The sequence below is a fragment of the Paenibacillus zeirhizosphaerae genome, assembly GCF_030705605.1.
GTDB lineage: Bacteria > Bacillota > Bacilli > Paenibacillales > Paenibacillaceae > Paenibacillus > Paenibacillus zeirhizosphaerae.
Genome location: NZ_JAPCKK010000030.1, coordinates 57,672 through 115,342, shown reverse-complemented (window position 1 = coordinate 115,342; position 57,671 = coordinate 57,672). Strand labels below are relative to the sequence as shown.

Here is a 57,671-nt window from a genome sequence, read left to right as displayed (position 1 = left end):
TCCCCTCGGTTTTCCGAGGCATGAGTATGCACTCTGACATGATATTTGGCCGACAGATCCCTGACCTGCTTCAGCAGCGATTCGGTACACGAAACGACGAAACGCGGACTGAACGCGTACTGGATTCTCCCACCGCCGAAGCCGTTCCATTTTTCAAGCAAATCGACACTTGCGCGGATAGAATCCTCCGTCTTCTCGCGCAGCGGTTCCGGAACCTCATCCCCGTGATCCATCATCACTTTGCCCGAGATGGCCCGAATTCCGCTCTGGGCGATTGCCTGAAAAGCCGATTCCGTGTGATGCACCGTCTCCATATCAAGCACCGTTGTCGTTCCGCTGGCCAGCAGCTCCCCAATGCCCAGTAGGGCGGAATAATAGACCGACTCCTCGTCATGAGCCGCCTCGAGCGGCCAGATCCTTTTCCGCAGCCAGTCCATCAGCTCCATATCATCCGCGCGTCCCCGAAACAAGGTTTGGCATAAATGAATATGTGTCTGTATAAAGCCGGGCAGCAGCACCTTTCCTTTCGCGTCTATCACACGCTCGGCTTCCTTCTCAAGGTCCGTTCCAATCTCCGCAATCAGGCCGTTTTCAACATATAAATCCCCGACGAATACATCTTCGTCCGCATTCATGGAAACGATCTGTGCTCCCTTAATCAAAGTACTTGCCATATGTGTCTCCCCCTTTATGAAATGACAACAGCGTATGTCATTTCCCTGCATACACGTCCAAAGCCGCCTGTACCGCTTCCCCGGCCGGAAGCCGAAAGCCGCAGCGCAGCAGGACCGCTTCGAGCGCGCCGATCACCTGCAATACATTGGTTTGCCGGCAACTGAAGCCCATCGTGCCGACCCGCCAGATTCGGCCCTTGAGCGGTCCGAACGAACTGGCAATTTCAATGCCGAATTCATGCAGGAGCATAGATCTCACCTGTTCGCCATCAATGCCCTCGGGAATCTGCGGGCAGGTTACAACCGGCAGCTTGCTCGCCTGATTTCCGTAAAACTCCAGCCCCATGGCCTGCAGCCCCGCCATTAGCGCAATCTCATTTCTGCGGTGTCGTGCGAACCTCTCCTCCAGCCCCTCCGTCAACACGAGACGAAGTCCCTCATACAGAGCGTACAGCATGCTGGTCGCCTCGGTATGATGATTGAGGCGCATAGGGCTCCAATAATCCTGAAGCTGGCTAAGATCAAAATAGTTGCTGCGGATCGCATCCGTGACCGGACGTGTTGCCGATCTGCCAACAGCCGGGTCGGCCAGCCCGCGTTCAATCCGCTTACGGCTGAGCAGCTTCTGCTCGGACCGGCTGTTGTACGTAATAGGCGCCATGCCGGAAGGGATGGAGAGACATTTCTGCGTGCCCCCGATCACCGCGTCCAACATCCATGCATCCGCTTCCACCGGAGTGCCGCCAATCGTGGCCACGGCATCAACAACTAACAAAATGTCCAGCTCTCTGCAGGCCTTCCCGATCTCCTCCAAGGGCTGCATTTGTCCGGTGGACGTTTCCCCATGCACGATGGCAACCAGATCCGGCTTGAGATGGTGTATGGTTTTAATAACAGTTTCCGGATCAAACACTGTGCCCCATTCCGTTTCAATGACACTGACTTCGGCACCGCAGCGTTCCGAGATTTCCGCGAGCAGATGTCCGAAGCGTCCAAAGATGGGCACCAGCACCCTGTCCCCCGGCCGGATCAGGCTTACGAGGACGGCTTCAAGACCTGATCTGGAAGTGCCGTCCACCGGAAAACACCATTCATTGCCAGTGCGGAACAGTTCCCTTAGCATGGACATCGTTTCGTTCATCAAGCCGGTAAACTCAGGATCGAATTGTCCCAGCACCGGATATGACATGGCCCTTAGTACACGCGGGTCGACCTCCACAGGACCAGGGGTCATAATGGTTCGCAATGAAGGGGATAATTCTTTGTAAGTACTCATAAATCTACACTCCCGTAGCCCAATTGATATAACATGTCTGTAAGTATTTTGAAACCGCCCTTTAAGGCCTCAGGCTCCGTGTACTCCGCTGGATTATGACTGATTCCATGACGACTCGGGACAAAGATCATGCCTGTCGGACAAATCACACTCAGGATCTGCGCATCATGGCCTGCCCCGCTTGGCATCATCCGGCTTTCCAGTCCACGCTTCTGGCATATGTGCTCAAGCTCCCGCACAATCCGGCCATGCATCGGCACAGCCGCGGCCCGCAGTCTTTCGGCCGCCGCAAGACGAATTCCCTCGGTGTCCGCAATATGGATAAAGCGCCGTAAAAGCTCATCGGCAAACTGCTGCAGAACCACGTCATCCGGGTGACGGATATCCAGTGTAAAGGTAACGCTGCCCGCCACCACGTTGGATACCCCCGGCGCAGAGCTTACAGAGCCGACAGTCGCCACCAGCGGATCTCCCGCCAGCAGTGCGGCTTCCCTGGTCACGGCGATCATCTGCGAGGCAGCGGCCAGCGCATCCTTCCGCCACCGCATCGGCGTTGTTCCAGCATGGTTCGCTTCCCCCTGCAGATGAATCTCATATCGGTGCTGGCCCACGATGGCGGATACAACACCCGCCTGCTGGCCCATTTTTTCCAACACAAATCCCTGCTCAATATGAAGCTCCACATAAGACTGAAGCTTCATGGAGGGGATTCTGTACAGGCTATCGGGTCCAAAACCGCATCGTCTGGCAGCATCCAGCAGCGTGATTCCGTCCTTGTCGGCAAGCTGCCCGTCGGCCTCCCAACTGCGGATGCCAGTGATGCTGCCGGATCCCCAGTAAGCCAGCGGAAAGCGGCTTCCCTCCTCTTCACAGAGAGAAAGAGCGATTAATGTACGCTTTGGCGGGCCGTATGCCTTCTGCAAATACGATAGGGCCAGGGCTGCGGCTGCTACCCCTAAAGCTCCGTCAAACGAACCGCCGTTTACGACGGTGTCAATATGGGAGCCTGCGGCCGCTGGCGAAAGAGACAGATCCGTTCCCTCCAGCCTGCCCGCAAGATTGCCGGTCTGGTCGAATGAGGCTTCAAGCCCCTCTTGTTCCATCCAATGACTTAGCGCCTGCTGCGCTTCCAGCCAGGCATCACTATACAATAGGCGGGTAACCCCTCCTTCTGGATCTCTTCCGAACTGAGAAAGCCAATCCAGCATTTGCGGCAATCGTTCACTGTATTGATCCAATAATTGCTGTGTCTCTTCAACTGATTCGGCACTATCTTGCATAGGCTGTTCCCCTCACACCAACACTGCTCTTCTTTCCGGGAATGTAGCTTCCCCTGCGCCCGTCAATAACCCCCGTACCACGCTCATATACCTGATAACCTCTGCAAAAGGTTGCGGCTATCGAATGGGAGAATGCATACCCGCTATAAGGGCTCTGCTTATGACGATACAGCAAATCTGCAGGCTGCAATACAAAGCTGTTACTGAAATCAACCAGCGCAAAATCAGCATCCTTGCCCACCTCAATCGAGCCCTTACGGTAGGCAAGCCCCGTTCTCCGGGCCGGTGCGAAGGCAGTCGCTTCAGCAATGCGCTCTAAAGCAATTCCGCGCTTGATATGACCTTCCTCAATCATGATGGGCAACGTGCTCTGCGCCCCCGAAATGCCGCCCCATATTTCAAAGTAATTTTCCGACAGCTTCATTTCAGGCGGACAAGGCGAGTGGTCCGAAGCAATGACATCTATAGAGCCGCTGCGGAAGGCTTCCCACATCAGCTCCCGATTGGCCTGATCCCGCAGCGGGGGAGCACACTTGGCGACAGCTCCGATACGAACCGCATCCTCATCGGTAAGGCATAAATAATGGGGACAGGTCTCGGCCGTAACATTCAATCCTTCCGCCTTGGCGGCATCAATAAGCTCAAGCGCTTGAACGCTGCTGATATGAACAAAATGCAATGCGCATCCTGTATGTCTGGCATACAGCAAAGCACGGTTTACCGCCTCTGCCTCCGCAATCACCGGTCTTGAAGCAAGATAGGCCTGCATGTCTGTGCTGCCCTCGGCTTGCAAGCGTGCCGCCAGCTCCTTCGTAATGGCTTCGCTTTCCGCATGAAGCGCCAACAGCCCGCCCAATCTCGCGATTTCACGCATCCCTTCCAGCAAGGTTACATCGTCAGCTCTTGCAAAAATATCTTCTCCCTCTCCGCCTGGTTCGGACATAAAAGCCTTGAAGCCGACTGCCCCTCTGTCGGCCAGTCCGGCGAGCTCATCCTGATTGCCGGGAACAAGCCCTCCCCACAATGCATAATCTACATAGGAAGCTCCTTCGGCCCGGTCCAGCTTGAGGGCGAACGCCTCAGCGCTGACGGTTGGTGGAACTCCATTTAGCGGCATATCCACGTAGGTTGTGACTCCCCCTGCGGCCAGCGAAGCGGAACCGGATGCAAACCCTTCCCACGAGCCCAGCCCCGGCTCGTTAAAATGCACATGGATGTCCACCGCCCCAGGCAGAACGGTTAGTCCGGCCGCATCATGTATTCGCTCCGCTTCCGCCTCCGAATCCGTGAACCTCCCAATAGCTGCGATCACTCCATCTTTTACGGCGATATCCGTCTCCTGGCAGCCGTCAGGCAGAACGACGATACCTCCCTTGATAATAAGATCATATGTTGGAGACATCCGCTTCCCCCCTTTTTAATCAGCTTCCCCGATAAGTACTGTAGCCTCCCGGCGCAATCAGCAGCGGAATATGATAATGCTGCTGCGTTTCGGTAACCCGGAAACGAATCGGTATCGTATCCCATAATGTCTCATCTGAGATCCCGGAATCATAAGTCTGCTTCAGATAAGCCCCGGCTTCGAATCTGAGCTCGTAGACTCCTTGCTGAACGCCCTCTCCTTGGAGCAAGGGAACCGATGTACGCCCATCTTCATTCGTCATGCATTCAGCCGCAAGCTCCAAAATCCCGTTCGCAGAAGCACGATGCAGCTCTATGCGCATTCCTGCTGCCGGTTTTCCCCGCCCTGTATCCAGTACGTGGGTTGTAATCCGTCCCATCGTCAAGACAAATTCACTCCTTGCTGCTTATTCAACCAATCCTCTAGTCTGAAACCTGCGATCCGGCATACCTGCTCCACCGCCGTCCGCCGCTCATCCGCTTCCGAATGATGAATGCGCCGTTTAGCGGCTTCAATAATGGTTGCCGGTGTATGGCCTTTGACGGCCAGAATGAATGGAAAAGCAAATTTCTCGGTATAACGCCGATTCAGCTCTATAAGCTCCTCATATTGACCAGGGTCCAATGAGTCCAGCCCCGCCCCCGCCTGCTCCTTCACGGAGTCTGAGCTCATCGTCATCCTCGTGCCCAGATCGGGGTGATTGCGCAGCAGCCGCAGCACAGCTTCCGGCTCCGCCTGTTCTACAATTATTTTCATTACTTCAAACATATGTGAAGGAGACGTAAATGGTCTTTGCTCCCATGCCTGCTCCGCAATCCACGGCGAATGCTCAAATAGGGCGCCGAAGGCATCTGTAAACTGCGTTAGATTAAGACTGTTAATATATTCAGTCACCGCCATATCATTCATCTTCATGGCCTCCATTGCTGCTTTGATTAAACGTATTGTAAAACCGGCACTCTGACACAGCAATGTTAATAACACATTATTGTTACTTAAACTAACATTATGAAATAATTTTGGTCACTGTGCATGATGAACGTTTATTCGGTACGCTTTTGATCAGCCGATTGGAGGAATTTACGGAAGGTAAAAGCCATCTTCAGCTTCAAAAGGTCATTGTTCTTCTTGAAATCCATCTGCAGCAGGCTCGCGATCTTATCCATCCGGTAGGTGACGGTATTCCTGTGTACAAAAAGGCGCTTGGCAGCTTCATTAATTAATCCGTCATGCTCTATAAAAGCTTCCAGCGTCAACATCAGCATATGATTCGCTTCCCCATCCCGCAGCAGCGGCTCAAGCAGCTTGTCGCAGTAATTGGACATGACCTCTGCCGGAACATGCTGATACACATAAGCAAACTCCAGCGTGTCAAATTGCAGTGCCGTATCCACCATGCCGAACCTGATCGCAAGCTTGCGTGTCTCCAGACACTCCTGATAGGCCTCCCGAAGCTGGGACAGTCCGGGCTTCATTTTGCTGATCCAAAACCGAGGCTCGGGTTCCCTCTTGGCGCGCTGGCCTTCTATCACATCGCTGAACCGGCTGGTCAGAAACTTCACGAGCCTCTCCCCGCTGTCTTTCCCGGCCGGGCAGCTATAGATCGACAAAATCCCCTGGTCTACATGAAAATGATGGGCCGAGCTGAGCTGCATCAGCGGATTATATTGAAGCTCTCTGTGTAACTGTTTCAGCAGCTTTTGCGAAGAAAAGGCCGTAGGCTCCAACGTAGTGAGCACACATTGGTAGCTTTCATCCGCAAGGGACATCCCTTTACCCGCAGCAAAGCCCGCCAAATCGGAGGAGCTGATTTTACCGTTCAAATACTGCATCATGACCGCCTTCATCTCATCCTGCACGGTCGGGTGGATGTGCTCTCGGTAGGTCAGATCCATGTAGTAGGCCAACACCTCGGCGGCCTGCTGATACAGCCCTTCCTCGGATCTTGGCGAATGCGGGGACGCAGTGAATACAAGGAGGAAGCCGTATTCTTCATCCTGCTGTCTAATCGGAACACGGTGACATAAGCCAGCCCGCCATTTAGTCTTGGAATATACCGGCTTCCACGGCCAGCCCTGCATCAACCCCGGCTGCGGCCCTTCATCACCGTTAGCAAACAGGACATGACCTCTTGATCCGATCACGGCAAGGCGGCATCCAAGCACCTCCGAAAGTCCTGCGAACACATTGGGGTCCGTGCCCTTTCTCAGAGCAAACTGCATTAACCTCTTCTGCTTCTCAACGATCGACTGCAACGCCTTTGTGCTGCGATCGTACTCAGCCCGGAACAGAGCATCCATCTGATCGGAAAAGGTAAATTGAAAAGGAAGCTCAAGCAGTGGGAATTTCAGTCTATCCGCTTCCTCGATAACCGGCTCGGGAATTTGCTGCCAGAAGCGGCCTAGCTTAACCCCCAGCCCCGCACAGCCGCGTTCATCCAACCGCTGCAGCAGCCGCATCGCAGCCTCTTGGCTGTCCTTAAGTATGAATCCGGTCGTGAACAGCATTTCACCGTTTTTAATCCAGTCCGCTATATCGGGCGCATCCATAACATTGACCGACTTCATCATTCTCGATGTTCCTTCAGCACCGGCTACCAGCTTGGCTTCGGAGAGGGGATAAATGCTTAAAGCCTCTTTAACAGTCAGTCGCATGACGATACCTCCCTTTTAATTATCACGAAATGTAATATATACATTTTAGTTTTGTTAGTTATTATAACATCGATTTCTGGAAAAAAACTGACATAGCTTCTTAATTTTATTTTCCATAGCAAAAAACCGTGCCTACCCTTATGGGCGGCACGGTTTTGCTTTGCAACTGGCTGTACAGCACTATTAAGCTTTCGGCTGAATCATTTTGGCCGGATCAACGTACTGATCAAACTGCTCTTCGGTCAAAAGGCCGCTTTGAAGAGCAGCTTCCTTCAAGGATAGGCCTTCTGCGTGGGCAAGCTTGGCGATCTTGGCCGCATTCTCATATCCGATGTATGGATTCAATGCGGTTACAAGCATCAGGGAGTTATGCAGGTTATGTTCGATCTTCGCCAGATTTGGCTCAATGCCGACCGCACAGTTGTCATTAAAGGCAACCATGGAATCAGCCAGCAGATATACAGATTGTAAGAAATTATAGATGATTACAGGCTTGAATACATTCAGCTCAAAATTACCCTGGCTGGCGGCAAATCCAATGGCAGCATCATTCCCCATCACCTGTGTCACAACCATCGTTAACGCTTCGCTCTGGGTAGGGTTCACTTTACCAGGCATAATGGAACTGCCCGGTTCATTGGCCGGAATCGTGATTTCGCCGAGGCCGCTGCGCGGGCCGCTTGCGAGCCAACGCACATCGTTGGCAATTTTCATCAAATCGGCTGCCAGTGCCTTCACCGCACCATGCACTGCGACTACCTCGTCATGACTGGTGAGCGCGTGAAATTTGTTCGGTGCCGAGATGAACGTTTTACCCGTGAAGCTGGAAATCTCGGTCGCCGTCATCGCTCCGAATTCAGGATGAGCGTTAATACCTGTACCCACGGCCGTTCCGCCGATGGCCAGCTCCTTCATGTATTCGACCGTATCGGTAATCATGCGGGCGCTCTTATCAAGCATCGCCTCCCAGCCGCTGATTTCCTGGCCCAGGGTTAATGGCGTAGCGTCCTGCAAATGAGTACGGCCGATTTTGATGATGTCCTTAAACTGTTCCGATTTGCTCTGGAACGTCTCCTTCAGCTTTGCTATAGCTGGCAGCAGATGATCCTCTACCGCAATGACGCCGGCGACATGAAGGGCTGTCGGGAACGTGTCGTTGGAGCTTTGCGACATGTTCACATCATCATTCGGATGAAGGCGCTCCTCCTTCCCTTGCTGTTCAAGCCATTGACTGCCAAGGTGCGCAATGACCTCGTTCACGTTCATATTGGACTGTGTGCCGCTTCCGGTCTGCCATACGACCAGCGGAAAATGATCATTCAGCTTGCCTGTCAAAATTTCGTCAGCAGCATAGACGATCGCATCCTTTTTGTCGGCCGACAGCTTACCCAACCGATGGTTGCTGATCGCCGCACTCTTCTTGAGCACTGCAAACGCATAAATGACCTCTATAGGCATCTTTTCCGAGCCAATTGGGAAGTTCTCCTTACTGCGCTGGGTTTGGGCACCCCAGAGACGGTCTGCTGGCACTTTGATTTCACCAATGGTATCTTTCTCGATTCGGTAATCCACTGCAATTCCTCCCTCATCGTATGTACTGCATCATCTACAGAATTCATGACTTCCTGTCACATTATACCGCATATACGGCTAATCTTCACCGTTTTTTGCAAGCGCTTTTTTCATGCATTCTCATCAAGCATCGCCGGAATGTTGATTTCTTTCACACAGGATGCTCTGGAGAGATGAATGACACATTTGACCAGTGAAACGATGTCCTGCACGGGAATTTGTGTCCCCTGATAGGCTGACCAGACTTTCTCCACCCCGTCTTCATAAGGAACCTGGGTTGCAATTTCTCCCGGATTGATAATGGTTACCCCGATTCCGTACTTCTTCACATGCTCCCTTAACGAATTGCCAATACCACGCAGTCCAAACTTGGAAGCCGCAAATGACACTTGGGTGAAATGATTGTTCTCAAGCCCGGCAGTCGAACCGATCAAGATGATTTTTGCGTTATCCGATTTTTTCAGATTGGGAAGCAGCTTTTGGATACAGGTAATGGCGGACACGACATTGACATTTAGAATATTAGCGATTTCAGCGGGATCATCCTGCTCAAAATCATAGTCCTCTCTGAAGCCATTGCTCTCCCATATCCCCACATTATATATAAGTACATCTAAAACAGTATCCTTGAATGCATTGGCTATCTCATTGCCCGCTTCGACTGACGCGAGATCTGCTTTAATCCAAAATCTGTTCACTTCATCATCAAGCCGCAATGATTCGGGATGACTTCTGGAAACCATCCATACATTGTCTCCCGCCTCGGGTAATCCTTTAACGAAGGCTTCCCCCAGCCCTTTACTCGCTCCGAAGATCATAAGATTCCTCATGGTTTCTCCCCTTTGGCAAAAATCTGCTGTTCTATTCTATCATTCAATCAAGCGGGTGAATTTCAGGATATTCTGCCTGCCATGCCGCCTCATCAACCGCTCTTTCAACATCGTCCGCCATTAGTCCCTTTGAAGCCACATCTTCCTTGATGGCAGCCTGCCCGACCGCAATTGCGACATCGCGGGATAATAGACGTAAATCATGTACACCCGGAAGCAAGGATTCACCGGCTTTATAGTGTGTAATCTTGCTCGCCACGGCCTCAGCAGCTGCCGTAAGCATACTGTCGGTTACCCGTGAAGCTTTGACTGCGATGGTTCCGAGACCGATTCCGGGATACACCAGCGCGTTATTCGCCTGCCCAATCTTATAGGTGCCCCCTTTGTATTCCACATCCGCAAAAGGACTGCCTGTCACGATTAGCGCTTTTCCGTCCGTCCAGTTCAGCAGGTCCGCAGGCTTGGCTTCCGACTTCTCCGTCGGGTTGGACAGAGGCATGATGACAGGCGTCTTTGTACCCTTCGCCATCTCTCTGACCGCTTCTTCCGTAAAAGCTCCGCTAACCGTAGAGGCGCCAATCAGCATAGTCGGCTGAATACGGCGGATCACTTCAACCAGGGAGATTCCCTCCTTGCTGCCCCTGCCCTCCCAGCTCTCAACTTCATCAGGCTGGCGCGCATAAAGCTTCTGGACATCGGTAATTCCCTCAGCCCCCTGCACCACCAGGCCATAACGGTCAATACACCAGAAGCGGGCCGCTGCCTCCGTAGCGCTCATTCCCTTTCGCTGCATGGCCTGCCTGATTTGATCCGCAATGCCGATACCTGCCGTACCCGCGCCGAAGATGACGATCTTCTGCTCCAGCAGCGGCACGCCGGAGGCTTGGACACCCGCAAGCACGGCGGCCAGCGTAATTGCGCCGGTACCCTGCATATCGTCGTTAAATGTGCACAGCCGGTCTTTATATTTCTCCAGGAGACGCCTGGCGTTTTGACCTCCAAAATCCTCCCAATGCAGCAGCACACCTGGATAACTCTGTTCTACCACAGCAACAAACCTCTCGACAAAGCTGTCATATGCTTCCCCGGTAACCCGTTCGTGACGATTGCCAAGATAGAGCGGGTCCTCCAGCAAAGTTTTGTTATTTGTGCCGACATCCAGAATAACGGGCAGTATACGCCAAGGAGGAATACCTGCCGCAACAGAATATACCGTTTTTTTGCCGATAGCAATGTTGACACCCCCGACTCCCCAATCTCCAATACCGAGAATCCGCTCGCCATCAGACACTACAACGATATCGATATCTTCCTTCGTAAAGCCGCAGTTTCGGAAGGAAACCTCAATGTCGTCCGGCTTGTTGATGGATAAATAAATCCCTTGGGGACTGCGGAATTCATGGCTGAAATGCTGTATGGCTTTGGCGATGGTCGGCGTATAGATGATTGGCAGCATTTCTTCCAGATGTTCGATTACCACACGGTAAAAGAGGGTTTCGTTTCTGTTCAGCAGCGCGGTTAAATACACCTGCTTGGCTTCATCCCCCTGCTGCCGCTGATATTGCTCGTACACTCTGTCCGATTGTGACTGCGGGCTAATCACTGCAGGCGGAAGCAGTCCAGTAAGCCCCAAAGCTCTGCGTTCTTGTTCAGTGAATGCGGTTCCCTTATTTAAACGAGCATGAGTCAGCAAATCTCTGCCGCGTGCATCGGTTTCAAAAATACGGCCCTTGTTCTTGACCACTACAACAGGGTGAATGAAAGTTGTGACTGTCATGGACTATACCGCCCTTTCATGCTGTCATTTCATTTTCTGTTTATTTTCACCCTGTGGACGGTATTTCATCCTTCCCCATCCCGGTAGCGAATAACGTAAAAAAGCCCCGGGCAGCGGGGCGATGCAACAAGATATTAATCGGGATAAATGCAGTAAAGGCTGGCGCTTTGTTCAAAGCGTTCACCCGGCAGCAGTTGAATCAGACCGGCTTCCTCGGGTGTTATATCTCTCAGGTTAGGTGCGTTTACCCGGTTCATCTGCGGTTCAGGACAAATGAATGAACGGCACGCGCCATTATTCCAGATCATCCAGTGCTTATAGGAGGTGCCGACATCATAAATCAGCTTTACGCCTGTCCGGATATCCGTGAGCTCCATATAATTGCGGCCGTTTTGCGGAACTGCTGTGTAATGGTTGTCCAAGGCCGCAAAATATGGGTTAACTCCTTCTGTCTTCATGGCCTGTTCTTCTGCAGACAGCGGCTGCAGTCCGCCAGTTGGCAAAGAACGCCCGTTCAGCTCAATCCGCTCTCCAATAGTCACCTTGATTCGGTAATCATCGGGTGAGCTGTCCGGATCGAAGGGAGCATTAATGGCGGTATGAAACGCAAACAGGTTAGGCATCGCAGCCGTTCCCTCGTTGACGATGGAATACTGCTGGTGCAGACCTGCTTTATCCAAGCTATAGCGTAAATGGACCGTAAATTGGAACGGAATATACCGGTACATGGGATGCTGCTGATCTACCTTTTGACGAAGCAGAACATAGCTTTCAGCCTCTGTCGTGCCGTATGCTTCGATATCCCACGGTACCGCATGCAAAAAACCGTGCAGATGGTTATTGGTCTCCTTCTCGTTGATCGGAAGCTCGTAGGTCGTACCGTTCCAAGAGAACTTTCCGTCCTCATAGCGGTTTGGAGGGAACAGATACGGAATCCCATACACCGAAGGACTGGCGGTAAAGTCATCCATCGCATCCTCCTCCGGCTCACGCAAAAAACGGTAGCCCCTCTCCGTATCCCTGAAAGCAACCAAATTCCCGCCGAACTCCGGAATGATTGCGGCCTGGTACTTTCCAAACTTCATCCAAATTGCAGCCAATCCGTTAAATGGCTCTTCATAAACAGCGTGCTCGATATACATGAGAACCCCCTCAATAAGTATGTATCCTATTTCAAAAAGTATTTGAAAGCGCTAATATGCTTTTCGGCATGACTATACCACGCTCTGCGGAAAAATTCCATCGCAAAAAGAAAACGGCCTCCCGGGCCGCTTGATTCAGACATATTTCCCTTCCTTAGGTATCGCCAGCTCATCAAAGCGTTTTGCCAACCGCTGCAACTGATGTTCCAGCTCAGCCCCCCTCAAGACAGGTCCGTGACCAGTCACAGCAGCGGCGGGACGATATTCTGCAAGCAGCTCAACCGAACGCTTGGCAGCAGCCCAATCCGTAGTGAAATAAGTCGGCGGACCATGGATTTCCCCGTCCTGCTGTATAACATCTAGTGCCGATTCCTGCTTCACACTAATGATTGCGTCTCCTGATACGAGCATCCGGTCCGCTGACCGGAACAGGGATACATGTCCCGGTGTGTGACCAGGTGTATGCAGCCAGCTCCACCCGGGCGCCCCCGGCACAGTTCCGTCGGCGGGCAGCGGCTGCACCCGATCATCCAGATCGATAGCATCGTTAGGATACAAGAAGGATATCCCTGCCAGCAATCCACCACCAACCGATGGATCTGCGGGAGGATAATCCTGACGGCCTGTAAGAAAAGGAAGCTCCAGCGGATGCGCATAAACCGGTGAGTCCCAATGCTGAATCAGCCCGATCACCGTACCTACATGATCAAAATGGCCATGTGTCAGAATGATCGCGGAAGGCGGGCCAGGGTACCTAGCTTCGGCAATCGAAAGAATAGAATCCTGAAATCCCGGCATACCGGTATCTACCAGCACCCATCCACGACGACCTGGCTCACCTATGAATACCGTATTTACAAACAATGTCCGCAGCTTTAGAAGATCGGAAGCAGCTTCTTCCGTTGCTGTCATACCTTCGGAGAACAGGTGATGTGCCATATGCAGGAACCCTCCAATATACTTGGGAATATCTCTGGTAAACGCGTAATAGTGTTCCCGTATCCTTGTCATCATATGCTGTTCGGTTCGAAGATAGTCCTACTGCCGCAGACCTGAGAGGGCTCATTTATTCATGAAGAGACGCCTGCGCCGCTTCTAGCAGCAGATCGAACAGATCATCGTCCTCCTCCAGCCTTGCATCAACAGCCAGCAGCTCTTCCTCGTTACGAGGGCCTTCAGCAAAATGGATACTATAATCCCAGTCCTTTCCCCTTTTACTGTGGAGCAGGACCTCATACGCGGACTGATTACCTTCGAGTGTAAAAATAACCTGGCCCAAATATGCGCCATCTTCCCCCCTTTTCATCTCTGCCTGTTTAATTTGTACCTCTTGCTCTAATTCTGCCATACCATTCATCTCCTCTATGTAAAATATCCTGTCTTGCAGAGGCCCGTCCTTATAACCAGGGCTGGCCGATTTGTGAACCTTATCGTTCCATTGTACAATAGAAAAGATACACAGGATACCGCGAAAAGCGTATCATCCTTTTAAAACGGAGGAATGAATATGTCAGACTTTCAGCAAAATCTGCAAAAATATGCCGAGCTTGCCGTCCGCATCGGCGTTAATGTACAGCAAGGCCAGACGCTCGTTGTCCATGCGCCGATCTCCGCCGCCGAGTTTGTCCGGCTGATCGTAAAAGAAGCCTATACGGCTGGCTCCAACCTGGTCAAGGTCAATTGGAGTGATGAGACGGTTACGCGTCTTCAATACGAAATGGCTCCGGATGAAACCTTTGAAATTGCGCCGAAATGGTATGCAGGTGAAATGACCGAGCTGGTCGAGAACGGGGCGGCTGTTCTCCATGTGCTGGCGGAAGATCCCGATCTGCTGGCAGGCATCCCGTCACAGCGTATTTCCGCAGCCCAGCGCGTCCGGGCTTCCGCATTATCGAAATACCGCGCCTATCAAATGGCTGATAAGTTCAGCTGGTCGATTGTTGCGGTTCCTTCCACCGCTTGGGCCGCGAAGGTATTCCCTGATATCCCTGCCGAAGCGCAGATGGACAGGCTTTGGGACGCCATTTTCAATACCGTGCGCTTGAACGAGCCTGATCCGGTAGCAGCCTGGAACGATCACCTGAAAACCCTGCAGTCCAAATCGGATGTGCTTAACAACAAGAACTACCACAAACTGCATTATACCGCGCCCGGCACCGACCTGACCATCGAGCTGCCCGCAGGACATATATGGGCTCAAGGGGACAGCATTAACGAGCAGGGACATACTTATGTGGCCAATATGCCGACAGAGGAAGTGTTTACGGCACCGCTTAAAACTGGAGTGAACGGTAAAGTACGGAGCACCAAGCCTTTAAGCTATGGCGGCAATATTATCGACAATTTCACCCTGACATTTGAGAATGGCCGCATTGTGGATGCTCAGGCTGAAACCGGACTGGAAACGCTGCAGCATCTGATTGAAATGGATGAAGGTTCCCATTATCTTGGCGAGGTGGCACTGGTGCCGCACCACTCCCCGATCTCGGAAACCAACATTTTGTTTTACAATACGCTGTTTGATGAGAATGCCTCCAATCATCTCGCGATCGGCACGGCGTATTCCTTCTGTCTGCAAGGCGGCAAGGAAATGACTCAGGATGAGCTGTCCGAACACGGATTGAACCACAGTTTGACCCATGTTGATTTTATGATCGGTTCCGGTGAAATGGACATTGACGGCATCACACATGATGGACAACGTGAGCCTATCTTCCGCAAGGGCAACTGGGCGTTTTGATTTAGGTGGAGTGACCTACTGAAAAAGGAGTATCCTGCAACCATTGAGAGATGGCTGCAGGATACTCCTTTGTTTTCAGGGCACTAATTAAGCTCCAGCTTCCTCAATAACCGCCTGTTCTCTCATAAGACGGACACGCGAGATTCGCTTATTCTCCGTCTCTTCAATCACAAGCAGGAAACCGTTGTATGCCACAGACTGTCCCGGCTGGGGAGGAATAGCTTCGATATGCGAGTACATCCAGCCTCCTACCGTATCGAAATCTTCGCTGTTGAGATCAAGACCGAATCGGTCATTGAACGCCTCGATCAGCATCATTCCATCGATAGAGAATTCCTCTTCGCCAATATGCTCCAGCACCGGCCGCTCCTGGTCAAATTCATCCTGAATTTCACCGACGATTTCTTCCATAATGTCTTCCAGGGTGACAAGACCGGACGTCCCCCCGTATTCGTCAATCAGGATCGCAATTTGTGTCTTGCTGCGCTGCATGCGCTTCAGCAGATCACTGATCTGCGTGGACTCGGGAACAGCCAGTATCGGCCTGATCATCGTCCGGGTGTCCAAAGTATCCGCACGAAGCAGATCCTTAATATGAATAAAACCGATAATATGATCCTTGTCTTCTCCGCAAATGGGATAACGGGTCCGCATGCTATCGAGAGCGATAGCCAGATTCTCCTCTGTTGAAAAATGACTATACAGACAGATCATTTCCGTTCGTGGAATCATAATCTCGCGCGCCATGGTTGTCGCAAAATCAAATATATTATCAACAAGCGCCAATTCAGTATTATCAATTAGCCCGCTCTTATTGCTTTCCTTCATCAGTATGCGGATTTCTTCTTCGGTATGAGCAGATCCGTCATGCTCGGATGCCGGCTCGATCCGGAATAACCGCAGAAGTTGGTTGGCCAAGCCGTTCAGTACCCAGATAAACGGATACATTAATCTGTAAAACCATGTCATCAAAGCGGCCGAATATAATGTAATCGTTTCTGAGTTGCGGATGGCGATTGTCTTTGGTGCCAATTCGCCAAGCACGATATGAAGAATCGTAATGAAGATAAAAGCAATGACAACGGCGGTTCCATGTACGTATACAGGACCAAGGCCTGCGGACGCGAACAACGGCTCAATCAGGCTGGCAATGGCGGGCTCTCCGATCCATCCCAATCCTAGTGAAGCCAGGGTAATGCCCAACTGACAAGCGGATAAATAAGCATCCAGGTTATGAATCATATTCGATGCATACACCGCTTTCTTATTGCCGGTATCCATCAGCATATCAATCCGACTTCCTCTGACCTTGACCATGGCAAACTCAGCGGATACAAAAAAGCCGTTCAGCAGCACCAAAAAGAGCACTGCAATCAAATTCAAAACTATGGGTAAAGGATCACTACTCAATAAATTTCCCTATCCGCCCTTCCATTGGACAGATAGGAGCACCTCCTTCGATTGGTCTGTACTGCACTGCGATTCAATCTAAGGATCAGCTTCAATTTCCCAACGGGCTCACCCCTCTCTCATAAGTAAATTCTTATATTACATTATATAGTTATAAACTACACAGCGAAATAGCCGACTATGACTGCAAACACGGAAGATACCCCGATTTTTTGCGAATTTCAGCTTATATCCGGTATTTTGGGGCCGAAAAGCCCGATTTTGGGCTCAAACAAAAAGGACCTCATCCTCCACTTGTTGGTGGAATTTGAGGTCCTTCCTTGCGGGGGTAGCCCTATGCACATTTTGTGAGAGAAAGCGATTATCTTGACCGGGTGGGAGGATTTCCTGCCACCCCAGGGTACTGATAGACAAGCGGTTCGTTAAAGGTTGCATAATCCAGATTCACCATCAGCAGTATAGTTCTTAGCCCTGTTGACGGATCGCTGATAATGATATGATCACGGCCGGCGGCTTCCAGCCTGCCTTTGAATATTTTAGCGTTCCAATCCTTGTTGTTTTCATAAGTCATATAGAAGGTGCCAGTTTTACCAAGGTTTAAACGCAAAATATTCTCGATGTAGGACTGTTCAAACTGTTGACCCGGCATCTGCATTACGGTTCCAGAAGGAGTAATACCACTGCCGCTGCTGACCTGCGGAGGCATCATTCCCGGCATAGCTCCGTTCATGCCCGGATTCATCCCCATCGGCATCCCTCCTGCGGTTGGCATCATCTGCATATCGCCGACATTATTTGCAAATCTGTGAGGCCCCGGGTAACCTCCCCCGTAAGCATATGACGGATAAGATTGAGACATCATTCAAAATCCTCCCTGAAAGTAATCTTACATGCCTAATAAACCGCAGGACAATCTCCCGCCGATGGATTGTAGAAGCAGTGAGCTTTAAAACGGCCGGCATTGCTTTGGTTGTACCATGTTCCCGGACAGCCGCCTGCAGGCCTGAAGAACCATAGTGCGTTGGAAGCCGGCCAAATTTTTTCACCGTTGATCACCCGTCTCGCAAGCCGGACGTCCCGCTCACGCGCCTTCTGATAAAAATACCCTTTTTGTGTTGCTTCAAAGCCGCCAGGACTCTGGAATACCATCTGATTCATCTGCCGGATATCTCTGAAATCCAGACAGTTGCCAAGAATCCGGTTCACACCGACATTGCCAACCATCAGCATTCCCTGCTCTCCTTCACCCTCGGCTTCTGCTCTCATCAAGCGGCCCAGTAGCTTGACGTCTTCCGAATTCGCTTTGATTACAGCCACCCTGCTCCCTCCTTCCCTTCCAATTGCCTACTATATCGTATGGTACATTCGCCTATTCGGTGACTCGTTAGGCAACAAAAAAACCTTCCGGGAAAATGAAGAATTCCGGGAAGGAATACAGTTTGGGTTGTTGTCATCCGTGCATCATGCCGCCGGATCCGATGGAATGAGCCCGATGGTCACGCTCAAATCCAATATATCTGGTACCCTGGAAGGTTAGCCGTCCCGAATCTCCCTCCGAGCACATTCCGTACTGTTCCCCGTTCACTTTAAATTCCAATCTGTCTCCGCTCTCCACCTCAAAGGTTATAAAATACAATGTCGTAGCAGTAGGGGACGCATCGTCCAGTTGCCTTTGCTGTATATACATACGTCTGGAGGCAATACGGGAGCTCACCGTCAGCACCGGTTCATTCCGGTTTCGTTTCCAGCCCATAATTTCCCGGCCGGCCGATAAAATGATAATTCCCAGTATCATCACAAAAAAGACAGGAAATACAGTTCCCATCAAATCAAACATCCATAGTGATTCGAACCCCACAACATGAACCCCCTTTGCTAAGTAAAGAGCTGTTCTTCCCTCTCCCCATTATATGCCCGATCCGCAAATACTTGACCACGCTTGGCTGTCGACTTTTAAGGACAAGCGCAAAAGCCTCTCCGAAACGGGTTCCGGGAGGCTTTAGCTGGCTGCTTTTTGAAGTTGGAGCATACGGGATATCATCAGAGCGGCACCTTATGCATGGACCTGCTGAAGGTACCACTGTGTTTCATCGATTTCCTCATCCATCCGATTTTGACCGGTATAATATTCGGCACAGCGTCTGCAATCTTCTTCTGTTGTGCATTCAGCCGCATCCGTGCAGGTATAGCAAAATTGAAGAAGGTATGCGGTCATGTTGGGCTGGATGTCTGGATTTGTTCTCATGTGAATCACTCCTCATGTTCTTTATGTACCCAGTATAACAACAACAAGCAGATTAATTTGTGATTTATTTCACATTATAAAAAGGTCAGGAACGTTGAGGAAATTCCCCTTGTCCTTGACCTTTCATAGCCCGCATATATGCTTATAAAACTCTCCAGGTGCGGCCGCCGTCCGTCGTCCGCATCAGCAGTGATTTACGGTCCTCCGCTTTTTCAATCAGAAGCCAGCCCACTCTGGAAGAAGCAAATCTGATTTTTACCGGTTCAGGATATTTGGCCAGCATCTCTGACAATATCCGATTAGGCACAAAGCCTGTCCAGGAACGTCCGCCATCCACCGTATGATGAACCGCCCCATCCAGTAAAATCCAGCCTTCTCTCCTGTTCAGGAAGGTAGGTACGGTTGCGCTCTCCGGATGATCGGACACAGCTAGAGGCATGAAGGAGAAGTCCCAATTCAAGCCGTCATCCGCTGTGAAAAAGCCGCTGTACCGTGTTTTTCCGTCAGTAGAGCATTTTAGCGGAAGCCAACCGGAAGGGTCGGTCGCATCCGCAAACTGCGGCTTGCTGCCCACATCCGCACTGCACGCCGCAGGTGTATCCAGATTAGATGAAGAGGACCAGGTCTTTCCTTCATCCTTTGTCACATACAAGGCAGGCGATCCTTCAAAATTTAAAGTAACCATGCCTTCACCATTCACCTTAAATCGCATTCCCGTTACCTTACCGTTCAAAGGCAGCTCAGGCAGATGACTGACCTCAGCCAAATTGCTTGAATTTTGCATCGCTACAGCCCAGGTTGCGCCGCTGTCCTTTGTATGATACAAAATTTTCTGCTCTTTGGTTTCATTAGCGGTGCCAGCCGCCATGATCCAGCCGCTGGACGGGTTCGTAAAGTAAATTGCCGTTACGGCTCCTCCGTTCGGTAATGCAGTGAGATTCCAAGTCGCTCCTCCATCATTGGTTCGCAGCACAATGGTTGAAGTCCGGTCCCAGGTCTGACGTACAATCCATCCGTGGTTGGCGTCCGTGAACCATATTTCTTTACCATATTCCAGTTCCCCAGTGAAAGGAATATTCTCGGATGGCGAGATATTCGTCCACGTTTCCCCTTGGTCATGCGTATAATAGATACGCAAGGCATTGCGGGTCACCCCCCAGGCAATCCCGCTAGTGCTATCAAACAGATGGAAATCGGTTAATCTCGTTTGGATCTGATATTTTGTCGTATCTTCTCCTGTCTTGGCCTGCACGGTCGGTACGACAGTAATCGTCTGTCCCTCTTCGGTGTCCTGCATCTCCTTGATCACTGGCTTGTCCACTTTGTCCGTCGGCTCCGACGTACAAGAAATCAGCATTATGCTGGTCAGAAGCAGTCCGGCAACCAGTCTGCACCAACGCATTTTCATTTCATAAGTCCCTCCAGTTGCCGCCGGTTTGTAATCTGGTAAACAAAATTCGGTCATCCTGAGTCTACTATTATATCATACCACTCTAGCAATCTCATCTTCATCACCGCTGCCTGGGTGATGGTAGACCCGATTTGGACTATACCTTCGTAGTCATTAATTTAATGCCGAGAAGCACAAAAATGGCGGAAGCACCGCATGCAAGCCATTCATTAAAACGCTCGCTGCGCAGCAGCCTGCGGTGAAATACACCGGCGAAATATCCGAAGAGCCCGAAGATGATGGCGGTAAGCACCATAAATACCACGCCAAGCACAATCATTTGCAGGGGTACATATCCATCATTGTAATTAACAAACTGAGGCAGAAAAGCAAGAAAGAAAATAGCCACCTTCGGATTCAGCACATTCATGGTCATCCCTTTGAAAAGAAGCCTAACCCCCTGCTGTTTGGAAGCACCGGCTAGAGCATTCTGGTCCTTGCGGTGAATAAAAGACTGATAGGCCAAATAGAAGAGATAGCATGCTCCTGCTATTTTAAACAGGGTAAACACGGTTGCCGACGTCTGCACAATAATCGACAGGCCCAAGGCGGCTGCCAGCGTATGTACGGTATTGCCGAGACTGAGCCCAATAGCAGTCATTACGCCTGCCTTACGTCCGTTCGCAATGCCCTGTGTCACCGTGAAAATCAGGTCAGGGCCAGGAACCAGAATCAATAATATCGAGGCGCCTATAAAAAGCAACATGGCGGATAATGAGAACAAGTTGGTTACCTCCTTAAAATTTTGGTCTATAAATGAATCAAGACTGGCCCGTGGTGCCATCGTTCTGCGGGCCAGTCATTGATGATCTTGCCTTTTTATATAAATTGCGCTTCCTCTGACTCTGCCTCCTTCTTCTGGAGCAGGCGTTCAGCCACATCTGCAAACGCCTCCGGCTGCAGCAGCTCAATTGGAGAAAAGCCCTTGTCAAACGTAAAAGAATCTCCCTCAATAATGAGCGCGTACCGGTCATGCAGCTTCGCGATATGAAGCTTGCCGCCGAAGTCAGACAGCAAGCCGCGTACGGTCGTATCGTCAAGCTTGAAACGGATTTCGATCTCCGGCTTGAGCTCCACGATACGCTGCGCCGCTTCGACAACCTGGACAGGCTCCCATTTTTCCTGTAAATCACGTTTCTCACTGGAGGCCCACAGCTCCAGATCGCGTTCCTCACGCTGCCGTTCTTCGTTCTCCGTATCCGGCCACTTGGTCTCAACATAGTCCTGCACAAAGCTCAGCACATGCTCATTAACAATCTCCGGCATGGACTGCTCATAGGTCACAAATTTCAGAAAGTCCTCGAAGTAACGCGCATGGGAGGACTGGTGAATCTTGAGCTCCCACTCATCCAGCATCCCTTCTTCGATCATATGAGGATACATAATTGATTTCATATTACGAGCGGAAATAGCCATTTCCACCTCGCTGATCAGGCTGCTCTCGGAAATACGTGCGATCTTCGGCTCAAAATCACATTTGAGCACGAAGATAAACGGGTCATCCGAATGTGTATTCATGACAGCCTGCACGACAATCAGCGCCCCGCCGCGCACAGCACTGGTATCCAAATACATACGGACCAGATCGTCACAGGCGTTCTTAAAGTCCTCCTTGTCCCCTGCCGCGCGCAGACGGGCAAACATGTTAAAGTTAGGGTTGCTGCTCAAATCATGCTCCGGTTCCACAATAAAGCGGCCGATTTTGGTCGGCGCCTGCTCTGTACTCGGATTTTTCTCCACCTTGCGCTTGCTGATCCGCGCGAATTCGCCGTCGAGAAACTTCTTGACATCGCTTTCCTCGTAATCATAATCATCCATCGTTGCATAATGCTTGTATGTTTTGCCGCCCTGTCCGTCTTTACCATCGACCTGGATGACAAAAAAAGATAAAAATTCCACTTGAAAGTTCATATTGTCGCTAAGCTCCTTTTAGGCATGTACCGCGTAATTATATCACCCGTCGGAAAAAAGGAACAGCGTACATAGAGACATCTTTGATCTTCGGTTGGATGTCAATATTATGAACCTGCCGATTCTGTCCGGGCAGTTCGTGTCTTTTCGGCCTCTTTGGGAAGTAGAGCAAAGGAATGGATGATCATGCCCCCAACCACTAAAATCAAACCAGCCCATCCCAGCATTCCAGGTAGAGGAGCGGACAGCACAATCACTTCCGCGATCAAGGCAAAGACCACCTCCAGCGATTGTGTCGCTTCCACTCCGGCCAGCCGCTGCGGGCTGCTGCGAACCATTTGGGTGGCCTGAAAGAACAGTACCGTCGCCGCCACACCGGAGAAAACGGCAACAAGCAGCGAATTATACAGTTGCCCCCCGCTCGGAGGGCCGGAGGTAACGAACGCATACAAGGACAACAGCAGCCAGAACGGCAGACTGCACAAGGTCATCGCTAGCACACGCTGGGGAGCATCAAGCCGCCCGCCGCTGATTTGCATCAGCTTCCTGTTGCCCGCAGGGTAAGCCGCACAGGCCACGACGATCGGCAGCGCTCCCAGCAGTAATTCACGGCTTGTGATACTCGCCGCATGACCCATCTGCACAAGTACGACTCCCAATAAAATGAGCAGTGAAGTACATAAGGCTGCGGCGGGAATAGCGGATTTGTAGGAAGCGGAAAGACCTCTTGTTTTCCAATTCTCCTCCAATAAAGGGGCAATCAACAGTCCGATGACAATCGTAAGCTGCCATGTGGCTGCCACAAGCCAGCCGGGGCCGTATACGGACGCAAAGCAGATCGGTGCATAGAACAGCACAAAACCGATAAAGCTCCACAACATCCACTGGCCCGGATTGCTGCGGACTTCGCGAAATACAGGCGTTACTCCACCGCGCAGAGCAACGAGCAGAAGCAGTAATGGCAGCATCATCTCATAACGTAAAGAAGCGCTCCAGGCCCAGTGGCCTCCCTCCAGATTCATAATCCGGTTCAGAATAAAGGTAAAAGCAAAGAAGAAGGCGGATAAAATCCCGATCCACAGCGGTTTCATTCAAAATCCCCCTTCATCCCGGCAAGCAGTGCCCCGAGCGTCAGCCAATTCCGTTCAGTAAGCTCCCCGGCCTTCTGTTCATCGCCCTCTCTGGCCGCTGAAATAATGTCCCTATGATCTTCGACCGAATGGAAGCCGGCAACGGATGAAAATTTCGCCAGCGAAATGCGCCGGACTTTCGGAAGAATCCGCTCCAGCGCCTCCTTCAATTCCGGATTGGCTGCTGCTTCAACAAAGATGAAATGAAACAGCGTATCTTCTTCCAAAGCCACTGGGGCATTGTGCTGCTGTAAAGCCGTAAGCAGTCTTTCGTTAGTAGCCTCCAGGCGTTCGAGATGCTCCGCCTGTAAACGGCTGCAGCCCAAGCGGGCAGCCAAACCGAACAGCGAAGCCACAACGACGAAGGCATGGGCCGCATCCTCCTCACGCAGCGGCGCTACTTTAGTTACCGAGCCTGGAAAAGCCTGGATCAGTCCCTCATCCTCCAGCCGCTTGAGCGCTTCACGTACAGGCGTCCGGCTGACCCCGAAGGAATCGGCAAGCTTGGCGTCATGAATCCGCTCGCCTGGGGCAAGCTCAAGTGAAATAATGGCTTCTTTCAAAACTATGTACACCTGGTCCCTTAGCGACATACGATTTACTTTAGAAAAAGGAAGTTTATTCATAAAACCAATATATCGCATATTAATTTCACTAACAAGATGACATCTGAGTTCTCCTCACTGAAAACTCATATATTTTAGAATATTTAACTCAACTTTCGCAGCATGAAATCGGCAAACAGGCCCTGATATAACGGTGTAAAACGGAGATCTACTGCTGGGTTGACGTTGAATCAAAGCAGACAGCTTTTTTGCTAGCTTTCTTGCAAGAAGGGGATTCGCCCCCCTCAGAGTCTAGTAGCCAGAGTGAGATAGGTGTCTATAGGGAGTGGTGTCTGGTGTCTGGTGTCTGGTGTCTGGTGTCTGGTGTCTGGTGTCTGGTGTCCGTTGCCTAATGCCTAATGCCTGTTGCCTGCTGCTTGCTGCCTTCCCATACAGCTTTGCATGATTATCCCTTTTGATCAGAATGCGGGGATCGAGGGTTGGGGCTTGAGGGGGCCTGGGGGAAGGAAAGAGGAAAGAGAAACGTGATACGAAAAAAGGTGGCTCAAGTGGGAAGTTCGGCTTGAAATAGGAACATATGTTTGATATTATGAGGAAAAGAACTTATGTTCTTATTTTGTTGATTCGGGGGCGAGCAGACATGGAAGTCCAAGTGGAAAGAGAACTTCAATCCTTTAGCAGTCGTTATCATAACGAGCAGGTCTGCATGGAGGCATTGATCGTGCTGAAGTGGCCGAACGGCTTCGTCTGCCCGCGTTGCGCTCACACCCGCTGCAGTCGTCTGACCTCCCGGCGTATCCCCATGTTCGAATGCGCCAGCTGTGCGCATCAAACGTCGGCTTTGGTCGGTACGATGTTTGAACGAACCCATCTCCCCCTGACCAAGTGGTTCCAGGCGTTGGAATTGTTCCTGCTCCCCGATGGCATCTCGGCGATGCGGCTGAGCCAGGTGATCCAGGTCACCTACAAGACCGCCTGGTTGATGCTGCACAAAATCCGCCATGCCATCGGGGAGTTCGATGCCCGGGAGCTGCTCTGCGGAGACGTGAAGGTGAACAGCGACCTGTATGGGCGTAATCCGTCCCGGCCACAGTTTCCTCATCCATATGCTTCGGCGGTCGTAGCCGGGTGCACGGTCACGGAGTCGGGCGAGCTGGAGCAGGTCAAAATCCGCCTGGTCCCGCAGAAGAAGGGAGATGGGCAAAGAGCAAATCGTCACGAACTCGCTGCGTTCATCCACGAACAGGTAGATGTTCGTACATCGGCGGTACAATCGTTCCCTCAAGCCTATCGGCTGTATACGCCCTTGCGGAAAGTGGTGAGAGAGGCGTGGAAATCGCTGAAGAGTACGTATGTAGCCTTGGGAAGCAAGCATCTGCAGGCGTACCTCAACGAGTATACTGGACGCCGCCGCCTGCACCTGTCCGGAGCGGAAGGAACGATGCAGCAGAAGTTACTGTACATCGGTGTGGCGATTCCGGCGATTCCTTACCGCCGACTGATCGCGCGCCAAACGGATCAGCCTCTTGCGGCTGCTGCCTGATCGCAGTGCTTGAACGAGGAAAGGTTAGCATGATGTGCGGTGCTTGAACGGTGTGGGTTAGCATGAACGAGGACATCGGAAAAATTCAGGTTCAAGCGGCAACGAGGACCAGGGTCTTTTTATTTTTTCGGTGCCTTGCTTTTCTCCTCCTCCTCCTCTCTCGGTTAGTTTCACATCACCTAAACGCTCTGCTTTCTCCTAAGATCGCCTCATGATCTCGAACCGATCTGCTTCTCCATAAGGCACGATCAAAAAAATAATAGACCCATTCAATGGCCCTGAATCGCGTAACCACAGACATTTTCGTGCCTCATTGGATCCGTTATTTTCTTTAACGTGCCTAAAGTATATGTTCGGTTCCCGGGTTTCTGTTTTTCTGTACCTGATCAAACGGGATCATTGTGCAAAGCCCCCGGACAGCGAGTTCACATGCCTTGCCACGATCGACGGGCGGTTTGACTGTCAAGCACGGATGATTAGGTGGAGTTGGAGTCCATAAAATGAGTTAACTTAACTTTTGCAGCATGAAATCGGCAAACTTGCAAGAAGGGGATTCGAATTCCTCCGAACCGAGTAGCTACAAAGGGTTTAATTGGATTTGAGCTCTGCGAAAGTTGAGTTATTTAAAAAACCAGCGACAAACTTGGACCGAAAAACAAGTCCCAGACTACCCCTGGTTTTTGGATACATCCTCTATCTTTAATGTACAACTCTACTGTCGTGCTGCTTCCATTATAAGGTTTTTAGTTTACATAATTATAATTATGAAGATGAAGGAAGCTGCACATCCAATAAATTCATGGCCGTTTCTTTTTCCCGATTAGTCACGTGTGTGTAAATGGTCGTTGTCTGTATAGACGAGTGGCCGAGCAGCTCTTGAACCGTTCTCAGATCGGCCCCTTTCCGCAGCAGCATGGTCGCAAACGTATGCCGCAGCTTATGACTGGAAAAGGGGATACGTTGAACAGCGCCTTTTTCCATGCGGTACTGTTCAAAGGTATCATAAGCAATTTGCTGAATGGTTCGGATCGCCAGCCGCCGCCCTTTTTGCGATATGAACAACGCTTCTTCCTTGCTGCGCCAAGGCTGGAGACGAGTGTCCACCGCCTCTTGCAGAACATGTGCCACCTCAGCCGGAACGGGCAGAGTCCGCCACTTACGCCCTTTGCCAAATACGCTCAACTCCCTGCGCTGTGGATTGAAATCCCCCACATTGAGCGCATGAACCTCGCCAACACGCAGCCCCATGTAGATCATCAGCAAGAATATAGCCAGATTACGGCCTTCATATTTCCCTGTTATGGATAAGAGAAACGGCTGAATGTCGCTTTCATCCAAATATACGGGTGACTTGTTCTTTTCAGTCTTAGCCTTCTTGATGCCTGACGCAGGATTACCAGCGCTCAGTTCAAATTCCTGCAAAGCCTTGAAAAAGCTGTTGACCGCTGCATGCTTCCTGTTACGTGTGCTGTCCCCTACTCCCTTTTCTCTGGCTTTTGACAGATAAGCCATCACGTGAATCTTTTTCACCTGTTGTAAAGGCTTTTCATCCAGCGAATGTAGAAATTGACGCACATCGCTTACATAATTTTTCTGCGTATGGGCCGTAAAACCACTGTCCTTCATCCAGATCATAAAGGCCTGCAGTTCTTCTTCGTAGACTTCTTCGACGATGGAATGATCTGTTTTAGTCTTGGACAACGCTCTTCTCCCTTTCACCCATTGGAAACTGTTTCTATCCAAACAGTGTATAGAAGCAAAAATATTTATGCAAGTTTAATTTACATAATTATAATTATGAACAATTGCTTTCTATTGATAGTGAATTCTTTCCCTTTAATTTAGCGGGTACTTGGCTTGCTTATGAAACTAAATCGAAATAAAACAAAACAGCGTATAATTTATGTTATACGCAATTATTTATTGCTGTTTTTCCCTTAAAATCGGCGCTGTATTGCCGTAATAACAATGGCCGGAACGATGATATGTGCGTTCCGGACGTGTAGCTCCGGGGATTACTAAATCCACTGCTGGACGGGTCAATAACCATGCCAGCGCCAACTGAGGCAATGGTACATCTTTCTTGGCAGCAACAGCCTTCAATCGCTCCACCCGCTCCAGCTTGGCTAAATAATTTTCATTCTGAAACATAGGATTGTTCATGCGACCTCTTTATCATTGTTTTTTATTGCAAATGCAACAAAGTTAGGTTAAAGTTAATGCATAGGATTTTTATTGCATTTGTAACAAAACACGTGTAAATGAGGTTAACTATGAGGGAAATTCTGCGTGAAATTGGAATGATTGCAAGGGCATTGGATTCTATAAGCAATATAGAATTTAAAGAATACGACCTTACCAAAGGGCAGTATTTGTACCTTGTGCGAATATGTGAAAACCCGGGAATCATTCAGGAAAAGTTAGCCGAAATGATTAAAGTAGACCGAACAACTGCGGCTCGTGCCATAAAAAAACTTGAAATGAATGGTTTTATCGAAAAGAAAGATGATGAACATAACAAAAAAATAAACAGGCTCTTTCCAACGGAAAAAGGGAAGCATGTATTTCCTTGTATAAAAAGAGAAAATGATCATTCAAATCGTGTCGCATTAGAAGGATTTTCTGAAGAAGAAGCGGAAACTATGTTTCAGCTTCTTCAAAGAGTTAGAAAAAATATAGAAATCGACTGGGAATCTGTAAAAAAAGGGAACAAGAGAACTTATTGATTATTAAAGGAGAGGCATATTCAAATGATCATAACAATAAAAAAGTGCGGCCATGAAGATTTACAAACACTCCAGGAAATAAGCATTGAAACATTTAACGATACATTTCAAGATCAGAATTCACCTGAAAATATGAAGGCCTATTTGGAAAGAGCATTTAGCTCGAAGCAGTTGGAGGCGGATCTGACCCATCGAGCTTCGGAATTCTTTTTTATCTATTACAATGAAGAACTCGCAGGATATTTAAAGGTAAATATGAATGATGCCCAATCCGAAAACATGGGTGACGAATCACTTGAAGTCGAGAGAGTTTATATAAGGAACAAATTTCAAAAACACGGGCTTGGAAAATATCTGCTAAATAAAGCTACGGAAATTGCGCTGGAACGTAATAAAAAGAAAATTTGGCTGGGTGTATGGGAAAAAAACGAAAATGCCCTTGCTTTTTATAAGAAGATGGGGTTTGTGCAAACAGGAGCACACTCTTTCTATATGGGTGATGAAGAACAGATAGATTTTATAATGACCAAAACACTCCCCTGAGAGCTCGTCAACCAGCCGTCCGTCTGCAGCTCCTCTTTCCACAGCTCATGGCCGGAGGAATCAAGGAGGAACAAGGCGTCCTTCCCTTGGCGGCTGAAGGAACCGTTTTGGTCACCACGCACAATGCGATCAAGCCCGGCAACTTGCAGACCCTTCTGCTCCTCCCGAAAACGCCCCAGCGCAATATGCTGTGATTCGACCGAGCCTTCATAACGCCATACTTCGAAAATACAACGTTGATGTGCTCTATTGACTCCTAAGAGGGAACCGCCACCCAATGGCCTTTTGTAATTTCGATCATGCTAGAGTTCTCCAACCGGTATTTATCCGTCTCCCTTTCCTCCCTGCTGTCCTCTTCAAGCAACTGTCTGCTTTTGAATGCCTCGGCTTTCGGGTCAGGCACCGGGATCGCCGAAAGCAGCGTCTTGGTATACTCATGCTGCGGATTGGCATAAAGCTCTTCACTTTCCGCGAGCTCCACAATTTTGCCTGCATACATTACAGCCACCCTGTCGCTGATATGCTTGACCATGGCAAGGTCGTGGGCAATAAAAAGATAAGTGAGCCCCAATCGTTGCTGAAGTTCTTCAAACAGCTTGACGATTTGCGATTGGATGGATACGTCAAGCGCCGAAAGCGGTTCGTCGCAAACGATAAATCGCGGTTCAACCGCCAGCGTACGGGCAATCCCGATCCGCTGCCGCTGTCCGCCGGAGAATTCATGCGGGTAGCGGTGGGCAAATGAGGTGTCCAGCCCGACCATGTCCAGCAGCTCTTCCACTCTTTTTCTGCGCTGAAGTTTATTTCCGTAAAGCTTGTGTATATCCAGCGCCTCTCCAATAATATCCAGCACTTTTTTGCGGGGATTCAAAGAGGCATACGGGTCCTGAAAAATGATTTGCATATGCCTCCTCATCTGCTTCATTTCCCTGGCAGACAGCCGTCCAAGCGCCATGCCCTGATAGAGTACATCTCCGCCAGTGGGCTCATGAAGGCGCAGAATGGAACGTCCCGTTGTGGACTTGCCGCTGCCCGACTCCCCTACCAGTCCGAGCGTTTCCCCTTCGTTGATGTAAAAGCTGATATCGTTGACCGCCCGCACCACCTGACCTTTCCCGATATCGAAAAATTGCTTGAGCGCACGCACCTCGATTAGTGGACGTTCAGTCTTGCCGCTTAAACCGAGACTGGTCTGCCCCCTAGTTTTTTTGCTTTCGTGTAATCGCGGCAGCGCATCAAGCAGCTTACGTGTGTAAGGATGCTTCGCTTTTTCAAATATGTCCGCAACCGTTCCCGACTCTACAATCTCGCCCTCCTTCATGACCGCTACCCTGTCGCACATGCCCGCTACGATGCTCAGATCATGTGTAATCAGGATGATGGACGTGCCAAACTGCTGCTGCATGTGCTTCATTACCTGTAAAATTTGCGCCTGGATCGTCACATCAAGCGCAGTCGTCGGCTCATCCGCGATCAGCAAAGCCGGGCGGCAGGCGAGCGCAATGGCGATCATTGCCCGCTGGCGCATGCCTCCCGAAAACTCATGCGGATACTGATCATATCTGCTCTCTGGCTCACGGATGCCAACAAGCTTCAGCATTTCAATGGCCTGGTCCTTCGCCTCCCTGTGAGACAGCTTTTGATGTTTGATTAAAGTTTCCGCAATCTGCTCGCCAATCCGGATCGTCGGGTTGAGTGAGGTCATCGGGTCCTGAAAGATCATGCCGATATCCCTGCCGCGGATGTTCTCCATTTCTGACTGCGTTTTTTGCAGCAAATCGTCACCCAGAAAAACGATCTCTCCTCCCCTGATCGCTGCTGGCGGCGACGGCAACAGCCGCATGATCGACCGTGCAGTAACACTTTTACCACTGCCCGATTCTCCAACAATGCCAAGCGTTTCGCCCGGATAAAGCTCAAGGCTTACTCCACGCACAGCTTCAACCTCCAGGCTGCGGGATGCAAAGGCCACACGTAAATCTCTGATTTTTAAAATAGGTTCCAAACGTTTCACCTGCCAAGTTGAAAGTTTCATCCGTTTCTAAATTGTCTTGACTATCCATAAATGCCCAAATAAAATGTACTATATTCATCGGATTAGTACAATTTAATTTCGTAAGGAGGTGAAATCCGTTGGAATTATCCGCAGCCACCAAAGCCTCTTCACCCTATTTACAAACGATTGCCGAAGCTTACGGGCAGATGATGCTGCATCCTACATACCGCTTCTGGCTGTTATTGACCGGCGCCCCGGTGAATCTCGTTGTCCTGCTGGTGCATCTGTATCGTAGAAAAACCTCTCCCGTACTCACCCTGCGGGCACAGGTGGAAACAGAGCTGCGGGCTGCAGGGCATTATGACAGACTCGTGGCTGAGTTTGAACAGCAGCTTATACAAAAACAGCGTTTTTTCGGGCAGCAGCCAAGCAAGCGTGAAACAGATCGGGAAGTGGTTCAGAGGGCGGAATCACGATTTCGGGAAATCGTTAACGAAGAGATCGCCTATCGGGCACTGGAAAACCAAACAGGAGAGTATCGTTTTACGGATACGTTCCGCTCGCTTGCGAAATTTCCGTTGTTTCTTCTGCTATCCTTCATTCCCGGCCTGCTGATGTATGGATTGATGCTGATTTACAGCAGTCCTTTTGCAAAGTTCGTATTCGAACGGCTGGTTATGGCCATCTTCGTCATCCTTGGCGTGGCGCTCGTTGTATTCACCATCCTGTATCTGTCGCCGTTCGATCCGGCTGCCAACATTCTTGGCGAAACGGCAACTCCGGCACAAATTCAGTCATTCAATTCACTGTATGGACTGGATCAGCCTTATCTTACACAGCTATGGAACAGCATAAAAGGCATACTGACCTTTAATCTCGGCAGTTCGTTCACCGGGAATGAGGAGGTGGTTCCCACGATTTCCAGAAAATTTCCGGTTACTTTCATGCTGGCGGCCATCTCGCTTGTGCTGGCACTGTTGATCGCCTTGCCCATCGGCATTTTTTCGGCGGTAAGACCGAATTCCTTATTCGATCACAGCTTTATGTTCGTCGCACTGCTGGGCTTGTCCATCCCCAACTTTTGGCAAGGTCTGGTGCTCATCCTGAATTTTTCGATTCATCTGGGATGGCTGCCCGCGACCTATAGCCCGAACAATGCGCTGTCCTTTGTCATGCCTGTCTTTGTACTGGGAACCGGCTTGACGGCGGCGGTCGCCAGAATGACCAGATCTTCCACGCTGGAGGTGATCCATGAGGATTATATTATGACAGCCAGGGCTAAAGGGCTTAACCGAAGACAAGTGCTGATGAAACACGCCGTCCGCAACGCCCTCATTCCGATTATTACCGTGGTGGGCCTGCAGTTCGGTGCCATGCTTGGCGGAGCGGCCGTAACGGAGAAGGTATTTAATATTAGCGGGCTCGGCAGTTATATCGTGGATAGGCAATTTATCCCCGATATTCCGGCGATTATGGGCGGAGTAGTGTACACTGCAATTACCATATCACTGGTCAATGTCATTGTGGATGTGATGTATGCCTTTATTGATCCGAGAATCCGCACGAGAATGAAACATTATTAAGGCAGGTGAAGTCATTGTCAGATAAGCATATTGCACGTTACCATACCGCCGAGTATACTCTCGCCGTCTATATGCTGCTCATACAGCTTTTCGTGATTGCCGTATCGTCCCTGAATCTGTTCAAGCCATATGTGACGGATACCTTTCCCGCCGCCATGCTTTTCCTGTGTGTCGTTGCCCTGTTTGATCTCGCGGCAGTTCTCATCATTGCGAAGGCTGTACGAAAAAATGATATTGCCTCAGGACTGGCATGGCTTGCGGTTCCGCTAATCCTGACAGCTATTACAGGCAATCTGTTCTCCCTGCTGCTCGGCATCATTTTACTGGCGAAAACACGGGGCAGACATGAGGCGGCCGCACCCAAGTGGGAGGATATCGCAGAACGGATCACGCAGAACACCGCCCCCATGCTGGGGATGTTTTTTATCGTTTTTCTGTTCTCCATTTCCATCTGCAGTGCGTTCACCTTTGACTATGGCATGGCGGTGGAAAACAATTACAGCGCTATATTGCAGCCACCAAGCCTGATATATCCGCTGGGAACCGACAACTTTGGCAGAGACCTGTTTTCCAGAATTATCTACGGAGCCAGAATTTCGCTTATCGTCGGAACGATTTCCACCCTGATTCCGTTCCTCGCTGGCGGTATACTTGGCGCAATCTCCGGTTACTATGGCCGCCATTCTGATAACATCATCATGAGAACACTCGATATCCTGTATTCCATACCGGGTATTCTGCTGGCCATTGCCATAATCGCCGCTTTTGGCGCCAGCACGGTCAACCTGATTCTGGCTCTGAGTGTCGGCGCCATCCCGACTTACGCCCGCACCATGCGGGCCAGTGTCATGCTGGTGTCCACGTATGAATTTGTCGATGCCGCCAGAGCATTGGGCTCGGGACATCTGTCAGTTCTGTTCAAACACATCGTGCCGAATTCTATGGCGCCCATGATTGTGAAAGCGACCTTGACCATCGGTTCAGCTATCATCGCCACCAGCAGCTTAAGCTACCTGGGACTTGGTGTAGAGCCTCATATTCCGGAATGGGGAAATATTTTAAAGCTGGGCAGCACCTATCTGGAAACCAATTCCTATCTGGCCGTTTATCCGGGTTGGGCGATCATCGCGCTGGTGCTTTCCTTTAATTTTCTGGGGGACGGTTTGCGGGATGCCCTGGATCCGAAAATGGCTTAGCCTTGAGCAACAACACATATGGGGAGGAAACAAGCATGTACAAAAAATCGGCGGCCATCCTTACACTGGCTATCTTACTTTTATTTACAGGCTGCTCCATCACCACCAAATCTGACACTGCCAATCCGACGGCAGAATCCGGCACCGAGAAGACACCTGAAGCTACCGCCAATGGAGCCGACATTGAACTGCTCGCGCAAACCTCGCAGGAATCGGACGTGAACATTATCCGTGATCAGCTGACCAAAAACGGCTTTAATGTAAAGCTGAACCTGCAGCCTGACTACGGCAGCTTCAGCGCACAAAAGGACGCCGGCAATTATGACATTGCCCTGTCCAGCTGGACGACGGTGACAGGCAACCCGGATTATGCCGTCCGTTCTCTGTTCAAAACAGGGGGTGACTACAGCATCTTGTCCGATCCTGAGATCGACAAGCTCATTGATCAGGCAGCCTCCGAATCTCCGGAGAAGTATACGGAAACCTACAAGCAGCTGGAGCAGCGTCTCGTTTTTGACAAAGCTTATATCGCTCCCCTGTACATCTCGCTGAAAAGCCAGGCGATCAACAAGGACATCCTGAAGCCGGATTCCGTGCGATTGTCCAAATCTCGCGCGCTGGCCTGGGAAGATATCGAATTTAACGATTCTTCCCGCAATGCGTCAGACCCATTGGTTCTGACCCAATCGATTTCAACCCTGACATCGCTGGATCCGATTAAAGGAAATGACGGGTCCATCAATACGATCAATACGAATATGTACGTGCGCCTGATCAATTTGACGGATGACGACCAAATTACGGCTGACGGCTCCCTTTCCCGCAACTTCACCATTGCGGACGGCAACTCGGAGTACTACTTTATTCTGCGGGATGATATTCACTTCGCGAAAGTGGAAAATAAAAAAGCGGTCGGCTCCGGTGAACGGGTCGGTGCGGAAGATGTGATTTTCTCGCTGAACCGTGCCAAGGACCAGAATTCGGTACCGGATCACCGGACCTATTCACTCCATGAGCATATCAAGACGGTTGAAGCCGTTACGGATCTGAAAGCTTTGAACTCTATCCGCTCTTCCGATGGCGGAACTGTCCGCGAAGCGCTGGAAAAAGGGCTTGGCGCCCCCATCTCCGCCCTGGTTGCGGATAAAACTCAAGCGAACAACGCTCAGGGCAAATACCAGGTGGTTAAACTGACAACCACGGAACCTTTTCCACAGGTGCTGAACTATTTGGGCCATCAATCTGCCGGCATTGTATCTGAAAAACAGGTCAAAAGCATCAATACCTACGATGTTGCGACCTTTGATGTCAACGAAGATATCCCTTACGGGGATCAAAACACGGTGACCGAAGGCGGAAAATACAACAATACGCTGTATGCCAGCGGTCCATATATCCTGATTTATAAAAATGACTATGAGGCCGTATTTGAGAAAAACCCTGCTTATATGCCAGGCACGGAAAATGAGCCAAAAATTGCAAATATCTCGCTCCGCTTTATCGCGGATGCAGACAGCGCGCTGTCGGCGCTCAGAAGCGGTGAAATTTACGCCTATTACGGTGTCCCGGAAACGAAATTTGAAATCGTGGAAAGTGATCCGAAGCTGAAGCTGCAAACGCTGGAAAGCAACGGCGTCACTTATCTGCTCTTCAATGTTGCCGGTAATCGTGAGGTAAGCAAAAGCGAGGATTTGCGGAAGGCGGTCCTGTATTCGATCAATCAGGATGAAATCCTGCAGTTTTATAAAGGCAATAAAATCAAAGCCGTATCGACGGTCAGCCCTCTAGTGGATACAGGGAACGTGCTATCTGCTGATCCGGCAAAGGTAACAGAAGCTTTGCATCGCTTCAAAAACCAGAATCCGTAACTTGTAATGTCGCTTCCCTCCCGGTCAGCAATACAACAGAGTATGCGTTGTTGTATTGCTGACCGGGAGGTTTTTTTAATTATCTCTACACGGCCATTCTTGAACGCACATCCCTTATCCGTATGTTGCTGCTGTATATATTTGAATCGCTGGACAATTTGAATGACGGATAGTTCTCGTCTGCCTGCAAACGCAAAGTTTCGTCAAACAGCGGCTTTTGCTGAGGATCGACGAGAAACTCAAAAGGATCGGTCTGAAACGTGATATCCGTGGCATTCGGTCCGTCTACGATGAGTATGACAACAACGCCGTTGCAGCCGCAATCCTCGGTATCATAAAAGAGCTTGATAGCGAAAACATACGCTAAGCCTTCAGATGTGACCGGCTTAGCGTTTTACCAATCCCGCCCGATGCTTCGGTGATAAGTACAGTTTTGCTCATCTTGTAAGCTGTGGGTATATCGCAGCTACACCACCGGCGAGAGCACTTTGGAGCTTGCGGCTCACTTCATCAGCAAGAATTTCAAAGCTGTCAGACTCTATTCCATCAATAGCAATTTTTGCGATTTCCGCAGGGTTGGACTTGGGAGCTTCAACGCTTGACGTCATGTCTGTCTCCATATAGCCCACATGTAAGCCAGCTACTCTTACATTTTGAGGATACAGATTTAAGCGCAACTCGTTCGTCATTGCCCACTCTGCCGCCTTTGCAGCCGAATAAGCGCCTTCACTCCCCCCTATACTGAACCATGATAATGCGGAAAGAATATTCAGTATTGATCCTCCCCCATTATTTATAAGAATAGGTGCGAAAGTACGAACCATGGAAAGTGTGCCAAAAAAGTGCGTATTAAACTCCAAATGTATTTTATCGAGATCACCGTCAAGCAAAGAAACGCCTGTAGTCAATCCTGCATTGTTGATCAGAAGCGTAACATCTTTAGCGGCTGTAGCAGCTGCAGCTACCTCTTGAGGGTTAGTAATATCAAGCTTTACAGGAATTGCACCGGGAATGTCAATGGACTCCGGATTTCTTGCACCAGCATACACCTTGGCCCCTCTGGATAGAAGTTCAAGGGTAAGATGGCGGCCAAAACCTCGGTTTGCTCCGGTGACAAATGCGACTTGTTCAGAAATTTTCATTTTTATGTGCTCCTTTTATTGTTTGTTTTTGGTTATAACAGAATGCGATTACTTTATTTTCAATATTATCTTCCCTTTTGCTCTGCTTAAAGGTTTAACGAAGGATTCTTCGCTTCTCTGCTTGTAACCAACCGGGAGTCCATCCTTTTTCCATCGCATCCAGGGTTACTCCTGGTGGAACAATCGTATCGATCGCATCCAGTATATCCGTGCTTAATCGGATGTCACTACCCTTTAATGTTTCCCGGAACTGCTCGATCGTCCTAGCCCCAACAATTGCTGAAGTAATGGAAGGATGAGCTTGCGTGAATGCCATGGCCAGATGCGGTAAAGTCAATCCCGCTTCATCTGCAAGTGTTTGAAGTTTGGCTATGGCTTCAAACTTGGACCGATTTTCTTCCCGATTAGGGTCAACAATGGATTGCAAGCTTCCTGCAAAGGTGGCTGCTCTTGAATTGGAGGAGGCTGCTTCCCCAAAACGGTATTTACCAGTTAATAGACCACCCGAAAGTGGGCTCCAAACCAAAACACCCATTCCGTATTTCGCTGTGGCAGCAAGCAAATCGAATTCGATACTGCGGTTTAAAATGGAGTACGGGGATTGTTCAGAGACAAAACGTGCTACATTTTTGCGTTCGCTGGTCCATTGAGCCTCTGTAACTTGCCAGGCCTGAAAATTGGATGTGCCAATGTAGCGAATCTTCCCTTCACTTACCAGATCCGTAAGTACACCAAGTGTTTCTTCAATATCGGTATTCAGGTCAGGCAGGTGTAGTTGATACAGATCGATATAATCGGTTTGCAGCCTTCTCAAACTATCTTCTACTGCTCGTTTTATCCAATATCTTGAATTTCCAGATTGATTTTGTCCACTGCCCATGGGATTTCCACCCTTAGTGGCCAGAATGACATCCTGCCTGCGACCTTTTAGAATTTCACCTAAAATTGCTTCTGATTCACCACTTGAATAAATATCTGCGGTATCGATTAGGTTAATTCCTCCAGCAAGAGCTTCCTCCAGAATGGGTGCAGCCTCTTTCACCGTATTGTTCCCCCAAAAACCAAATGTACCAGTACCTAATACAAAACTGCTTACTTTAAGACCTGTACGACCTAATACACGATATTCCATGTTCACTCAATCCCTTCTTTGTTTTAAGTAATTAGAATTCTAAATTAGTTACAAACTTCCCTCGAAGAATTGATGAAGCCGGATGCCGGATGCCAAGGGTTAAGCGACGACCATAGGGAACGATCATTCTGAAATACGCACAAGTTATTACTCCCGTAGTAAGAATAGTTTTAGGCAAAAGGGAGACTCATTCATACGGGAACAATTGTTCTAATATAGTAAAAAAAAATAAATTCATCATTGTTCCCAAAAGAGCTTCATCGCTTTATCTAATACCGCATTCTCTTCAAATTCCTTGCTTTTCGCCATTCCATCTCCCTCCCGTCATCAATATAACATATCGGGAACGATCAGTAAAGAATTGATTACCCTCTCCTTGAGCACGATAGTATCCGCTTTAGTGAAAGTCTGCGTCTCGCTTGAGGGGCCACACCAAGTTTATAATCGACTGTCATTTTCTCAACCCTTGCAGTTTCCTAGTTCGTCACTGTTTGGAGTTTGAAACTCAGCTTGCCCGGGTGAGCTGCACGTTCTCCCGCAGGCGGATTGGTACCGTAATCTTGAAGAGAACCCGGAGCACTGCCGCGCCATTGCCATGCAATTACAGGACAAGCTGCGCATGATGCAGCAGCGCATCGATCAATTAACGGAAATTACCCCTGCTGAAAAACTGCGGAAGCTCCAAGCTTGGATTCAGCCTTTTATCGCTCCTGCTGCGTTAACGGATGTTTTGACACAAGATGAAATCGGCCAGTTTATCGGCCTGCGCAGGGAGACGATTAACCGGCTGCTCCACCATAAAAGATGAAATATAGCAATTAAAGCTTACACTTTTTCTTCTCCTTTTCTTGCCCTAGAATTGAGATCATCGTTTCCTGACCGGGAAGCACCGTGGCAAGTACAACGCTAAAGGAGAACGAATACAATGACACACACGATCCGGCAAATTCACCCTCTCGCGTGGACGATCATTATCGGCACCATGTTCGGCAGACTTGTGACGTCCATGAGCATTCCCTTTCTCTCCATTTATTTGACACAGGTGCTGGGGGCCACTCCCACGCAAACCGGCATCACGGTCGCCGTCAGTTCGCTGGCCGGCGTGCTCGTCAGCTTTTACGGCGGCTACATATCCGATCGTCTTGGCCGCCGGATTGTGATGCTGGTCTCCATATTCGGCTGGGCGGCCGTATTTGTCGGCTTTTCCACCGCCGAGCATCTGCTGATGTTTTTTATTTTCAATACGTTGAATGGACTAGCCCGCGCTTTCTTTGAGCCGGCCTCACGGGCTATGCTGTCGGATATTACGCCGCCGGAGCATAAACTGCTTGTGTTTAACCTGCGGTATGCAGCAATCAACGCGGGTGTCGTGTTTGGACCGCTGATCGGATTGCAGCTTGGTACGGCACAATCGACCTTCCCGTTTCTGATTGCGGCTTTCGTATATATCGTTTATGGAGTTGTCCTGTTTTTCCAGTTTTCTCTTAACCGTTCCACCCTGCCGCAGCCCACGGATGAAGCTCCTCCAAAGCTGATCGATGCGTTGCGGGTTACCGGCCGTGACCGCGTTTTTTTACCCGTGCTGATCGGGACCGTGTTTTGCGTACTGGGTTACGGACATTTCGAATCTACACTGGCGCAGTATTTGGCCCTGAACACCCATTTTGCTGATGGTGCAAAAGTATTCTCTTATATGTTGTCTTTGAATGCCTTGACCGTGCTGGTTGTGCAATTTCCGATCGTGCGGCTGATGCGCAATCTACCTCCGCTTATTCCGCTGATGTTCGGCAATGTATGTGTCGCTGCGAGCTTCTTGCTTTTTGGCATCGCGGAAGGCGTCGCATTGATGATGATTGGTGTTGTGGTGTTTACGGTCGGAGAAGTGATGCTGTTTACGATGATGGATATGCTCGTGGACCGTATTGCCAAGCCGGAGCTGAAAGGAACGTATTTCGGCGCCATCGGCTTCAACCAACTTGGCAACGTACTGGCTCCCGTGCTAGGCGGATTGCTGCTTGACCAATTTGGCACCGAGAGCGGCCTGGTCGTGTTTATTCCATTGACGATCATGACCGCCGCCGGGCTGCCCTTCCTGTATACGGCGCACCGGCGTCTTGTCAGCCGTGAACAGACTGCCGCTGCGGAACAAGCGCCAATTCTTTAAACCGTCTACCGACGTAATTTCCAAGGAGCCAGACCTCATGTGGTGAGAAGTTTATACTTTCCGGGATCTTGGAAAATAGGGTGTTCCCAGCCTGCTGGCTTGAGGAACGCCCTATTTTTTGCGCTCGGGAAGCTCTTTGACGTATCTGTCCGATAGCTTCATCCATTTCTTGATATACTCAAAATCGGATTTATAGGGCGACAAATCCTTGATCGGCTGCAAGGTTCGGATCGATACCGCTTTGCCGTCCGAAATGCCTTTTTTGCCTGCGATAAACAGAATATCATTATTAAAAAACGAACCTGTGGGCAGATAATAACGGATACCGATCAGGTTATGGTCAATGTTCATCAGATCATGCCCAAAGGCGGTAAACCCTTCCTTCGCCAGGTCAATGCCCATGATATTAGCCACGGTCGGCAGGATATCCACCTGCCCGCCCACTTGCTCAACGACCCGCCCGGATTGGCCGGGCAGATGAATCATCAGCGGTACGTTAAAACGTGTGATATGACGGTGATATGCAATGCCGAGCGCCTGGCTGACCTCCTTGGCCTTGAATTTTTTGCGGTTCAGGCCAAAATGGTCTCCGTACACAACAACAACGCTTTTCTCCCACAAGCCGTTCTTTTTCAAACCGTCAATAAACGTGCCCAGCGCATAATCCGCATAGTTTGCAGCCGTCAGGTAGTCGCCAAGCGGTTGAGCTTGCAGATGTTCAGGCAGCTTCAGCCGCTTGCTTGCGGCAGGTATCGTGAACGGAGCGTGACTGGAGGCGGTAATAAACTGGGCGTAAAAAGGTTTTCTGTGGGCCTGTAAAGCGGTCAGCTTGTGCAAGCCCACCCGGAATAGCTCCTCATCGGAAGCGCCAAAACGGTTGAACATTTGTTTGCGAAAATACGGCTTGTCAAAATATTGATCGAAATTCAACGCCTTGTACAACTGATCCCGGTTCCAAAAGGTAATCTGATTGACATGAAATGTCCAGGCCTTATAACCCAACTTATGCATCAGCCGTGCCAGGCTGGGCAGTTTTTTTTCAGCGTAAGCGTAGGACATCGGCTTATTGCCAACCGGATAAATGGAGGTATTGCTCAAAAACTCGGCATCCGAGGTATTGCCCCGGCCCATTTGCTGAAATATGTAAGGGAAATACAGGCTTTCCGCTGCCAGTTGATTCATGACAGGTGTCAGCTCTTGGCCATGCACAGAGGTGTTCAACAGAAAATTTTGCACCGATTCGAGCTGAACGACGATCAAGTTATAATTTTTCCCAGCCCCAAAATAGGCAGGTGCCCCCGCTTCTTTATACTTGCGGTAAGGATAGGTTTCCTCCAACTCCTGCACGGCCTGAATGGTCGATTGAAGAGGGAGACTCAGCGCACTGATCTGCTCTTTTGCCAGTGGGTCCTCATGGTGACGGACACTTACGCCAAGCGCAGCAAGCCCGGTCAAGGCAGTGACGGTTATAATTGCGAGCTTCCATTTCTTGTTCGTGGAATCCTTTGCCATCCTATCACCTCCTCACGCATTCCCGCTTATTCTTCCCACTCTGCGTGTATCCATGTGCTATGCGGAAGCGAATTTTTTCCAGATGTGAGAAACGGCTATTGACATACGTCCAAGAAGCCTGACAGAAAAAATCCCGCCCAGGCACATTTTGGCCCAAGACGGGAAACATTTTGCTAACGTTTACTTGTCTGCGTTGTCTTTCGTAACCAGCTTCAGCTCGGCCGGAATCGATTTCTCAATCGATTTGCCTGCCAGCACATCACGCGCCGCCTGCACCGACAACTGTCCGATCAGCTCCGGCTGCTGCGCAACCGTCGCCGTCAGCTTTCCTTCCTGGATCGACTTGATCGCGTCATCATTGCCGTCAAATCCAATCACCGGAATGTCCTTGCCTGAGCTTTGGATCGCTTCGATAGCTCCCAGAGCCATCTCATCATTATGAGCGAATACCGCCTGCACGTCGGGATTGCCTTGCAGCAGGTTTTCCATCACATTCAGGCCTTTGGAACGGTCAAAATCAGCCGCCTGCTTCGCAACAACATTCAACTGTTTGTCGGCAATTTCATGGAAGCCTTGTCCCCGCTCCCTCGTCGCGGAAGCCCCGGGCACACCCTCAAGCTCAATGACCTTCGCTCCCTCACCTAGCTGTTCAACGATGTACTCGGCAGCCATCCGGCCACCTTTGACATTATCGGACGCAACCAGTGCTGCCACTTCTCCTTTATCGGCCGAACGGTCCAGCGTAATGACCGGAATGCCGATACTGTTAGCGGATTGAACCACCGTGGAAATTGCTGCGGAATCCGTAGGGTTAATCAGCAGAGCGTCGACACCTTGCTGAATCAGATCATCCACATCGTTGGTCTGCTTGGCCGAATCGTTCTGCGCGTCAACCACAATGACCTGCATGCCTTGCTTTTCCGCCTCCGCAACCACCCCGTCTTTAAGAGAAACAAAGAAAGGATTGTTCAACGTCGAAATCGATAGACCGATTTTCATCTGCTCCTGGCTTCCGCCGGAATTAGGCTTGGCCCAGCCTGGGGGCTCTAGGGAGCATCCGGCCAGGACAATCATCAGTGCACTTACAAGAAGTATGGTCAGTTTTTTCATTTTCGTCTCTCTCCTTAAGCCGTTTTCTTGCGGTCCAGCAGGACAGCAATGGCAATGACGACGCCCTTAACAACCATCTGATAGAAGGAGTTGACCCCCAAGAGGTTCAATCCGTTATTCAACACGCCGATAATCAGAACACCGATGAGGGTGCCCACGATTCGGCCCCGTCCGCCTGACAGGCTTGTTCCACCCAGAACGACGGCAGCAATGGCATCAAGCTCATAGGACGTACCGGCCGTTGGCTGTGCCGAGTTCAAACGGGAGGTCAGGATTGCTCCCGCCAGTGCGGACAGCATGCCTGCCAGCGAGTAGATCATAATTTTCACACGGGACACTTTAATCCCTGAAATAATGGAAGCTTTCTCATTGCCACCGATCGCATAAGTCTTGCGTCCGAAAGCTGTTTTATGCAAAATAATCCATAAAATCAGAAAGGTAATCAGCATCGTTACGGCCGGTACCGGGATTCCAAACAAATAACCGCGTCCGAACAGTTGGAACAGCAGGCTGTCACCCAATCCCGTAATCGGGTTACCATTCGTATATACGAGCGTCAAGCCTCTAAATACCGTCATGGTAGCCAATGTAGCGATAAAAGGAGCCATTTTCCCCTTCGTGATCATGATTCCGTTCACCATACCCATGATGCCACCAAGCGCCACCCCGATAATAATGGACAGGATCGGATCTACTCCGGCTAGCATCATATTGGCCACAAAGGCACTGGATAAAGCTAGAATGGAGCCGACCGACAGATCAATGCCGCCTGTCAGAATTACAAACGTCATGCCGAAGGCAATCAGTGCGTTAATGGACACCTGCCGCAGCAGATTCAAGATGTTAAGCGGTTCCAAAAAGCTTGGATTTAATACCGATACAATCAAAATCAGAATGATCAGACCCAGCAGCGGCCCCAGCTTCTGTGTCACATTTGTCAAGCGGAAGCCGCTTTTGGCTGTTTTGTTGTCCTGCAAAGTTGTCATCTCATTGCCCTCCTGTGGCCAATGTCATAATGTGTTCCTGTGTTGCCTCTTCCCTTGTCAGCTCACCGCTAATGTGTCCTTCATGCACAACCACGATACGGTCGCTCATGCCAAGCACTTCGGGAAGCTCGGACGAAACCATGATAATCGCGACTCCGCGATCCGTTAATTCATTCATCAGCTGATAAATCTCCCGCTTGGCTCCAACGTCCACACCACGTGTCGGCTCATCAAGGATGAGCACGCTCGGGCCGATGCCGACCCATTTGGCGATAACGACCTTCTGCTGGTTACCCCCTGACAAATTCCGGGCCGCAGTTTCCGAGGATTGTGTCTTGATTTGCAGACGCTTAATCAGCGTATCGACGAAATCCTGTTCTTTTTTGGACGAGATGAAGCCCTTGGCCGAAAAACTGAATAGATTGGGCAGCGCCATGTTCTCGCGGATTGAGAAATCCAGCACCAATCCCTCATCCTTGCGGTCTTCCGTAATAAAACCGACCCCGTGTCTGACTGCATCGTCCGGCTTGCGGATGTGGGCCTTCTTGCCACGGATCATAATATCTCCGCTATCCAAAGCATCCAGGCCGAAGATGGCGCGCATGATCTCGGTCCGTCCTGAGCCCATGAGTCCCGAGAAACCTAGAATCTCGCCGGCTCTCACGGAAAAATTAATATTCTGAAACAACCCTTTACGGCTTGCGTTACGTACTTCCAGCACAACATCCCCATAGGATGGATTTCGGGCCGGATACCGCTCCGTTAATTCACGGCCAACCATTTTCCGTACCACTTCATCAAAGCTTGTCTCAGGAATCGATTGGGTATCCACCGTTTTTCCGTCACGCATTACGGTAATCCGGTCGCAGATTGTAAAGATTTCCTCCATACGGTGAGAAATATAGACGATGGATACCCCGTTTTTCTTGAGCGAGGCAATCACACCAAACAGCTTTTGAATCTCCCGTTCCGTGAGCGCCGCAGTCGGTTCATCCATGATAATCACCTTGGCCTCCGTCATCAGCGCCTTGGCAATTTCAATCATCTGCTGCTGTCCGACAGAGCATTCTCCCGCAGGACTTTCTAAGGGAACTTGAACTGACAATTTAGCAAACTGTTCTTGGGCAAGCGTTTTCATTTGTTTGGTATTCAGCAGTCCAAAAGTTGAGGTCAATTCCTTCCCGATAAATAGATTGTCAAGGACCGTCATTTCCGGCCAGACATTCAGCTCCTGATGTATAAAGGCGATCCCCCGCTGTTCCGCTTCCTTTGGGCTGCCAAAATAGGTTTCCTTGCCATCAATGATAATTGTCCCTTGGTCCCTCTGATGCAGACCGATCAGAATGTTCATCAGCGTTGATTTACCCGCCCCATTCTCACCCATCAAGGCATGAACTTCGCCTTCCTTTAATTCAAAATCCACTCCGCTCAGCACCTGATTGGTACCAAACGCTTTATGAATGCCCTTCATCTGGATTTGCATGATGCAGCCTCCTTTTAACCGAAATTGACACCCGCCTGCAAAATACAATTGGCATACGGTGTGGCCTCTCCCGTGCGGATTACCGCCTTAGCATGCCGGGTGAGTGCTTTAAACTGTTCGTGGCTGATGGATGCGTTAACGGCATCATTTCCGAATTTTCCGGTTATATATTGCATGGCCGCCGGATTCTCTTCCCTGATTTCAGCGGCCAAAATGACTTTCTCAATCACCATATCCTCGGCAACCAGGTCCACAACCTCCTGGAAACCGGGAGTGCCCAATTTTAAGGCTAAATCAATTTTGGGCACTCCAGCAGGTATGGGCAGGCCAAGATCGGCAATGACAATGATGTCCGTATGGCCAAGATCAGACAATACCCTGGAAATATGGCTGTTCAGCATTCCATGCTTCTTCATTACAGGCTCTCCTCTACTTCACGACGCGTTGGCATGCCACCCTGTGCTCCGAATTTGGTAACCGATAACGATGCAGCCCGGTTGGCGAAGCGAATGCTTTCCTGCAAGGACATGCCTTCCGCCAAAGCAACGGCAAAAGCGGCGTTAAATGTATCCCCTGCGCCCGTGGTGTCCACCGCCTCCACTTTGTAAGTCGGAACCAGAATTTCCTGCTCCCCGTCAAAATATCTAACCCCTCTGCTGCCCTCCGTAATGAACAGCTTGTTCGGATATTTACGCAAGGCTTCCGCCGGAGCCAAGCCTTCGAACAATACTGCAGCTTCATGCTCGTTCGGTGTAATATAAGCGGCATGATTAATGACCTCTTCCGGTACGCTTCTTACCGGGGCTGGATTCAACAGCAGAGGAGTACCGCTCTCGGCGCAAATGGCACTCACACGCACAACCGTTTCCGCCGGAATTTCATGCTGGATTAGAACAATATCCGCACTACGGATCGCCTCGGCGGCTTTGTCCACATATGTGGGAGTAACCTCGTCATTGGCCGCTTTGACCACAACAATACTGTTGTCCCCTTCCGCAAGAACAATATGAGCGGTCCCGCTTTCCATACCTGTAACCGGTTCCACATGCTGCGTATTTACAGAATTGGCTTTAAAATTGTCCAAAATGATGCGGCCAAAATGATCGTCACCTACCCGGCCGATCATCGTGACCTCCGCGCCGAGTCTCGCCGCGGCCACTGCCTGATTAGCTCCCTTGCCGCCAGGTACCGTTTTGAAGCTTTCACCCAGGACGGTTTCGCCTGCGTCCGGGCGTTTCTGGGAGGTGACAACCAAATCCATGGAGCTACTGCCTATTACACATACTTTAGCCATTCGAATTCACCTTTCTCGTCGTGTCCCGTTCAATGAACTTGACCGGCAACTGTATATTTTTATGATCCACCGGAGCCTGCTCAATCAGCTTGATCAGCAGCCCGGCCGCTTCTCTTCCCATTTCGTAAGCAGGCTGCCGAATCGTAGATAACGCTGGCGATAGCAGACTGCTCAGCGGAATATCGTCAAAGCCGATAATCTGCAGATCATCGGGAACCCTTCTTCCGATCCGCAGCGCTTCATGCAGCACCGCTGTAGCTGCAATGTCATTGCTGGCAATGACACCGTCGGTATCGGTGTGCTTGCTGAACAGCTCTTCAGCCCATAATCCGGCCTCGTTAAACGAAAGCGATGTAGTCTGTACTACACGGTAGTCAAGGCCAGCCTCCCGGATGACTTCGATCGCGCCTTCAAAACGGTCTTGAGCCGGTCTGATATGTACCGGACCCTGCATGACCGCGATGCGGCGACTGCCGCGCCTGATCATTTCCTTGGCAGCCAGGCGGCCGCCTTCTCTGCCATCCGCATACACAGACGGGCTGTCCAGTGGAGTCCTGTCAAGGAACACTACCGGAATTTTCAAGTTTTCATATATTGGAGAATGAGGGTAGTTCGTTGAAGAGATGACACCGACCACGTTATTTTGGACAAATGTCTGGATATAATCCTGCTCCTTCTGTTCATCCTCATCACTGTTTCCGAAAATCAGCCTGAATTCCTGCTCCTGCATCCGGTCCTCAACCCCACGGGCCAATTGCGGAAAATAAGGGTTCGCAATGTCCGGCAGCAGCAGGCCAATCAGCTTGGATTTGCGTTTATATAAGGAACGAGCGACCTCATTTGGCGAAAAGTTAAGCTGCTTAACAGCTTCCTCCACTTTCCTGCGTGTATCGGCATGCACATATCCTCTTTCATTAATAACCCGAGATACAGTGGCTACCGATACGCCAGCCAGTGCAGCTACATCTTTAATCGTTGCCATATATGTTCACTCCAATGTGTAACCGGTTACAGAATTAAAATATCATACTTTGCTCTGTTTGACAATTTATTTTTTTCTTCAAGGTAAATTGCGTTAAACCTGAAGATCTTTTATAATGAGATAGCTGTAACCGTATCAGTTATAACATCTCATATTGGAGGTCCTCCTCATGATTATTGAAGTTTGGTCTGATTATATGTGCCCTTTTTGCTTTATCGGCAAACGTCGGCTGGAAAACGCCCTGGCACAATTTGAGCATAAGGATGAAGTGAAAGTACAGTTCCGCAGCTTCGAGCTTAATCCTGAGGCCTCAAGGGACTCAGAGCATACTGCACCTGAAGAGCTTGCAGCTAAGTATGGAATGAGCGTAGAGCAAGCCAAATCCATGAATGCAAACGTAGAGGCCAGCGCACGGACTGTAGGACTCAACTACAATCTGAATTCCCTGATTCTAACGAACTCGTTTGACGCTCACCGCCTGACGCACTGGGCGGATACCCGGGGAAAAAAGCAGGAGCTGAGTGAACGGTTATTTAAGGCAGCACTCGAAGAAGCGGAGCATATTGGCAGCGCCGATGTGCTTGCCGATTTGGCAGAGGAGGTTGGCCTTGACCGTACCGAAGCGGCTTCTGTCCTTGCTGGTAATCAGTTTGCCTCCGAAGTTCGTACAGACGAGACGCAAGCACAGCAGCTTGGTATCACGGGCGTGCCCTTCTTTGTCTTGGACGGGAAATTCGCCATCTCGGGCGCCCAGCCTGATGAGGTGTTTGCAGATGCGTTGCAGAGAGCCTGGAACGAGCGCTCCACTTTCACGCTGGTGGAATCCGCCGACAAGCCTGAAGGCGCTGTATGTACAGAAGAAGGCTGTGAAATTCCACAAAGAAACGAATAACATATAGACAGCGGCAGTCATGCCGCTGTTATTTGTCTGTGCTTAACTTATCAATCGCTTGCTGTTCGGTAGGCAAGAAGAAAATGTCATTTCCAGCGTTGCATTCATACATAAAGCTCTGAAAGCTTCGACTTGTATACACAGAGAAATCACCGACAATCGCAACCTTCACGCGATAATTGATGAACTTCTGAAGAATCTCTCCTGCAAGTCGTGTTTTCAAGTCGAAAAAGCTTTCGCTCAGCATGGATTTGGGTATTACAATACGATCAGAATCGGTCTCATATCGTACGGTTGCCATAAGATCCAATGCCGATTGAACATCCTTAATGAGGATCTCGTTGCCGCTTATGACGGCAATATTTACGCCGTCTGCTTTTAACCTTGATATATTCATTTTCCCCTCCTGAAAATGAAAAGGGCAATCGCCAAATGACTGCCCTTCCCATTATGAAATTTCCTCTTTATATTATAGCGGTATTGCATGCCTTTCAGGAAGAAACACATATTCCCTGGCAACAATCTCCGAAGGATTGTAACCTCTGAGATTAATCTCTAAAGGAGAGAGACCAATATTCCATTTATCGCGGAAGCGCTCCGCATTTTTAATGGACTGCAGCACATATTTCTTGGTCCCCACCTTGCTGACAAAAGAGCCTTGGCCCTCATGATAAATAAATGTATCCTGTGCAAGCCACAGCGATTTACCGGCAATGCGGGCCCTGAGACAAAAATCGTCATCCTCATAGTTGCCGGGATAAAAGCGCTCATCCAGCCCTCCGATTAAATCCACCAGGCTGCGCCGGAACAACATACAAAAACCGATTAGCTTGTGCGGGTAGTAGCCCTGACCTGCATAAGTCCGGCTGCGTTCAAGAGCATAGCTTTCAATTTCCTTAATTGAGATTCCTTTCAGGTCGTTCACACATTGCATCGGCCCTACATGGGTTGACATCGGACCAACGATCCCGCGGCTCGGAACTGCATCCAGCCATTCCATCAGCTTCGTTAGCCAGCCTGCCGTAACAATAGTGTCGTTGTTAAGCAGAAGAATGTAATCTCCGCGGGCAGCCCGTATCCCTTGGTTGCAGCCGGCGGCAAATCCTCGGTTCTCTTCGTTTTGAATCACCGTTGCTTGTGGCACGGTCTTTAGATAAGTGACCGTGTCGTCTGTCGAGGCATTGTCTACAAATATGATTTCAAAAGGAATATCTGTATTCCTGAAAATACTGTCCACGCATCGCCAGGTCATCTCCGGCTTATTATAGGTTACCATAATAATGGATACTAGAGCCATTGCAATTTTGCCTCCTTGTCGGTTACATTCCGGAAGTATTCAGAATGAAAGATATGATCGGATTCAGATGTGAATCGACTGGAAGCAAAACGGCAAAACCATTGTTCGAATGTAAAAGATGAAGACGCAATGGAATAGAGGATTCTTCCATGAAGTCCTCTACTGCCGTAAGTACTCCGTTTCGCTCCCCATTTTCATGATCCGCATTATGCAAATGCGAATTCGCTGCTCCGGCCACAAGCCCTGACAATCCAGGCACAATTCCCTTCAGTTCACAGGGGTGGCGGAATTCCTGCGGTACCGTTTCGGGAACGTAATACATATCTCTCCGTCCGTACGGCCAAGCCGTATCATGCATAAGAACAATGGGAAACTGCCCGCTTTTCTCAGCCATCTCGGACACTTGCTTTAACTCATGATATACGGTGTACCAATTATGATCTCCGTCGATCAGAATCAGGTCATAATATTCAATTTCCGGCAACACATTCAGGCTTAGGTCCTCGTACAGCTTGAAAGTATCCCCATACCACTCCTTCGCCCATTCGACCTCAAACTTCGGCGCAGGGTCTATCACATGACATACCGCATCACATTGCTTACCGTATTCCAGCAGCTTGAGGGTATTCAGTCCTTCATCCGCTCCGATTTCAACAATGCTCTTTGGCTGGTGGGCAGCCATAATAGGTTTAATCACCTTTTCCCAAAAACGTTGCATTCATTTCGCTCCTTCTATCCGTGATTAGAGTTCAATTTGTTTACTTTATGCTAGGCCTGAGCCAATAGTGACCGAAAGACCGTTTATTTGCCCATTTTTTACGGGTACACGTGTGAGCGGATGGATGAGCTGACATGATGGAGGGAAGATGCTTTTATCTATTGTGAATTTTTCATATATTGAAAATTGGTTTCTATGAAAAAAATCTCTCTTTTCTACGCTAATTCGCAGTATAATGAAAAGCATGCTGTGCTTTACAGCTCTAATGAATGAGATAGAAAGAAGATGAACAACCATGATTTTGTCTATTTTGCTTAACGTTGTCCTGCCGATCGTGGTGCTGATCGGTTTCGGATGCATCATGCAGTACTCCTTCCGGCTTGACCTGTATACGCTTGCCAAAATCAATTTCTACTACATTACACCTGCAGTTGTATTCTTCAGCTTGTATCAATCGAATATTTCGCTGATGCTGCTTGGTGAAGTGGCTCTTTTTTATGCTATCTATATATTTATTCTGTTCCTGATCAGTTGGTCGGTCGCCCGCTCGCTCAAGTATTCTCCAGGCATGAGGGGTGCGTTTACCAATAGCGTTATGCTGGACAACTCGGGCAATTACGGGATGCCGATTAATGAGCTGGTATTCAAAGGGGAACCAACGGCCGCTTCCGTGCAGGCGCTCATAATGACCTTCCAAACCTTCATTACATTTACTTACGGCACCTTCGTAGTTCAGAACGGCTCCTCCAACGCCAAAAAAATTATGCTGAACTTTCTGAAGATGCCGGTGCCCTACGCCCTTGTGCTCGGCCTGCTCTTGAATGCGCTGCACACGCCGCTGCCCGCTCTGCTGATTGAGCCTTTGGGATACATAAGCCACTCCATGGTTGCCATAGCGCTGCTAACCCTCGGTGCGCAAATTGTGCAATATCCGTTCCGGCTGCGCCGGACCGCTGTCTATCTCAGCATGGTACTGCGGCTGCTGGCTGGCCCGGCTGTAGGCTTCGCCATCATCATGCTGCTTGATCTTAAAGGTATACCTGCCCAGGCGCTTCTGATCGCCTCCGGTATGCCGACCGGCGTGAATACGTCCATTCTGGCGGAAGAGTATAAGAATGAACCGGATTTTGCGGCGCAAACGGTACTGCTCTCCACCATCGTGAATGTGTTTACGATGACAATCCTGATTTCATTGGCCAATCATATAGGATAATATCGAAGCAATCTGTGCAAGAGCAAAAAAATGAAACAAGCTGTCACCGATACTTGATCGGTGACAGCTTGTTTCTTCCATTATGTCGTGAAATACTGGCTGGGGCTGCCTTTCCATGGATGTATTTTTTCCGTAAAATCGCCCCTGGTATATTCACCGATCACCTTCCTCCAAAAGGCACGCGCTGGCGTGTTATTTTTCACCTGCGTTACCTTCCAGTTTCCCTTCAGCCTGCCGAACAATTCGCGCGCGGCCCAGGAACCGATCCCATATCTTCGGAAAGGGCGCATGACGAAAAACTCAGCCATATAATAATCCCCTTCGAGCTTGTTATCCAGCCTGTCGACCAGCGCAAAGCCCGCCGGCTTGCCCCTATACCATATAATGAAGGCCATTTTCCGATTCCCGCTCGTCCAATATTGATCCAAATTAGGATAATCGGGAAACCTCCCGTCAACTGAAATATCAATTTCAATAAACTCGGTGAAATCATAAAGATAGAACTGAATGAGCCGCATGATAATGGGCCGCTGCTCTATCGTTGCCAGCTTTAACATCGCTTCCATGCTATCACCTTTCATTTTTGTGCTAGAATATTTATGAACCGTCAACAACTCATGACTCAAGTCACGAGCTTGTCTCTGCCTACTTTCGTAGACAGTGCTTGTGTTTCGCACAAGCCTTTTAGACTTATTCCTAACCGGTAGTGCAAACGCACCTCACAGTGCTCCTACCTTAGCGTGTTGGAACATCAGGACGGTTGACCTCGCCCCTACAACAAGAGTTATACTCCTGTTGTACCTGTACCGATGTACTCGATTCCTTTGCGGTACAGATTCATAGCGCCGATTCGATCATCGTTCGAACGATAGTGACAGTTTCGGCATTCAAAGGTGTGCATTTTTTTGTTTCGATTCGCTCGTTCGATATGTCCGCATTTCGGGCAGGTTTGAGACGTGTATTTAGGGTCTACTGCGATGACGCCCTGTCCGTTCAGTTGAGCCTTGTACTCCAACATCTCACGGAATTGGTGAAATGCCCAGGAAACTGACACATACCGATGGCGAACACATACTTTTTCCGTGGCGGAACGAACACCCTTTAAATTTTCGATCACAAACAAAGTCCCTTTCGGATACGTTTCAACGAGTGCCTTGGTTACTTGATGGTTGACATCGGTAACATAACGGTTTTCTCTTGAACCGATTTCCTTGAGTCGTTTTCGAGCGGATGGGGTTTGTCTCATCTGAAGTTGTTTACGTAAGACTTTATACTGGCCTCGTTTGTGTTTCATGGTTCGTCCAGGATAAAACGTCGTCTGGCTTTGATTGTCATAGGTGGTGGCGAGAAAGTTGATTCCCAGGTCAATGCCAACAATATGGTTGACCTTTGTAAGATCCAATTCAGGGAACTCTTTGGTCATGGAAATATGCAAAAACCACTTCTTGTGTTTGTACACGAGCTTGGCCGTGCCCCATTTCCATGTGCCATCAAAGAAGTGCTGCATGCCTCGTTTTTTGTAACGAAGCTTCACTCGTCCGTCCAGCGTATTTACGCTAAACCGATCATCGTTCAAAGCGTAATCTCGATGCCAAACCAGATCATATTCAGGACGTTTGAATTGGACCAGGTTCCAATCGTGCCTGTTGGATCGGGCAGATGTACAGCGGGCGATGACCGTTCTGATCACTGATTGCGCCATTTGACTTTTCAAACCAAAACGACTTCGCAGCTCTCGATAATACAAGTCATGGAGTGCACGCTGACGTAATTCTTTGGTTTGAAAGACAATAACTGAAAGATAATTACATGCTTCACGATAGGTTTGGATGGTCTTGGTGAGCATTTCTGTATGCTCATGCGGGACATTAATTTGGATTTTTGCTGTAATGGTAGACATTCGACTCACCTCTTCTCACTGCATTAATATATCATAGGATTCAGTGGGGAATGGTTAAATCTTCATAGCGGAAGGAGGTAGCATGGAGCTTTCGGCGTTCGAGCTACCGATGGTAGCCCTTATGCCGAGCGCAATTCCTCACACGACTAAAGTCGCGTGTGTCCATGCGCGTTTATGAACATTCAAAAAGGAATCGACCGAATCAAGCTGGACGAAAAACTGCCGGCTATGCCCTGGTATGTGCAGAAGTTTATCGATTACAAGCTGCCTGATCTGTCTCCCTCCACCCTGCTGGAGTATATCAGGGATTATGACACGTTCCTGTCCTGGCTGCGGGCGGAAGGGCTCTCCACGGCTGAGGCGAATCGTGGTGTGACCCTGGAAGAGCTTGAGAAGCTGCATATGGACAGTATTACCGGGTTTCGCCTTTTTTTAACCACCAAAAGAGACGGTGCCAACTCTAGAGTTACCATATCCCGCAAGCTGTCATCGCTGCGCTCTTTATTCCATTATCTCAGCCAGATCGCAGAGGATGAGAACTTCTATCCTCTATTGAAGCGTAATATTATGGCCAAAGTCGAAATCAAGCGTATCCATAAGCCGAAGGACACAGCCGCCAAGCTCAAGGGCAAACTTCTTGAGGACGACGAGCTGCTTGAATTTATCGGCTATATTCACGAAGGCTACGGTCGAGATATTGAGCATAACAAGCAGGCGCTGTATGCCTACGAGCAAAATAAGGAGCGCGATGCATGCATTGCAAGCCTCATTCTGAATTCGGGGCTGCGTGTATCCGAGGTCGTCAATCTGAATCTGGATGATTTGGATCTTGCCAATAAACTGCTGTATGTATTCCGCAAAGGCAATAACGATGAAACGTTTAAAGTCCCTGTCTACTTTAGGGAGCAAGCCAAAGACGAGCTGTCTCTGTATCTGTCTATCCGGCAACAGAGATATCGCATGTCCAAACGGGAAAAAGCCCTGTTCGTTGCGCTGCCAAATGGAAGCCATGAAGGAAAACGGATGACCAAACGGGCCATTCAGGCCATGATTATCAAATATGCTAAAAGATACGGCAAACCTTCATTAACCGTTCATAAACTGCGCCATTCCTTCGCAACGGACTATTATTTGCAGAATGACATCTATAAGACCAAGGAACAGCTTGGCCACGCCTCCACGGAAACGACCGAGGTATACGCCCATCTGACCGACAAAACGATGTCCGAAGCGATTGAGCGCCGTACGGATTCCTAGGCTCTGGCTCTGCCTGTAATCCGCTCTGCAATCCAGTGTGCGGCTTGCTCCGCTTCCTCCGTGCCATACACGGACAAGCTTGTAAATTGCTGCAGTACCTGCTCCTTCATTCCCGGCCAGCAGACGGCTCCCGCCACGCACGGCAGTCTGCCAAGCAGCTCAGCGTCCCCGGCTTCTTTGATCATAACCAGCTTCGGATAAGGCGCTTCCTTAAAGCCTTCAAGTAAAATACAATCATAGCTGTCAAATCGTCCGAGCAACTCATCAAGCCCGGCGGTTCTTTCCTCCAGAACCGCCGTACGTCCGGGCGAAACGATGGCGACTCCCTCCGCCCCCGCCTCGCGGTGCTTGTATGTGTCGGTGTCGTGATGATCCATCTCAAAGCCGTGAGCATCATGCTTAATGACGGCCACCCGATATCCTCGGGCTTTGAGAGTGGTTAAAATGGAACCCATGAAAGTCGTTTTACCCGTATTTTTATACCCTACGATCTGACCAATAAACGGCTGCTTTCCTTTGCGATCCAGACTCATGACCATCCTCCGCCCTCCAGCTTGATTATGTCTATCTTGTCCCCTTTTCTAAGCTGTCCCGTCCCAGGAGGAATTACGATTAGACAATCGCTGTCTTTAATCGAAATCATGACACTGGATTCATCGACCGCAGCAGGCACGGCATAGATCCTCCCATCCCTTATCTCGGCTTTCGCCCGCACAAATCTGGTGAAATTGTTCACCCGATGATAATCCGCACCCAGCACAACCTCCCACTGGGGAAGAAAAGGCTGCCTTGCTCCCAGCATCGTTCGAATCACAGGCCTAATGAACAGTTCGCAGCCAACGAAGCACGCTCCAGGATTGCCTGACAAGGCAAAGAGAAGACCGCCGTTGATGACCGCTGCTGTCGTGACGCTGCCCGGCCTCATCGTGACTTTATTAAACAGCAAATCAACGCCTTCCTGTCTAACCAAGTCCCCCATGATGTCATAGTCCCCTACGGAAACACCGCCGCTCGTGACCACGTAATCAAACTCCGAGAGCGCATCCAGCACTGTCCTGCGGGCTGTACCTACGTCATCCTGCACGGCATCCAAAATACAAGGCTCGCCCCCGGCCTCACGGATCTGCACCGCCAGCATAAAGCTGTTGCTGTTCCGAATTCGTCCCGGCTGAAGCGGCTCATCCACGGACAGCAGCTCCGAGCCTGTCGAGATGATGGCTATCCGCGGCTTGCGAACGACCGGTACCTTGTGGATTCCGAATGTGGCCAGCGCGGAAATTTCACCGGCCCCAAGCTGCCTCCCCTGCTCCAGCAACAGTTCGCCTTCCCGCAGCTCGAAACCGATGGGAGTGACGTTGTTCCCTGGTCCTACCTTTTTCCTCAGCCCGACGAATACGTCGCCTGAATCCTCGCGCAGCCTTGTCGCCTCAAGCATAACAACGGCATCCGCACCTTCAGGCACCTGCGCCCCGGTCATGATCCTGGCAGCCAGCCCGGAAGCAATCATGCAGTCTGATACGTGTCCGCAGGGAATTTCGTCTACTACACGCAGCCAGACAGTCTCGTCTTCCCCGCAGTTCTTCGTATCCGCGCTGACCACAGCATATCCGTCCATTCCCGAACGCCGAAAGTGCGGAAATGGATGCGGTGCATGCAGGGGAACGGCAAGAAAGCGGCCATGTGCTTCAGACAGCGGCACGAACTCCGTCGTCCCTGAGGCTGTGTGCTCCAGCACTCTTTTTTGTGCTTCTTCAACCGAGATGGCACTGCGTTTGAATTTGTTGTTGGAATAGTCATCGCTATGCTTCATGAACCCACCCTTTTCATTAGCGCTTTACGCTCTCCAGCTCTCTTCGTCTATGTTCCAGTTATAACGCGAAAAACGGCTGCTGGCAACCTTAACCACCTTTCCAAACCACAATTTACACTTTTATCATTTTAATTGCGGAAAAATTGGTTTTAAAAATAAATATTCACATCACGAATCACAGCGCAATTGGGGAATCTACAGTGAATAGATGGGGGAAGTCAAAGTATGTAAAAAAAAGTAAATCCCGGTCGTACAGCCCGGGATTTACTTTTTATCGTCGCCCTCGCCTTCCAATTTTGCCGGAGCCGATACGCGTCTTTGGTTTCGTATAAGATTTGCGGGGGGAATCAAATATGCCGCCCTTGCTCTTGTCACGATTGATCGTGCCCCTGCTTGGGGAGGAGCTTTGACCGCCACGGTCAAAAATGCTGCCCCCGCTGCCGACAGACCCGGTACCTCCACGTCGGATGACCGATCCGCTGCGGTCTACCGTAATCGGCGGAACCGTTTTTTTCTCGCTGGTTGTCGGCTTGCGATATTGACCGGCAGGCGGCTTGTAGACATCTCTGCTCGTATAGCCCCTGTAGCTTCCTCCACGCATAGTGTCGAAGAGGTCATCCAGCAGGCTCGCTACCAGGTAGCCCTGCAAAAAGCTGGAGCTATAATTCTGCTGAACATACTGCCTCGTATCCACTTCGATTAATGTATCTGCAGGCTTCTGCGGGTCCTGCTGCAAATGATACCATTCGTCCGCGTAAACGACAAACATGCGTTCCTTACTCTCGGGTGACATCTGCTCCGGGGTCCGGCTGTTCACCAGCTCCTGCGCCACCTCGGGTACCGTTTTATCGGCTGCCCGGTATACATACGAGGTGGCATTTCCGCTTCCGTTTACGGATTCCAGCGGATACGTGTCCTTGACCGACGGCGATCCGCAACCGCTCAGCACCGACATAAAAAGGCATAAAGCCAATATGATTTTCAAATTTCTCTGCCAGGCAGCCCGTATATTCATACTTATCCTCTCCTAGCTTGCCCGGATGACCTTCACGTCTCCCGGAATGACTTGGTCCCCTTCATACAGCATAAATCGCCCATCCTGCCACTCAATGCGCAGCAGACGATAATTGTCCGCCTGATACTGCCATACATGCTGCTCACCGCTCTGGAGAAATGGCGTCCTGCCGACAACGGATACCGTCCCTCCATATTGTTCCTCAAGATGATAGTCCAGCCCGTCCAGCTCCATGATGGTCGGCAGCTCG

At 49.9% G+C, this 57,671-nt stretch carries 56 protein-coding genes and 1 pseudogene (2 of these 57 cut by a window edge); 12 read left to right on the top strand and 45 right to left on the bottom strand.

All coding sequences use genetic code 11. The annotated features are described in order from the left end of the window. The 13 genes from OIN60_RS18455 to OIN60_RS18395 all read right to left on the bottom strand — a co-directional run. Window positions 1-674: the 5' portion of a 5'-deoxyadenosine deaminase gene (locus OIN60_RS18455; RefSeq protein WP_305756336.1), read on the bottom strand. 649 nt of this gene lie to the left of the window's left edge; 674 of the gene's 1,323 nt are visible here — the first part of the coding sequence; it begins with the start codon at window positions 672-674; its stop codon lies beyond the left edge, outside the window. 37 nt (window positions 675-711) lie between these two features. After that, window positions 712-1,950 carry a pyridoxal-phosphate-dependent aminotransferase family protein gene (locus OIN60_RS18450; RefSeq protein WP_305756335.1) on the bottom strand — a complete coding sequence of 413 codons (1,239 nt, stop codon included), beginning with the start codon at window positions 1,948-1,950 and terminating at the stop codon, window positions 712-714. After that, window positions 1,947-3,230: a M20 family metallo-hydrolase gene (locus tag OIN60_RS18445; protein ID WP_305756334.1), complete on the bottom strand. Its 1,284-nt coding sequence runs from the start codon at window positions 3,228-3,230 to the stop codon at window positions 1,947-1,949. Before OIN60_RS18445 ends, OIN60_RS18450 begins: the two co-directional genes overlap by 4 nt. Then, window positions 3,220-4,632 carry an allantoinase AllB gene (gene allB, locus OIN60_RS18440; protein ID WP_305756333.1) on the bottom strand — a complete coding sequence of 471 codons (1,413 nt, stop codon included), beginning with the start codon at window positions 4,630-4,632 and terminating at the stop codon, window positions 3,220-3,222. The genes OIN60_RS18445 and allB overlap by 11 nt, the downstream gene beginning before the upstream one ends. A gap of 19 nt (window positions 4,633-4,651) precedes the next feature. After that, window positions 4,652-5,011 (bottom strand): hydroxyisourate hydrolase, encoded by a 360-nt coding sequence (uraH, locus tag OIN60_RS18435; RefSeq protein WP_305756481.1) that lies wholly within the window; start codon window positions 5,009-5,011, stop codon window positions 4,652-4,654. Between the two features lie 2 nt (window positions 5,012-5,013). After that, a complete protein-coding gene (uraD, locus tag OIN60_RS18430; RefSeq protein WP_305756332.1) occupies window positions 5,014-5,541 on the bottom strand; it encodes a 2-oxo-4-hydroxy-4-carboxy-5-ureidoimidazoline decarboxylase in 528 nt (175 codons plus the stop codon). Window positions 5,542-5,675: 134 nt separating this feature from the next. Next, on the bottom strand, window positions 5,676-7,286 hold the full coding sequence (locus OIN60_RS18425) for a PucR family transcriptional regulator (RefSeq protein ID WP_305756331.1): 1,611 nt from the start codon (window positions 7,284-7,286) through the stop codon (window positions 5,676-5,678). A gap of 183 nt (window positions 7,287-7,469) precedes the next feature. After that, window positions 7,470-8,858: a class II fumarate hydratase gene (gene fumC / locus OIN60_RS18420; RefSeq protein ID WP_305756330.1), complete on the bottom strand. Its 1,389-nt coding sequence runs from the start codon at window positions 8,856-8,858 to the stop codon at window positions 7,470-7,472. Between the two features lie 110 nt (window positions 8,859-8,968). Further along, window positions 8,969-9,688 carry an SDR family NAD(P)-dependent oxidoreductase gene (locus OIN60_RS18415; RefSeq protein WP_305756329.1) on the bottom strand — a complete coding sequence of 240 codons (720 nt, stop codon included), beginning with the start codon at window positions 9,686-9,688 and terminating at the stop codon, window positions 8,969-8,971. 43 nt (window positions 9,689-9,731) lie between these two features. Beyond that, window positions 9,732-11,465, bottom strand: coding sequence for an NAD-dependent malic enzyme (locus OIN60_RS18410; RefSeq protein ID WP_305756328.1), 1,734 nt, complete (start codon window positions 11,463-11,465; stop codon window positions 9,732-9,734). Window positions 11,466-11,599: 134 nt separating this feature from the next. After that, window positions 11,600-12,607: an aldose 1-epimerase gene (locus OIN60_RS18405; RefSeq protein ID WP_305756327.1), complete on the bottom strand. Its 1,008-nt coding sequence runs from the start codon at window positions 12,605-12,607 to the stop codon at window positions 11,600-11,602. A gap of 135 nt (window positions 12,608-12,742) precedes the next feature. Further along, window positions 12,743-13,546 (bottom strand): MBL fold metallo-hydrolase, encoded by an 804-nt coding sequence (locus OIN60_RS18400; RefSeq protein ID WP_305756326.1) that lies wholly within the window; start codon window positions 13,544-13,546, stop codon window positions 12,743-12,745. 127 nt (window positions 13,547-13,673) lie between these two features. Then, window positions 13,674-13,955: a hypothetical protein gene (locus OIN60_RS18395; RefSeq protein ID WP_305756325.1), complete on the bottom strand. Its 282-nt coding sequence runs from the start codon at window positions 13,953-13,955 to the stop codon at window positions 13,674-13,676. A 159-nt stretch (window positions 13,956-14,114) separates the two neighbouring features. On the opposite strand from OIN60_RS18395, the gene OIN60_RS18390 reads away from it, so the two are divergent. After that, a complete protein-coding gene (locus OIN60_RS18390; RefSeq protein ID WP_305756324.1) occupies window positions 14,115-15,347 on the top strand; it encodes an aminopeptidase in 1,233 nt (410 codons plus the stop codon). An 87-nt stretch (window positions 15,348-15,434) separates the two neighbouring features. Here OIN60_RS18390 and OIN60_RS18385 read toward each other — a convergent pair whose 3' ends face one another. From OIN60_RS18385 to OIN60_RS18340, 10 genes are all read right to left on the bottom strand, one after another. Further along, a complete protein-coding gene (locus tag OIN60_RS18385) occupies window positions 15,435-16,757 on the bottom strand; it encodes a hemolysin family protein (protein WP_305756323.1) in 1,323 nt (440 codons plus the stop codon). Between the two features lie 361 nt (window positions 16,758-17,118). Beyond that, window positions 17,119-17,619 carry a spore coat protein GerQ gene (gene gerQ / locus OIN60_RS18380; protein WP_370872540.1) on the bottom strand — a complete coding sequence of 167 codons (501 nt, stop codon included), beginning with the start codon at window positions 17,617-17,619 and terminating at the stop codon, window positions 17,119-17,121. A 32-nt stretch (window positions 17,620-17,651) separates the two neighbouring features. After that, window positions 17,652-18,074: a cell wall hydrolase gene (locus OIN60_RS18375; protein ID WP_305756322.1), complete on the bottom strand. Its 423-nt coding sequence runs from the start codon at window positions 18,072-18,074 to the stop codon at window positions 17,652-17,654. A 133-nt stretch (window positions 18,075-18,207) separates the two neighbouring features. Continuing rightward, window positions 18,208-18,615 (bottom strand): DUF2500 domain-containing protein, encoded by a 408-nt coding sequence (locus OIN60_RS18370; protein ID WP_305756321.1) that lies wholly within the window; start codon window positions 18,613-18,615, stop codon window positions 18,208-18,210. 195 nt (window positions 18,616-18,810) lie between these two features. Next, window positions 18,811-19,002 carry a hypothetical protein gene (locus OIN60_RS18365; RefSeq protein ID WP_305756320.1) on the bottom strand — a complete coding sequence of 64 codons (192 nt, stop codon included), beginning with the start codon at window positions 19,000-19,002 and terminating at the stop codon, window positions 18,811-18,813. A 142-nt stretch (window positions 19,003-19,144) separates the two neighbouring features. Next, on the bottom strand, window positions 19,145-20,410 hold the full coding sequence (locus OIN60_RS18360; RefSeq protein WP_305756319.1) for a YCF48-related protein: 1,266 nt from the start codon (window positions 20,408-20,410) through the stop codon (window positions 19,145-19,147). 139 nt (window positions 20,411-20,549) lie between these two features. Continuing rightward, complete coding sequence (locus OIN60_RS18355; protein WP_305756318.1) at window positions 20,550-21,176, bottom strand: LysE family translocator; 627 nt, start codon at window positions 21,174-21,176, stop codon at window positions 20,550-20,552. A gap of 95 nt (window positions 21,177-21,271) precedes the next feature. Then, window positions 21,272-22,363 carry a DUF3900 domain-containing protein gene (locus OIN60_RS18350; RefSeq protein WP_305756317.1) on the bottom strand — a complete coding sequence of 364 codons (1,092 nt, stop codon included), beginning with the start codon at window positions 22,361-22,363 and terminating at the stop codon, window positions 21,272-21,274. Window positions 22,364-22,470: 107 nt separating this feature from the next. After that, window positions 22,471-23,454, bottom strand: a complete 984-nt coding sequence (locus OIN60_RS18345; protein ID WP_305756316.1) for a DMT family transporter — start codon at window positions 23,452-23,454, stop codon at window positions 22,471-22,473. Then, window positions 23,451-24,086 (bottom strand): GntR family transcriptional regulator, encoded by a 636-nt coding sequence (locus OIN60_RS18340; RefSeq protein ID WP_370872539.1) that lies wholly within the window; start codon window positions 24,084-24,086, stop codon window positions 23,451-23,453. Before OIN60_RS18340 ends, OIN60_RS18345 begins: the two co-directional genes overlap by 4 nt. A gap of 613 nt (window positions 24,087-24,699) precedes the next feature. Here OIN60_RS18340 and OIN60_RS18335 point away from each other — a divergent pair. Beyond that, a complete protein-coding gene (locus tag OIN60_RS18335) occupies window positions 24,700-25,602 on the top strand; it encodes a transposase (protein ID WP_305756314.1) in 903 nt (300 codons plus the stop codon). 762 nt (window positions 25,603-26,364) lie between these two features. Here the strand turns inward: OIN60_RS18335 and OIN60_RS18330 are convergent. Both OIN60_RS18330 and OIN60_RS18325 read right to left on the bottom strand, forming a co-directional pair. Continuing rightward, entirely contained in the window at window positions 26,365-27,237 is an 873-nt protein-coding gene (locus OIN60_RS18330; RefSeq protein ID WP_305756479.1) for a tyrosine-type recombinase/integrase, read from the bottom strand. 285 nt (window positions 27,238-27,522) lie between these two features. Further along, window positions 27,523-27,765, bottom strand: coding sequence for an aldo/keto reductase (locus OIN60_RS18325; protein ID WP_305756313.1), 243 nt, complete (start codon window positions 27,763-27,765; stop codon window positions 27,523-27,525). 110 nt (window positions 27,766-27,875) lie between these two features. Between OIN60_RS18325 and OIN60_RS18320 the strand changes: the two genes are divergently transcribed. Continuing rightward, entirely contained in the window at window positions 27,876-28,328 is a 453-nt protein-coding gene (locus OIN60_RS18320) for a MarR family winged helix-turn-helix transcriptional regulator (RefSeq protein WP_305756312.1), read from the top strand. Between the two features lie 24 nt (window positions 28,329-28,352). Then, window positions 28,353-28,871, top strand: a complete 519-nt coding sequence (gene paiA, locus OIN60_RS18315; RefSeq protein ID WP_305756311.1) for a spermidine/spermine N(1)-acetyltransferase — start codon at window positions 28,353-28,355, stop codon at window positions 28,869-28,871. 256 nt (window positions 28,872-29,127) lie between these two features. On the opposite strand, the gene OIN60_RS18305 is transcribed toward paiA, so the two are convergent. Continuing rightward, window positions 29,128-30,876, bottom strand: a complete 1,749-nt coding sequence (locus OIN60_RS18305; RefSeq protein WP_305756310.1) for an ABC transporter ATP-binding protein — start codon at window positions 30,874-30,876, stop codon at window positions 29,128-29,130. Between the two features lie 128 nt (window positions 30,877-31,004). Between OIN60_RS18305 and OIN60_RS18300 the strand changes: the two genes are divergently transcribed. From OIN60_RS18300 to OIN60_RS18290, 3 genes are all read left to right on the top strand, one after another. After that, complete coding sequence (locus tag OIN60_RS18300; RefSeq protein ID WP_305756309.1) at window positions 31,005-32,450, top strand: ABC transporter permease; 1,446 nt, start codon at window positions 31,005-31,007, stop codon at window positions 32,448-32,450. Between the two features lie 71 nt (window positions 32,451-32,521). Then, complete coding sequence (locus OIN60_RS18295) at window positions 32,522-33,646, top strand: ABC transporter permease (protein WP_305756478.1); 1,125 nt, start codon at window positions 32,522-32,524, stop codon at window positions 33,644-33,646. 35 nt (window positions 33,647-33,681) lie between these two features. Continuing rightward, a complete protein-coding gene (locus tag OIN60_RS18290) occupies window positions 33,682-35,514 on the top strand; it encodes an ABC transporter substrate-binding protein (RefSeq protein WP_305756308.1) in 1,833 nt (610 codons plus the stop codon). An 85-nt stretch (window positions 35,515-35,599) separates the two neighbouring features. Here OIN60_RS18290 and OIN60_RS18285 read toward each other — a convergent pair whose 3' ends face one another. From OIN60_RS18285 to OIN60_RS18275, 3 genes are all read right to left on the bottom strand, one after another. Continuing rightward, window positions 35,600-35,863, bottom strand: a complete 264-nt coding sequence (locus OIN60_RS18285; protein ID WP_305756477.1) for an iron-sulfur cluster biosynthesis family protein — start codon at window positions 35,861-35,863, stop codon at window positions 35,600-35,602. Between the two features lie 88 nt (window positions 35,864-35,951). Then, the gene (locus tag OIN60_RS18280; protein WP_305756307.1) at window positions 35,952-36,656 is read right to left on the bottom strand and encodes an SDR family oxidoreductase; all 705 of its coding nucleotides are present in this window, start codon (window positions 36,654-36,656) and stop codon (window positions 35,952-35,954) included. 94 nt (window positions 36,657-36,750) lie between these two features. Then, on the bottom strand, window positions 36,751-37,788 hold the full coding sequence (locus tag OIN60_RS18275) for an aldo/keto reductase (protein WP_305756306.1): 1,038 nt from the start codon (window positions 37,786-37,788) through the stop codon (window positions 36,751-36,753). A gap of 520 nt (window positions 37,789-38,308) precedes the next feature. Between OIN60_RS18275 and OIN60_RS18270 the strand changes: the two are divergent. Next, window positions 38,309-38,596 (top strand): annotated as a pseudogene (locus OIN60_RS18270) (cyclic nucleotide-binding domain-containing protein); the annotation flags it as partial. A gap of 117 nt (window positions 38,597-38,713) precedes the next feature. Further along, window positions 38,714-39,952: an MDR family MFS transporter gene (locus OIN60_RS18265; RefSeq protein ID WP_305756305.1), complete on the top strand. Its 1,239-nt coding sequence runs from the start codon at window positions 38,714-38,716 to the stop codon at window positions 39,950-39,952. Window positions 39,953-40,063: 111 nt separating this feature from the next. Here OIN60_RS18265 and OIN60_RS18260 read toward each other — a convergent pair whose 3' ends face one another. The 7 genes from OIN60_RS18260 to OIN60_RS18230 all read right to left on the bottom strand — a co-directional run bounded on the left by OIN60_RS18260 (window position 40,064) and on the right by OIN60_RS18230 (window position 47,319). Continuing rightward, entirely contained in the window at window positions 40,064-41,464 is a 1,401-nt protein-coding gene (locus tag OIN60_RS18260; protein WP_305756304.1) for an LTA synthase family protein, read from the bottom strand. A 180-nt stretch (window positions 41,465-41,644) separates the two neighbouring features. Continuing rightward, window positions 41,645-42,574, bottom strand: a complete 930-nt coding sequence (rbsB, locus tag OIN60_RS18255) for a ribose ABC transporter substrate-binding protein RbsB (protein ID WP_305756303.1) — start codon at window positions 42,572-42,574, stop codon at window positions 41,645-41,647. Window positions 42,575-42,588: 14 nt separating this feature from the next. Then, window positions 42,589-43,560, bottom strand: a complete 972-nt coding sequence (locus OIN60_RS18250; RefSeq protein ID WP_305756302.1) for an ABC transporter permease subunit — start codon at window positions 43,558-43,560, stop codon at window positions 42,589-42,591. A 1-nt stretch (window position 43,561) separates the two neighbouring features. After that, window positions 43,562-45,043, bottom strand: coding sequence for a sugar ABC transporter ATP-binding protein (locus OIN60_RS18245; RefSeq protein WP_305756301.1), 1,482 nt, complete (start codon window positions 45,041-45,043; stop codon window positions 43,562-43,564). A 14-nt stretch (window positions 45,044-45,057) separates the two neighbouring features. Then, entirely contained in the window at window positions 45,058-45,459 is a 402-nt protein-coding gene (gene rbsD, locus OIN60_RS18240) for a D-ribose pyranase (RefSeq protein ID WP_305756300.1), read from the bottom strand. Next, window positions 45,459-46,337, bottom strand: a complete 879-nt coding sequence (gene rbsK / locus OIN60_RS18235) for a ribokinase (RefSeq protein ID WP_305756299.1) — start codon at window positions 46,335-46,337, stop codon at window positions 45,459-45,461. The genes rbsD and rbsK overlap by 1 nt, the downstream gene beginning before the upstream one ends. After that, the gene (locus tag OIN60_RS18230) at window positions 46,330-47,319 is read right to left on the bottom strand and encodes a LacI family DNA-binding transcriptional regulator (RefSeq protein ID WP_305756298.1); all 990 of its coding nucleotides are present in this window, start codon (window positions 47,317-47,319) and stop codon (window positions 46,330-46,332) included. The genes rbsK and OIN60_RS18230 overlap by 8 nt, the downstream gene beginning before the upstream one ends. Window positions 47,320-47,488: 169 nt before the next feature. Here OIN60_RS18230 and OIN60_RS18225 point away from each other — a divergent pair, with 169 nt between their 5' ends. Beyond that, complete coding sequence (locus OIN60_RS18225; RefSeq protein ID WP_305756297.1) at window positions 47,489-48,211, top strand: DsbA family oxidoreductase; 723 nt, start codon at window positions 47,489-47,491, stop codon at window positions 48,209-48,211. A 28-nt stretch (window positions 48,212-48,239) separates the two neighbouring features. Here OIN60_RS18225 and OIN60_RS18220 read toward each other — a convergent pair whose 3' ends face one another. From OIN60_RS18220 to OIN60_RS18210, 3 genes are all read right to left on the bottom strand, one after another. After that, window positions 48,240-48,608 (bottom strand): DUF4180 domain-containing protein, encoded by a 369-nt coding sequence (locus OIN60_RS18220; RefSeq protein ID WP_305756296.1) that lies wholly within the window; start codon window positions 48,606-48,608, stop codon window positions 48,240-48,242. A gap of 72 nt (window positions 48,609-48,680) precedes the next feature. After that, window positions 48,681-49,508: a glycosyltransferase family 2 protein gene (locus OIN60_RS18215; RefSeq protein WP_305756295.1), complete on the bottom strand. Its 828-nt coding sequence runs from the start codon at window positions 49,506-49,508 to the stop codon at window positions 48,681-48,683. 22 nt (window positions 49,509-49,530) lie between these two features. After that, window positions 49,531-50,226 (bottom strand): class I SAM-dependent methyltransferase, encoded by a 696-nt coding sequence (locus tag OIN60_RS18210; protein ID WP_305756294.1) that lies wholly within the window; start codon window positions 50,224-50,226, stop codon window positions 49,531-49,533. 295 nt (window positions 50,227-50,521) lie between these two features. Between OIN60_RS18210 and OIN60_RS18205 the strand changes: the two genes are divergently transcribed. Further along, window positions 50,522-51,439 carry an AEC family transporter gene (locus OIN60_RS18205; protein WP_305756293.1) on the top strand — a complete coding sequence of 306 codons (918 nt, stop codon included), beginning with the start codon at window positions 50,522-50,524 and terminating at the stop codon, window positions 51,437-51,439. Window positions 51,440-51,519: 80 nt separating this feature from the next. On the opposite strand, the gene OIN60_RS18200 is transcribed toward OIN60_RS18205, so the two are convergent. Together OIN60_RS18200 and OIN60_RS18195 are read right to left on the bottom strand one after the other, a co-directional pair. After that, on the bottom strand, window positions 51,520-52,005 hold the full coding sequence (locus OIN60_RS18200; protein WP_305756292.1) for a GNAT family N-acetyltransferase: 486 nt from the start codon (window positions 52,003-52,005) through the stop codon (window positions 51,520-51,522). A 218-nt stretch (window positions 52,006-52,223) separates the two neighbouring features. Further along, the gene (locus tag OIN60_RS18195) at window positions 52,224-53,339 is read right to left on the bottom strand and encodes an RNA-guided endonuclease InsQ/TnpB family protein (RefSeq protein WP_305756291.1); all 1,116 of its coding nucleotides are present in this window, start codon (window positions 53,337-53,339) and stop codon (window positions 52,224-52,226) included. 174 nt (window positions 53,340-53,513) lie between these two features. On the opposite strand from OIN60_RS18195, the gene xerS reads away from it, so the two are divergent. Beyond that, window positions 53,514-54,596, top strand: coding sequence for a tyrosine recombinase XerS (gene xerS, locus OIN60_RS18190; protein WP_305756290.1), 1,083 nt, complete (start codon window positions 53,514-53,516; stop codon window positions 54,594-54,596). On the opposite strand, the gene mobB is transcribed toward xerS, so the two are convergent. The 4 genes from mobB to OIN60_RS18170 all read right to left on the bottom strand — a co-directional run. Beyond that, window positions 54,593-55,129, bottom strand: coding sequence for a molybdopterin-guanine dinucleotide biosynthesis protein B (mobB, locus tag OIN60_RS18185; RefSeq protein ID WP_305756289.1), 537 nt, complete (start codon window positions 55,127-55,129; stop codon window positions 54,593-54,595). The genes xerS and mobB overlap by 4 nt on opposite strands. Then, on the bottom strand, window positions 55,126-56,406 hold the full coding sequence (locus tag OIN60_RS18180; RefSeq protein ID WP_305756288.1) for a molybdopterin molybdotransferase MoeA: 1,281 nt from the start codon (window positions 56,404-56,406) through the stop codon (window positions 55,126-55,128). The genes mobB and OIN60_RS18180 overlap by 4 nt, the downstream gene beginning before the upstream one ends. Before the next feature lie 271 nt (window positions 56,407-56,677). After that, on the bottom strand, window positions 56,678-57,421 hold the full coding sequence (locus OIN60_RS18175) for a DUF4247 domain-containing protein (protein ID WP_305756287.1): 744 nt from the start codon (window positions 57,419-57,421) through the stop codon (window positions 56,678-56,680). A gap of 12 nt (window positions 57,422-57,433) precedes the next feature. Continuing rightward, window positions 57,434-57,671, bottom strand: the 3' end of a protein-coding gene (locus OIN60_RS18170) for a DUF4178 domain-containing protein (RefSeq protein WP_305756286.1). It continues 269 nt past the right edge of the window; 238 of the gene's 507 nt are visible here — the last part of the coding sequence; the start codon falls outside the window, past its right edge; the stop codon is at window positions 57,434-57,436.

Bases quoted from the DNA above. Each gene is read 5' to 3' on its own strand.
- OIN60_RS18450 (WP_305756335.1), bottom strand. From the start codon at position 1,950: ATGAGTACTTACAAAGAATTATCCCCTTCATTGCGAACCATTATGACC.
- OIN60_RS18445 (WP_305756334.1), bottom strand. From the start codon at position 3,230: ATGCAAGATAGTGCCGAATCAGTTGAAGAGACACAGCAATTATTGGAT.
- allB (WP_305756333.1), bottom strand. From the start codon at position 4,632: ATGTCTCCAACATATGATCTTATTATCAAGGGAGGTATCGTCGTTCTG.
- uraH (WP_305756481.1), bottom strand. From the start codon at position 5,011: ATGGGACGGATTACAACCCACGTACTGGATACAGGGCGGGGAAAACCG.
- uraD (WP_305756332.1), bottom strand. From the start codon at position 5,541: ATGAATGATATGGCGGTGACTGAATATATTAACAGTCTTAATCTAACG.
- OIN60_RS18425 (WP_305756331.1), bottom strand. From the start codon at position 7,286: ATGCGACTGACTGTTAAAGAGGCTTTAAGCATTTATCCCCTCTCCGAA.
- OIN60_RS18415 (WP_305756329.1), bottom strand. From the start codon at position 9,688: ATGAGGAATCTTATGATCTTCGGAGCGAGTAAAGGGCTGGGGGAAGCC.
- OIN60_RS18410 (WP_305756328.1), bottom strand. From the start codon at position 11,465: ATGACAGTCACAACTTTCATTCACCCTGTTGTAGTGGTCAAGAACAAG.
- OIN60_RS18405 (WP_305756327.1), bottom strand. From the start codon at position 12,607: ATGTATATCGAGCACGCTGTTTATGAAGAGCCATTTAACGGATTGGCT.
- OIN60_RS18400 (WP_305756326.1), bottom strand. From the start codon at position 13,546: ATGGCACATCACCTGTTCTCCGAAGGTATGACAGCAACGGAAGAAGCT.
- OIN60_RS18395 (WP_305756325.1), bottom strand. From the start codon at position 13,955: ATGGCAGAATTAGAGCAAGAGGTACAAATTAAACAGGCAGAGATGAAA.
- OIN60_RS18390 (WP_305756324.1), top strand. From the start codon at position 14,115: ATGTCAGACTTTCAGCAAAATCTGCAAAAATATGCCGAGCTTGCCGTC.
- gerQ (WP_370872540.1), bottom strand. From the start codon at position 17,619: ATGATGTCTCAATCTTATCCGTCATATGCTTACGGGGGAGGTTACCCG.
- OIN60_RS18365 (WP_305756320.1), bottom strand. From the start codon at position 19,002: ATGAGAACAAATCCAGACATCCAGCCCAACATGACCGCATACCTTCTT.
- OIN60_RS18360 (WP_305756319.1), bottom strand. From the start codon at position 20,410: ATGAAAATGCGTTGGTGCAGACTGGTTGCCGGACTGCTTCTGACCAGC.
- OIN60_RS18350 (WP_305756317.1), bottom strand. From the start codon at position 22,363: ATGAACTTTCAAGTGGAATTTTTATCTTTTTTTGTCATCCAGGTCGAT.
- OIN60_RS18345 (WP_305756316.1), bottom strand. From the start codon at position 23,454: ATGAAACCGCTGTGGATCGGGATTTTATCCGCCTTCTTCTTTGCTTTT.
- OIN60_RS18340 (WP_370872539.1), bottom strand. From the start codon at position 24,086: ATGTCGCTAAGGGACCAGGTGTACATAGTTTTGAAAGAAGCCATTATT.
- OIN60_RS18335 (WP_305756314.1), top strand. From the start codon at position 24,700: ATGGAAGTCCAAGTGGAAAGAGAACTTCAATCCTTTAGCAGTCGTTAT.
- OIN60_RS18330 (WP_305756479.1), bottom strand. From the start codon at position 27,237: ATGATCTGGATGAAGGACAGTGGTTTTACGGCCCATACGCAGAAAAAT.
- OIN60_RS18325 (WP_305756313.1), bottom strand. From the start codon at position 27,765: ATGAACAATCCTATGTTTCAGAATGAAAATTATTTAGCCAAGCTGGAG.
- OIN60_RS18320 (WP_305756312.1), top strand. From the start codon at position 27,876: ATGAGGGAAATTCTGCGTGAAATTGGAATGATTGCAAGGGCATTGGAT.
- paiA (WP_305756311.1), top strand. From the start codon at position 28,353: ATGATCATAACAATAAAAAAGTGCGGCCATGAAGATTTACAAACACTC.
- OIN60_RS18295 (WP_305756478.1), top strand. From the start codon at position 32,522: ATGCTGCTCATACAGCTTTTCGTGATTGCCGTATCGTCCCTGAATCTG.
- OIN60_RS18290 (WP_305756308.1), top strand. From the start codon at position 33,682: ATGTACAAAAAATCGGCGGCCATCCTTACACTGGCTATCTTACTTTTA.
- OIN60_RS18280 (WP_305756307.1), bottom strand. From the start codon at position 36,656: ATGAAAATTTCTGAACAAGTCGCATTTGTCACCGGAGCAAACCGAGGT.
- OIN60_RS18275 (WP_305756306.1), bottom strand. From the start codon at position 37,788: ATGGAATATCGTGTATTAGGTCGTACAGGTCTTAAAGTAAGCAGTTTT.
- OIN60_RS18265 (WP_305756305.1), top strand. From the start codon at position 38,714: ATGACACACACGATCCGGCAAATTCACCCTCTCGCGTGGACGATCATT.
- OIN60_RS18260 (WP_305756304.1), bottom strand. From the start codon at position 41,464: ATGGCAAAGGATTCCACGAACAAGAAATGGAAGCTCGCAATTATAACC.
- rbsB (WP_305756303.1), bottom strand. From the start codon at position 42,574: ATGAAAAAACTGACCATACTTCTTGTAAGTGCACTGATGATTGTCCTG.
- OIN60_RS18250 (WP_305756302.1), bottom strand. From the start codon at position 43,560: ATGACAACTTTGCAGGACAACAAAACAGCCAAAAGCGGCTTCCGCTTG.
- OIN60_RS18245 (WP_305756301.1), bottom strand. From the start codon at position 45,043: ATGCAAATCCAGATGAAGGGCATTCATAAAGCGTTTGGTACCAATCAG.
- rbsD (WP_305756300.1), bottom strand. From the start codon at position 45,459: ATGAAGAAGCATGGAATGCTGAACAGCCATATTTCCAGGGTATTGTCT.
- rbsK (WP_305756299.1), bottom strand. From the start codon at position 46,337: ATGGCTAAAGTATGTGTAATAGGCAGTAGCTCCATGGATTTGGTTGTC.
- OIN60_RS18230 (WP_305756298.1), bottom strand. From the start codon at position 47,319: ATGGCAACGATTAAAGATGTAGCTGCACTGGCTGGCGTATCGGTAGCC.
- OIN60_RS18225 (WP_305756297.1), top strand. From the start codon at position 47,489: ATGATTATTGAAGTTTGGTCTGATTATATGTGCCCTTTTTGCTTTATC.
- OIN60_RS18220 (WP_305756296.1), bottom strand. From the start codon at position 48,608: ATGAATATATCAAGGTTAAAAGCAGACGGCGTAAATATTGCCGTCATA.
- OIN60_RS18215 (WP_305756295.1), bottom strand. From the start codon at position 49,508: ATGGCTCTAGTATCCATTATTATGGTAACCTATAATAAGCCGGAGATG.
- OIN60_RS18210 (WP_305756294.1), bottom strand. From the start codon at position 50,226: ATGCAACGTTTTTGGGAAAAGGTGATTAAACCTATTATGGCTGCCCAC.
- OIN60_RS18205 (WP_305756293.1), top strand. From the start codon at position 50,522: ATGATTTTGTCTATTTTGCTTAACGTTGTCCTGCCGATCGTGGTGCTG.
- OIN60_RS18200 (WP_305756292.1), bottom strand. From the start codon at position 52,005: ATGGAAGCGATGTTAAAGCTGGCAACGATAGAGCAGCGGCCCATTATC.
- OIN60_RS18195 (WP_305756291.1), bottom strand. From the start codon at position 53,339: ATGTCTACCATTACAGCAAAAATCCAAATTAATGTCCCGCATGAGCAT.
- xerS (WP_305756290.1), top strand. From the start codon at position 53,514: ATGAACATTCAAAAAGGAATCGACCGAATCAAGCTGGACGAAAAACTG.
- mobB (WP_305756289.1), bottom strand. From the start codon at position 55,129: ATGAGTCTGGATCGCAAAGGAAAGCAGCCGTTTATTGGTCAGATCGTA.
- OIN60_RS18180 (WP_305756288.1), bottom strand. From the start codon at position 56,406: ATGAAGCATAGCGATGACTATTCCAACAACAAATTCAAACGCAGTGCC.
- OIN60_RS18175 (WP_305756287.1), bottom strand. From the start codon at position 57,421: ATGAATATACGGGCTGCCTGGCAGAGAAATTTGAAAATCATATTGGCT.